Below are 57,454 nucleotides of genomic sequence, written 5' to 3' on the forward strand. Positions count from 1 at the left end.
GAGAACGTCTCGATCATCGGCAACGTGGTCAAGGCCGATGGCGGCTCAGCATTGATGACGAATGGAATCGCACCGATTTCCGGCCTGGTGATCGGCAACAACATCTTCGGCGGCAAGACCTTCTCGGATGCAGCGCCGTTGACTGGCGACAACGCGCCTCGCGGCCTGGTGGTGATCGGCAATGGCAATGTGGATGCCCACACGATCAGCGGCGTAAATTTCCACCACAATACGGTGGGGGGCACTGCGGGTTCTGCCGGTGAAGGCAGCGCGCTCGTTACCATCGACGCGCGGGATTCCAACATCGGCCAGAACGTCTTCTCCGGCGTCACGACCGCTGAAAATGCAGCGCTTGTGGCGCGTGGACCCAGGATCAATATTGCCGAGAATATCGTGCACAACGCTGCCAATGGCAGCGAGTCGATCGGCTTCTTCGTCGACAACAAGGGAAGCACTCCGAATTACAATGCCAACAAGGTTATCGGCGGCGTGTCCGGAGAGATCCTGTTCGGCACCCCGGGCGCCGACAGGATCGAAGGTGGCGCCGGGAACGATCACTTCACCTGGAGTGCCGGTGACGGTCGCGACACGATCGATGGCGGTGATGGCAACCTCGATACGTTGAACCTGTCGGGCCTCTGGAGCGATTACACAGTCTCGCAGGCCCATAACGGTGACTTCACCATCACACGCAACGATGGCGAAATGGCAGTGGTGAGGAATGTGGAAGAGTTCTTCTTCCAAGGCGAGAACAACGGCCTCGGCAGCGTCGTCTCGGCGGAGGATCTGATCGATATCGGTCCTGCACCCGGCCCTGTTGCTTCCCGCATGGCGGTCTTTGCGGAGGACGACACCACCGACGCGCCGTGGGCGATCAACCATATCCTGCCGGCTGGTTCCGCCGATGACGCCATCGAATTCGATTTCGACAAGCCATTCGGCAGCCAGCCGGATCATGTGGTGATCGGCGGCGAGGGCAGTGACATTCTGGTGGGAGGCGCAGGCTTCACCCAGTTCACCGGTGGCGCGGGCGCGGACACTTTCGTGCTCGATCCGGCGGCATTGCAGACGCTCGACATGGCCGATGTGGTGACCGACTACAAGGCCGGCGAAGGCGATGTGCTCGACGTCTCGAAGCTGCTCGACAGCATGCTTGGTGACCAGGGCGGGGATGCCGCTGCGGCGGCAGCCGCAAGTATCAAGACCACGGTCTCCGGCAATGACACCATCGTCAGCGTGGCGGTGGACGACAGCTGGAAGGACGTCGCCGTTCTGCAGAACCACACCGAGGCCGTCAAAATCCTCTTCGACGACAAGCATACGGCGGATGTCGTTCATCACTGATGGGCGGCTGCGCAACGGAACTGACAAGAGGCGCTGCTGGCGCCTCTTGTTAAGTAGTTAATTCTAATGTTAGGCCGGCATCTCAGAGTAAATCCGAGATGCGCCTAAAGTGATACAGTAACGGATTGATGGCTGTGGTTGCAGAGACACACTGCGCATCAATCGCTTTGTATCCATGTCGAATATCCGCGCCGTCCGGAGATTTTTCCATGTGGAAAATCCGATTATCCGGACGTAATTCGCATATATCGATAGTTTAATTACATGTTTTTCGAGGGATTATGGAATTTACCAATTTTGGTGGAATCATCTAATCTTTGAGTGAAGTACTTCCATTTGTTTAAACGCCGATATAAGCGTTTTTCCATGGGGCTTTCGGGCAGGGGACGTCAGGTTGACTAAGCATAAAAGTATAATTGCATCCTTGAGTGCAGGTGCGGCCGTAATGGCTGCATTCGTTTCGCCGTCTTTCGCCATGTCTCTGGAAGAGGCTATCGGAAAGACTCTCAAGACCAATCCGCAAATCATGCAGGCGGTGGAAAATCGTGAAGCCGTCGAGTTCGAGCTTCGCCAGGCGCGGGGCCTCTACCTGCCGTCGGTGGATCTTGAGGCCGGTGCCGGACGCCGCCGTCTTTCCAACAGCAGCTCGGGAACGCTGTCCCGTGATCATGATTACTATTCGCCGACCGATACCAGCCTGACGATCACCCAGACGCTTTTCGATGGCGGAAATCGCCGTTCGCAGGTGGAGCAGCAGGCTTCGCGTGTCGATGGAGCCTCCTTCCGCGTGCTGGAACGCTCGGAATCGCTGGCGCTTCAGGCAACCCAGGACTATCTCGAATATATCCTGCAGACGAAGATCGTCGGTGTCGCCCAGCAGAACGTCTCCGTCCACAGTGCGCTGGTCGGCGATATCTCCGAAAGCATTCGCGGTGGCGCCCTGACCGACGCCGACAGGCTGCAGGGACGTGAACGCATGGAAGCCGCCAAGGCACGCCTGCGTGAAGCCCAGGAAGAGCTTGAGGCGACCAAGATCCGCTTCCTCAGAACGGTTGGAGAACCGATCGGTACGAGCGTCAAAATGCCCGCTTCGCTTGCCCGTCATATCCCGAAGACCGTCAACGATGCGATCATGATCGCCCAGGCCAACAATCCCGGCGTTCATGCGGCGAATGCAGACGTGGATGCCGCCGATGCCGGCGTGCGCGGCGCCCGCGCCAACTATCTGCCGAAAGTCGACCTGCAGGGCATTGCCCAGGTTGGCGACGACATCAACGGCGATGTCGGCAACACCAACGATGCGCAGGTGCGGGTCGTGGCGCGCTGGAACCTCTATCGCGGCGGTATCGACAAGGCGCGCGAGCAGGAGCAGATCCGCCGTGCCAGCGAGCAGCGATATGCGCTCGCCAATGCCCATCGCGAAGTCGAGGAATCGGTACGTTCAGCCTGGAACGAGCGCAGGAGCCGCAGCGAAATCTCGGCCATCCTGGGCAGCCAGTCGGCAACCAATGCCAGCCTCGTTACGTCCTACCGCGAACAGTTCAAGGTGAACCAGCGTTCGCTTCTCGACGTGCTCGATGCGCAGAACACCCGCTTCAACACCAGCATTCTGGCCGAGACCGCACGTTTTGCGTCTCTGTTTGCCGAGTACAAGATCCTTGCCGCTTCCGGCAGCCTTCTGAATGCGATGAACCTCAAGCCGGTGGCGCAGGTCGAGGCCTATGCCCGTCAGGAATTCGCGGTCAAGGGTGGCGCACCTGCTGATCCCGGCTACACCAAGATCGAGTCCCGTCAGAAGGCCGGCATGCCGATGGATCTTCTGGCTCCGGTCCGATAAGTTCGGGCGCCGGGAAGATGCTCAACGTCAAGATCGACACATCAGAGACGGTGAGGCTGCAGACCTTCAAGACGGCATTCCGTTCGGTCGCTATCTTCTATGCCCGCCCGTCTTCGGATGTCGTGCTTTATTCCGGCATTCCCGACGAGATCGTCGAATCTCTGGAAGCCGATGATGTAGAGCATCTTGCCCACCGCATCGGGCTGGAGGTCATTCGCCACGGCGAACGCGAATGCCGCGAGGGCAATTTCGACTGCCCCGCGATCGTCATGTTGGAAGGCGGCGGCGTGCTGCCGCTTCTGGAGCGGACGGAGGCTGGCGACTACAGAACCGAAGTCGGCGCTGATGCCGGGCCGGATACCGTCTTCAGTTTTCAGGACATTGCGGCACTGCGGCCGAAATTCGGCTTTGCCTTCACGCTGTTCTACCAGAACGCATCGGAAGACAGTGTTGTCGGCACCGCTGCCGAAATCGAGCGACGGCACTGGCTGCTACGGGCGCTGGTGCCCTATTGGCGCACCTATCTGCGCGTCATCATGGCGGCATTCTTCATCAACGTGATTGCGCTGGCATCGCCGCTTTTCACCATGAATGTCTATGACCGCGTCCTGCCCAACAAGGCATTCCCGACGCTTTGGGTTCTCGCGGTCGGTATAACGCTCGCCTATACGTTCGATCTTCTTCTGAAGACGGCCAGGGCTGCCCTGATCGACCATGCCGGGCGCAATGCAGATCTTCGCCTGTCGCAGATGATCTTCGACAAGGTGCTGAATTCCACCATGGCCTCGCGTCCGATGTCGACCGGCGAGTATGCCAACCGGGTGACGCAATACGAATTCGTACGGGAGTTTTTCACCTCCAATACGGTCGGCCTGATGATCGATACGGCCTTCGTCTTCATCTTCCTGATCGTCATTTATCTGATTGCCGGCTGGCTGGTGGTCATTCCGGCCGTGGCGCTTCTGCTGTCGGTTCTTATCGGCCTGCACGCTCAGGCCATGATCGGCCAGAAGATGGCGGCGGCGACCAATGAAGCGTCGCGCCGGCAGGCACTCCTGATCGAGACGATCTCGACGATCGAGACGGTCAAGAGCCTGCGTGCCGAGGCCGGCATGCTGCGCCGCTGGCAGGAGCTGATGAAGCTTTCCAGTCGCACCAGCGAGGATATCAAGCACGTTTCCGCAAACGCGGTGAATTACACCGCGTTCGTGCAGCAGATGGTTGCCGTGCTGATCGTGATCGCCGGCACATACGAGTTTTCCGAGGGGCGCCTTGCCATGGGTGCGATCATCGCGACGGTGATGCTTTCCAGCCGCGCAGGGGCGCCGCTCGGGCAGATCGCCATGGCGCTGGCGCGTTTCCGCCAGGCGATGATGTCGCTGCGCATTCTCGACAAGGTGATGGAACAGCCGGAAGACCGGCCCTCGACCGTCGGCTTCGTCAATCGCCAGATCCGTCATGGCGGCTTTGCGCTCCAGGATGTGTCTTTCGCCTATCCGGGCTCGGACTATGCCGTGATCAACAAGATGTCGATTGCGGTCGCTCCGGGCGAACGTGTCGGCATCATTGGCCGTATCGGTTCCGGCAAGACGACGCTCGGGCGTCTGCTCGACGGTCTCTATCTGCCGTCCGAAGGCCGGGTGATGATCGATGGCGTCGATATCCGCCAATACCACATGGCCGAAGTCCGTTCCGCCGTGGCGATTGCCGGCCAGTCGTCGGACCTGTTTTCAGGTACGGTCAAGGAGAACCTTCTGATCGGCAAGCCGGATGCGAGCGACGAGGAGTTGCTGGAGGTCGCGAAAATGACCGGTGTCGAGGATTTCGTCGCCAACCATCCGCGCGGTTTCGACATGCCGGTGGGTGAGCGCGGCAGCAATCTTTCGAGCGGCCAGAAACAGGCGCTGGCGATCGCCCGACTGCTTCTGACAAAGCCGAAGATCGTCTTCCTTGACGAGCCGTCCGGTGCGATGGACCTGGCAAGCGAGCGGCATCTGCTCAACAGGCTTTCCACGGCCTTCAGCCGCGAGACGACGCTGGTCATCGCCACGCACCGGTTCAGCATGCTGGATCTGGTCGACCGCCTCGTCGTGGTGGACAAGGGGCGCATCGTTGCCGATGGCCCCAAGGCTCAGGTGATAGCCGCGATGCAGGGAAAAGGGGCAGCGCAATGAACGGCACTGTTCACGACAACCCGCCCTTCTTTGCACGAATACTGGTGTTCCTCGTCGGTGCCTGCATCCTCACATTCGTCGCCTGGGCCGCCTATGCGGAGATCGACGAGATCGCGCGCGGAGACGGTAAGGTCATTCCGGTGTCGAAGACGCAGATCGTGCAGTCTTCGGAAGCCGGCGTTGTTCAGGATATCGCCGTTCAACTCGGACAGGTGGTGCGCAAGGGCGATCTGATCGTCCAGCTCAACAACACGACGACGGAATCGACGCTGGGTGAGGTGGTTGCCAAGGCGCGCGCACTGGGAGCCAAGATCAACCGCCTCGAACTTGAGGAAAGGGGCGATTACAGCCACGATTACCACTGCCCTCAGGATGTGATGGCGGTGGCGCAGAGCGTCTGCGAGAACGAGACGCGGCTGTTTTCTGCCAACAAGGCGGCCTATGAGAATAAGCTCGGGGTTCTGGAGGAGCGGGTCAAGCAGCGCCAGAACGAGATGAGTGAGGCAAACGCCAATATCGATCGCCTGGTACAGAACATCGCCGCCTCCAGCCGCCAGCACGACCTTTACGGCCCCTTGGCGAAAAGGGGGTTGGTGGCGCAAACGCAGTTGCTGGAGGTGGAAAGCCAGCTGACCGACCAGGAAGGCCAGTTGCGGGTTTATCGCGAAAGCATGGACCGGTTGCGCGGCGCCGTCGAGGAAGCGCGGCTGCAGGTCAGCGAAATCTCGCTTGCGCTGCGCCAGCAGGCACTGACCGACAAGGCGCAGGCCCTGGCGGAACTGTCGGTGATCGACGAGACGATCCGTGGCGCATCCGACCGCGTCAAACGCACCGATATCCGGTCTCCCGTCGATGGCATCGTCAATACGCTCGAAGTCAATACGCTCGGTGCCTATGTCGATCCCGGCCGGGTGGTGGCGGGCATCGTGCCGACGGCAGATACGCTGCTGATCGAGGCGCGTATCTCGCCACGCGATGTTGCCTTCGTGCGCCGCGGCCAGAAGGCGATCGTCAAGGTCACGGCCTACGATTTCGCCATTTTCGGCGGCCTCGACGGTGAGGTCACCAATGTTTCCGCCGACAGTATCGTCGAGAAGGAAAAGGGCGAGACCTATTACGTCGTGCAGGTGAAGACCGACAAGTCGGCGCTGGACCGTAACGGAATCTCCTACCCGATCATTCCGGGCATGATTGCCTCGGCCGAGATCATGACCGGCCGCAAGACCGTATTGAGCTACCTGATGAAGCCGATCAATCGCGCGCGCTCCGAAGCGCTGAGCGAAAGGTGAGGGGAGAAAGCATGAAGCCGGAGAATGTAGCGCCTTCGCTCGAACCCATCGGCGATGCCCTGCCCATGATCGACCAGGCTGAGGTCGAGCCGCGCTTTCGTGCCGTCGTTGCCCGAAACGGCGAGCGGCGCGGTATCCGGCTGGAGCAGATCTATTGGGAAGGCCTGAGCCGCATGTCGGCGGCCGGCAAGGTGACGACCGGCGATCTGGTGGAATATACCGCCGTGCAACTGCCGCAACCGGGCAATCTTACATCGTTGCTGCGCGTCCTGAGCCTGAAATGGGCGCTCGGCCGGCTGGCTTCCGTGGAAGACATATCCTCCATGGATAATCTCAATGCGCTGGTGCAGGCTTCGCCTTCACCGACGGTGGTTCTGACGCGGGACAAGCGCATCCACCTGTTCAACGAGGCGTTTCTTTCCATGCTGCGCCAAAGGCTGATCATCGACGAGTATGCGCAGCTGATGAAGACCCTGAAATTCTCGGTCGACACCCATATCGACGACGCCATGGAAACGCTTCAGGCCAAGCGCGGCAAGACCCTGAATACGGGCTTTTCCATCTCCTGCGGCAAGCAGAGTATTACGGGCCAGATCAACCTGGCACTCGCGCCGGCGCATGAGAGACCGATGTTGATCGGCTATATTTCCCGGTTCTGAAAACAGCTCTACATTGCGGAACGCCACGCCGGCAGGAACGTAGATGGCCGGCTGTTCGGTTTCCGGCTCTCCGTGCAACGACGCCTGTCTTCGTATCGCGAAATTGCTGTCGCTCTCTGATGTGGCGTACTTCCGAACGCAAAACCGCGGCGCTGTTTTTCTGGACTGCTCGCCTCAGTTCACGCCCGCGCCGGGAGCGACCTTGTCCAGCGAGGTGATGGCGCTGGCGATCTGTTTCTGGCGCTGCGAGCCGTGCAGGAAGCCTTTGCCGCCGCGGATCGAATAGAGGGCGACATATTCGGGGATCTGGCTGTCCTGCAGAACCTGGTTGCGGACATTGTCGAGAATGAAGTGACGGCCGGATACTTCTACCGAAAGGACGGCATGGTAGAGGCCGCGCTTCTGGTCGAACAGTGCGATGATGCTCATGGCGGCCGGATCGACGCCCTGGGCGCGCAGCGCTGCCATTTTCAGGATGGCGAAATCCTCGCAGTCACCCTGACCGCGCGCCAGCGTCTCGCTCGGCGTGCTCCAGTGATCGGCCACGCCGTTGGTTTCCATGTCGGATCGGTAGGTGATCGCCTTGTTGATGGCGGCATTGACGGCGTTGAGCTTGTCGCGCAGCGACGCCTGCGAGGCGCCGGTCATGGCCACATTCATGGCGATGCCTTTTTCCATCTCCGCAAGCGAAGGCGCCAGCTTTTTCAGGGCCGGAAGGCGCTTGAACGGTACGGCGACCGTATCGAAGGCACCGGCGGACGGTGCCTTGAGGGCGCCGGACGGAATGCCGGTGGGGCGGCTATCCGGCTTGAGCGCCACCGGAGTTATGGCGGTGGTGTACTTCTGAGCTGCCGAACCGGTCCCGTTTGCTGCGGCGATGGCAAGATCGACCGATAAAGTGGCGACGGAGGCAAAGGCTGCAAAAGGCTGCGGTAGATAGGTTGCGACGGCTTCCACAACAGCTGCCACCTTCGGGGCTGCCAGCGTCGATACTTGTGGTTGATTTGCGTATGCTTGCTGGGAACTAAATGAAAGCGCTGCTGTGAAAGCAATGAATGCAACTTTATTGTTCTTATTATGAAGCATTTCGATCTCTCCTTGCACGGAAAGACTATCAATCGCCTCTGAATTTCTGGTTCGTGAGGATGGATACTTAGTATTGAATTTGCGAGCGAAAAATTTCGTAAAATTTTCGGTATTTATATGATCGCTTGTTAAGTCGTTTTGCCTGCGTTAGCATGCATGAGTTGCAAGACAGAAAGCCATGCCGGTCCAATACAGATGCATTTCTCAAGCTTCTCGTTTCTCGTTACCGGACCGCGCCTTGCGATATCACGGTCGCTCCCGTTCGTTTTGGTTGGTCGTGTTCTCAAGGTTGGCGCGATGCTTGCCGGGATCGCGGCGCTTGCTTCCTGCGAGGCCGAGACGATCGGCGCAAGGATGGCCAATGACAAGGCGCTAAAGCCACCACCATCATTGGTGGAGGAGACTTTCGGGCGAGGATCGCATGAGATCACGCTGCTGATGGCAAAGTCGCAAAGCGGTTATTACGAGGGGGCGTCCAGAGATATTCGTGACGGAGCCGCACTGGCGGTCCGTGAACTGGACGAAGCCGCGATGATGCAGATCAAGGTGGTAGATGTGGCTTCCGGGGCGACCTCCGCGCCCGGCGTGGTTTCGGCGGCCAACGGCCGCGGTTCGGGCCTGCTCGTTTCGTTCCTGCCGCAGGCCAGCACATCGGCCGTCGCTGCGGTCGCGGCGGATCAGCGGCCTGTGTTGATCAATCTGGCTGCGCCCGTTTCCGGGCCGAAGCTATTCAATTTCAGCTTCGATGAGCTTTCGAGCGCCGTTGGCGGCGTACGCCACGCGATTGGCGCCGGGCAGAAGGCGATCGCGGTTCTGGTCCCGGCAAGCTTGTCGGCATCCGACGAGGCCGAGTTGAAAGCTGCCATTGCCCAGGCGGGCGGCTCGGTGACAGGTGTGATCCGTTACCAGGCGGGAGATGGCATGGATCGTATGGTTCGCAGCAAGCCCATGCTCGATGCCGCCAAGGCGGCCTTGGTCATGGGCGATGGCAATGGTGTTGGTGGTGCGCTCAAGCTTCTGCGTGCCTCAGCGCCTTCGCTGCAGGTGGTTGGTACCAGCCATTGGCCTTACAGTCTCTATGCCGACCCGTCGGCTGCCGGTGCGATCGTCGCCACGGCAGATCCGGAAGCGATGCGCGTGATCGGTGCGCGATACGAGGCTGCCAACAAGCGGCCGTTCTCCATCAATGCGGCGCTCGGTTACGACAGTATCGCCATCACCGTCGGCATCGCCAGAAGCGCCGGAGCGGTGGCGATCACGCCGGAAGCACTGACCAGCAAGACGGGGTTTCGCGGTGTGACCGGGCTGTTCCGCCTGTCGGCGAATGGGCGGGTGGAGCGCCGGCTTGGCCTCTACAAGGTAACCGGCGGGCGACTGGCGCCGGTCGAGGCCGGTGCCGAAAGTTTTTGATATCGGATTTCTTTAACTAGGCTCCGGTCTTAACCGAAGGGCGCCTGACGTGCCGGCTTGGGCAGAGTGAGCCGACAAGGCCTGTTACGCTGAAATCCGGAGCTGCCGGAAACTCTCATCCTGTCCGTCCTCCGCGCGTGGGATGCGGAGAAAAGAAAGGTCACCCTTCGCTCCCTTGAGCGAGCATCACCTTGGCGCGATTGCGGCCGGCATGCTTCGCCTCGTACAGCAACTTATCCGCCCGGCGGTACAGCTCCGCGAAGCCCATTTCGGTGTCAGCCGGAGCATCCGTCATGCCCATACTGGCGGTCACGCTTCGCCCGAGGCCCTGGACTGCACCTGCGACGGCACCGGGGATTGCCTGGCGCAGGCGCTCGGCCTTCAGTCGCACGTCGTCGCCGCGCAGCAGAAGAACGAACTCCTCGCCGCCGAGGCGAAATGCATGAACCTGCGGGTCCGCCTTCAAGACGTCGGCCACGGCCTTCAGCACCAAATCCCCGACGATATGACCGTAGACGTCGTTGATCGACTTGAAATGGTCGAGATCGAGCACCGCGAGGGCCGTAAACCCATCCGCGCGGTATTTCTCGAAATACTGATCGATTGCCCGCCGATTGAACAGGCCGGTCAGCGTGTCGCGCTCGGATACGTGCTTGTGGGCATCCGCTTCGAAACGTGCCTGGTCTCTCTGGCGCCTGAGCGACATGAAGCGATCGGCAACGCCGAGCGTGGTGAACAAAACCTCGCAGACGCAGCCTATATAGAAAAGCAGCATCGCATCATTGCTTTCCAGCCAAGGCACGACGCCGGTCACGAGGCGGATCAATCCGGCCATGACGACCGGCACATACCCTATGGCCTGAAATTTTGCGGCGCGGCTGCCCCGGCGCAGCGCATCGGCAAGCGAGGCGACGAAGATCACAAGGATCGGCGCAAAGGCCGCCGTGTAGACCGTCGACTGGACCGGCCGGGCCACATACGGGAACACCGCGTGAAAGGTGCTTAGAAACATCGCCCAGAGCGCGGAGTAGAGCAGCGCCCGCCGAAGAACGGGATGCATGCGGTCCGGCTCGACGAAACTGTGGGTGAACATCGCACCCGAGGCAACGGTGAGGCCGAAAATCACCGTCGTCATCCAGCTCAGCGTCATCGCCGGCGGATCGAAAAGCACAACGGCCAATCCCGAGGATACGAGGATGGTCAGCAGCAGCGATACCGTTAGCGCCGAATGCCAGAACACGAATGGCTCACGCAGAATCCGGTAGAAGGCCGCGTTGAAGATGAGCGGCATGCACAACATGCCGGCAAGGAGGGCGAGGAGCAGCAGTGAACGGACGAAGTCCTGGTCGAGGGCGATGTCGGAGGTCGCGAGGTACGCGCGTTCCAGTGTCATTCGATGGCTCGGCAGATCGAGCGCAACGACGACCTGCCGGGTCTCACTGTTGATCTCGGGAAGTGCGGCCTTGAAATATCCGCCACGCAGAGAGCTTTGCAGGTCGCCCGATGCAAACGACGTCTGGCGCACCGCGCCGCTCTCGTCGATTGCCAGCAGATGCACCGCCTCAAGAGCGCTTCGCCTCGACAGGATGTAGCGTGGCGGCGGGACATGGGGATCTATCTCGAAACGCAGCAGAACCCGCGCGCCTTCAAGCGAATAGTCTTCACTTCCGCAGGTCCAGACTTCGGGAGATCTTGCGATCCTCACCAACTCATCCGCGAGGTTGCTGGATGCCCAGCAGGAGCTGTGTACTTGCCTTGCCGCCGACGCATCAATGGGGGCGGCACCAACGGATGCCACCATCACGAAACTCAACAAGATCGCCGCGAGCGATTTTCGGAGACCGGCCCAGAACATGTTGGGACGCTATAAGGCAAATATTGCAATGCGGTTACGCCGGGATGGCAGCGGGTGAAGGGGTTGGGAAAAACCAGCGGTTCGGTTTGCCGACACGAAAGCCGTGTTGCCGCTACCCTCGCATGATCGCGACCGGCGAGACGGTGTCTGCCATCCCAAGCGCGGGGAATGCAGCGATCTGGCCGTTATTCGGCTAGATGTCCGTCAGAGGCGTGCATGCCAACTTCCCCGATGAGGGACGCTCAGCGCCAAAGATGCGTCTGGTGTTCGAGAATGTGATCGACGCCGCTCTGAATGTGCCGCCTCACACAATCCTTCGCCGCTGCGATATCTTTCCTCAGGGCGAGTTCGAACAGCAACTGGTGATCGACGACGACGGCCTGTCCGCGAAAGCTCTCGGCAAGCATGTGATAGCGCAGGAAGCGGTCGAAGACGGAAGACAGGTTTTGCATCAGCGTCGCCGAATTGCAGGCGGAAACGATGGCCTGATGGAATTCCCAATCGTAGCGGACCCAATCGATGGTGCGCGATTTATCGCCCGCGAGGAGCTTTCGCTCCACTGCGGCCAGCCGGTGGTGGGCCGCAACGATCCGTCCTTCCCACTCCAGATCGCCTGCCGCGAAGGCAAGGCCGATCGCATGGCATTCCAGTACGATGCGCAGGTCGGCAAGTTCCATCAGTTCCTGCCGTGAAACAGGGCTGACCTCGAAGCCGCGCTGTCCTTCGGCCACCACCAGATTTTCCGCCGTCAGCCGGTAAAGGATTTCCCGCAGCGAGGATACGCTGATCGAATAGCGCTGCCTGGCCTGTTCCAGTTTGATCTTCGTCGCTGGCGGCAGCACGCCGAGGATGATGTCCTCGCGCAATTGCCGGAATACCGTTTCGCTGACGCTGTCGCCGGAGTTTTGCGATGGCGGCATTCCGGATTGAACTGGTGGCTGGTGTTTCATGCTTGCGACAGCGGCTTTCTGGTGAGCGCGTGTTCCACGCCACCCTGGATATGTCGTTCGAGCACGTCCATGGCGAGTTTCTGATCCCGTCTCATCGCGGCGTCCAGAAGGTCCTGATGTTCGTTGGCGGCGACATCGCCGCGGTAGGAAAGCGCGACCATCTGGTAGCGAAGATACTTGTCGAACACGACGGAGTGCGTGTCCATCAGCAGTTTGGAGCCGCAGGCGGAAATCAGCGCCTGATGGAATTCCCAGTCATAACGCTTCCAGTCTTCTGCCCGCGTGGTATCGCCGCTGGCCATGATCTGTTCCATCCGGGCCAGCTTGTAGTGAGCCGAAACCAGTCTCGCTTCCCAGTCGACGCCGCCATTCTCGAAGGACTGGGCCAGTGCATGGGTTTCGAGAAGCAGGCGCAGTTCCGCCGTTTCCTTGAGGTCCGCCACCGAAATGGCCGCCACTTCGAAACCGCGCTGCCCCTCCGCCGTCACAAGCCCCTCCGAGGAAAGCCGGTTGAGGATTTCACGCAGCGTGCTGACGCTGGTCGTGTAGCCGTCCTTGAGTTTTTCGAGCTTGAGTTTCTGGCCGGGATACAGCCTTCCGAAAATGATGTCGGCCCTGATCCGCTGATAGGTGCTTTCGGCAACCGTTTCGATGGGTGTTTCCATAAGCATCAGCATATCTCGGGCATTTCTTTTATCCTCATATAATCGTGAACGCCTCGGCTTCTCAAATGTTATCGTCGCTCAGGTGACAAAAAGCACTGGATGCCTGCCTAAAGTCTCGGAACGCCCTCCGGCCGAAGGGCCTTTCTGAGTGCGGCAATGCGGAAAATGGCATTGGCCGCGCCATACCCGCGATAGCCGCTGCGCTGTACGATCTCGAAGAAAAAGCCCTCTCCGAAGGTCGAGCTGTAGAGCTGGAAGTATTCGCCGTGATCGTCGCGGTCATAGAGGATGTTGTCGGCCTTCAATCGTTCGGTGAGATCCGGGTCGAGGCCCAGACGCGCTTCGAGGTCGCCGTAGTAGTTGGATGATATCGCCAGCGTCTGGAAACCGTTGGTGCGCAACGCTGCCGCTGTTGCGAAGATATCATCCGTCTGAAAAGCGATGTGCTGTACACTGGAGCCGAATTTTTCGGCGATGAAATGGCCGGCCAGCGTGCGGCGGTTTTCGGCTCCATTGAGGGTTATCCGCAGACTGCCCGATGCATTCTCAACCACTTGGCTGCGCACGACACCGGCGGGGTCGATAATATCGACCATCGGTGTTTTGTGGGTCTCGAAGATCGAATTGTAGAAAAGCAGCCAGGTCAGCATCTCGTCATAGGCAACGGTCTGAGCCACATGATCGACATGCCGCAAACGTGTGGGCGCGATATCGGCGCCGTCGGTCACCGGTCTGAAATCGATCTCGGCGAAACGCCCGAGTTCGCTGTGGTCGTCGATCAGGTAGATCAGCCCGCCACCGACGCCGCGGATGGCCGGGATCTCGATCTCGCCGGCTGCGACCGGCTGGATGAAGGGCTCCGCACCCAATGCGGTCGCCCGCGCAAAGGCCTTGCGGGCATCATCCACCTTAAGCGCCACCGCATAGGCGGATGTTCCATGCACGGCGAAGGAAGCATTGGCGAAGCCCTGCTCATCGGTATTGACGAGCAGCCGGATGTCTCCCTGCTCGAAGATCGACACTTTCTTGCTGCAGTGAACGGCGGTCCGGCGAAAACCGAGCGTGCGAAGAATGGCCGAGAGATTTTCGGCATCGGTTTCGTCGGCAGAGAATTCGACGAAACCGACACCATGGACGGCGGCGCGCTCCGGCATGTCCGGCACCGTCAACGTCGTCGCATCGGGGCTGCGGCGCACCTGATCGCCCAGATAGATCAGCGAACGATGCCCATCCGCGGCAATGGCTTTCGGGGAGCCGCCGCGAAACTGGTCGTTGAATATTTCCAGGGATAGATAGCCGTCGTAACCGGTTGCGGCCACCGCCGCTGTGAATTCGGCAACGGGCAGATCGCCTTCGCCCGGCATGTTGCGGAAATGCCGTGACCAGTAAAGCAGGTCCATGTCGATAAGCGGCGCATCGGCCATCTGGACGATGAAGATCTTGTCCTTCGGGATGGAGCGGATCGAATTTATGTCGATCTTGCGTGACAGGGTGTGAAAGCTGTCGAGGATGATGCCGATATTGGCATGATCGGCGCGGCGAACGATCTCCCATGCATCGCGGTGATCGTTGATATGGCGTCCCCACGCCAACGCTTCATAGCCCACCTTGAGGCCGCGTTTGGCGGCGCGCTCTCCGAGTTCGTGAAAATCCGCAGCCGCCCGGTCTATCCCGCCAAGCGCTGCGGGCGAGACATTGGAGCAGACCAGCACCAGATCGGTGCCGAGTTGCTGCATGATGTCGAACTTTCGTTCTGCGCGATCGAAAGTCCGGCTTCGGAGAGGCTCGGGCATTCCCTCGAAATCACGGAAGGGCTGGAAAAGGGTGATCTCCAGCCCGTGGTCGCGCACCATGCGTCCGACATCGGCCGGGCTTCCATCGAACGTGAGGAAGTCGTTTTCGAAGATTTCCACCCCGTCGAAACCTGCGGCCGCGATGGCCGCCAGCTTTTCCGGAAATTCTCCGCTTATCGAAACCGTGGCGATGGACGTCTTCATGGCGCTCTCCTCACACGCTCCTCCCGAGCCTCTTTAGCATATATTATAACCACAATTTGGTGAGCAAACAAAAAACATCATAGATTTTTAAAAAACTATGTTGATGCGGGGTCGATCTCATGGCAACTTGCCGATTGTCAGCTGGAGGAAGCTGGCATGCCGCATTAGGTCTTTGGAGGAGGATCACATGTTCAATTTCGTATTGAAGCGCCGTAAAATGTTGCTGGGAAGCCTTGCGCTTGCCGCCACCGCAGTGCTGGCACAGCCAGCTGCAGCCATTACACCGGATGAAATCAAGGCCAGAGGCAAGATCATCGTCGGCATCCAGGGTGACAATCCGCCCTGGGGCTTTGTCACCAGCGCCGGCAAGCAGGATGGTTTCGATGCGGAAATGGGCACTCTTTTTGCCAAGGAGCTTGGTGTCGAGGTCGAATTCGTGCCGCTGGAAGTCAATAACCGCATCCCGGCGCTGACCTCCGGTCGCGTCGATATCCTTTTCGCAACGATGGCGATGTTGCCGGACCGCGCCAAGGCGGTGCAGTTCAGCCAGCCTTATAACGCCAACGCCATCGTGCTCATCGGGCCGAAGGACAAGTCGATCAAGTCCAACGAGGACATGGCAGGCCTGACGATCAGCGTTGCCAAGGGTGCGGCTCAGGATACGCAGGTCACCAAGAACGCGCCGTCCACTGCGACGATCCGGCGTTATGATGGCGATGCGGCAAGCGTTCAGGCGCTCGCATCCGGCCAGGTCGATGCGCTCGGCGGCAACATCTTCTACCTCGATCGTGTCGAGAAGGCGGTTCCGGGAAAATACGAGAACAAGCTCGAATTCCAGAAGCTCTATAACGGTGCCTGCACCCGCCTGGGCGAGAAGGAACTCAATGCGGCGGTGAATGCCTTCATCGACAAGATCAAGGCCAATGGCGAGCTGAAGACGATCTACGACAAGTGGATGAAGGTGCCTGTTCCGGAATTCCCGACGAGCCTCGAAGGCATTTCGTTCACCGCGGGTTGATCCGAACCTTTTCGCGATGTCTGCACGTTCCGGCGTGCTGACACACGCCTTCCCAGTGCCGGTGCCGGGCTGATGCCCTGGTGCCGGTGCCGCTGGAGCATGTCCCCATGAGCAAGCCAATCTTCATTCTCAACGGCCCCAATCTCAACCTTCTTGGCGAGCGGGAGCCGGAAATCTACGGCACGACGACCCTCGCCGATATTCGCGCATCATGCGAGGCGAAGGCGGGCGGGCTGGGCCTTTCGATTGATTTCCGTCAGACCAATTTCGAGGGCGAGTTGGTGGAAAGCGTCCATCAGGCCCGCAGCGATGCCTGCGGCATCATTATCAATCCGGCCGGCTATACCTTCACCTCCATCGCGCTTCTCGATGCGCTCAAGATGTTCGATGGGCCCAAGATCGAGCTGCATATCTCCAACGTCCATGCGCGCGAGAGCATCTACCACAACTCTTTGATCTCGCGCACCGCGAGCGGCATCATGATCGGCTTCGGCGCCCGCGGCTATGAACTCGCCATCGAGGCGATGGCCGGCATGATCAAGCAGTCCTGAGGTCGTCGCAAGGGAACGCCATGAATTACACACTGGACTTCACCCCCGTCATCGACGGACTGCCGAGCCTGCTTGCGGCCTGTCTAGGCACGTTCACGCTGGCCATCTGCGGGATGCTGCTCGCCACCGTCATCGGCATCGTCGGTGTGATCCTGCGCCAGTCGCCCTACGCGGCGCTGCGCTGGCTGGTGATCGGCTTCGTCGAACTGATCCGCAACACGCCCTTCCTGGTGCAGATATTCTTTATCTATTTCGCACTGCCTCTGGCCGGAATCAGGCTCGATCCCACACCGACGGCTATCATTGCGCTCGGCATCAATGGCGGCGCCTATGCGATCGAGATCATCCGCGGCGGCGTGCAGTCGATTTCCAAGGGGCAGATGGAGGCGGGGCTGGCGCTCGGCCTGCACAAGGCAGAGGTGTTCCGGCTGATCATCCTGAAGCCGGCGCTCCGGGCGATCTATCCGTCGCTGACCAGCCAGTTCGTGCTTCTGACGCTGTCGACCAGCATTGCCTCGGCAATCTCGGCCTATGAGCTGACATCGGTGTCGCAACGGATCGAATCCGACAGTTTTCGCAGCTTCGAGGTCTATTTCACCGTGACGGCGTTCTACCTCGTCATCTCCTGGGTGATGATGCGCATCTTCGCGCTCTTTTCCGCCCGCTATTTCAGCTATCCGGTGAAGTGAGGACATCCCCATGGGTCGCGAGGAATTCGTCTTTCTTCTCATCGGTCTGAAATGGACCGTCGCTCTGTCTGCCGTTGCCTTCGTCTGCGGCTCGGTCGCGGGACTTGTCGTGGCGCTGGCACGCACATCCGGCATCGCCATCGTCGATCGCATGACGGCCTTCTACATCGCCGTCTTTCAGGGCACGCCGCTGCTGATGCAGCTCTTCGTCGTCTATTACGGGCTGGCGCTGATCGGCATCCGGATGGATGCCTGGGCGGCGGTCTCGGTGGGCCTTACCCTGCATGCCAGCGCCTATCTCGGTGAAATCTGGCGCGGCTCGATCGAGGCCGTGCCGCGGGGCCAGACGGAGGCCGCCAAGGCCCTGGCGCTGGGCTATGTCTCACGCATGAAGGATGTGGTCCTGCCGCAGGCGATCCGTATCTCGCTGCCGGCGACAATCGGCTTCCTGGTGCAGCTGATCAAGGGGACTTCGCTTGCCTCGATCGTCGGCTTCACCGAGCTCACCCGTGCCGGCAACATCATCTCCAACCAGATTTTCCAGCCGATCACCGTCTTCGGCATCGTCGGAGCCCTCTATTTCATCATGTGCTGCCCGCTGACCATCTGGGGCGCACATCTGGAACGCCGCTTTGCCGCCGCGATGCGCTGACGATGTGGCGCATCAGGACAACAGAACAGACCATTTCGGAGCTTCACCCATGACAGAGACCACCAACCGGGCCGCCAGTCGGGCAGACAGCCGGGAACCGATGATCAGCATGTCCGGCGTCGGCAAGTGGTACGGTGCTTTCCAGGCGCTGCACGATGTAGATATCACCGTTTCCAAGGGCGAGCGGATCGTGCTGTGCGGGCCTTCGGGCAGCGGCAAGTCGACACTGATCCGCTGCATCAACCACCTGGAAGCCTATCAGAAAGGGGAGATCCATGTCGGCGGTCTCCTGCTCGGCCACTCGCCGAAGACGATCGATGCGGTGCGCCGCGAGGTCGGCATGGTTTTTCAGCAGTTCAACCTCTTCCCGCATCTCACGGTACTGCAGAACTGCATGCTGGCGCCGATGAGGGCGCTCGGCCTTTCCAGGGCCGAAGCGGAAGATCGGGCAAGGACGCTGCTCGAACGGGTGAAGATCTCCGAACAGGCGGATAAATATCCGGCACAGCTTTCCGGTGGCCAGCAGCAACGCGTGGCGATTGCGCGGGCACTGTGCATGCGTCCGAAGGTGATGCTGTTCGACGAGCCGACCTCGGCGCTGGACCCGGAAATGGTCAAGGAAGTGCTCGATACGATGATCGGGCTGGCGGAAGAGGGCATGACCATGATCTGCGTGACCCACGAAATGGGCTTTGCCCGGCAGGTCGCCGACCGGGTGATCTTCATGGCCAGCGGCGCGATTGTCGAGGAGGCGCCGCCATCCGAATTCTTCTCCAACCCCCGCCACGAGCGCACCCGCAAATTCCTGGGTGAAATCCTCGGGCACTAGCGGGCTTACAGGGAAACGCCGATGATCAACGGCAATACGAAACTCATCGCCCATCTCGGGTATCCGACGCATTCGTTCAAGGCGCCGCTGATCTACAATCCGTATTTCGAGAAGAACGGCATCGATGCGGTCGTGGTGCCGATGGGGTGCCGGCCGGAAGACTATCAGTCCTTTCTCAAACTCGTGTTCAAGCTTTCGAATATCCATGGCGCGCTGATCACCATGCCGCACAAGATATCCACGATGGCGCTGCTTGGCGAAGTTTCCAAGAATGCGCAGGTGGCCGGGGCATGCAACGCGGTGCGCCTGAAGGCGGACGGCACGTTGCTCGGCGACATGTTCGACGGCGAGGGGTTCGTGCGTGGTGTTTTGCGGCGGGGGCGTCGGATCGAGAGCGGCCGGGCGATCATGGCTGGCGCAGGTGGCGTCGGATCGGCGATCGCCGCCTCGCTTGCCAAGGCGGGCATCGACGAGCTGGCGCTATCCGATGCGTCGGCATCGATGATGGAAGGGTTGGCCGCGCGGTTGCGACTTCACTACCCGGCGCTCAAGGTTGAAACAGGCATTTCCGATCCGGCCGGTTACGACATTGTCATCAACGCCACGCCGCTTGGCATGAATGACGGCGATCCGCTGCCGTTCGACGTCACGCGCATCGCACCGTCCGCCTTTGTCGGTGAGGTCGTGCTCAGCAAGGAGATAACGCCTTTCCTCGCCGCGGCGCGTGCTCTCGGGTGCCAGTATCAGGTCGGCACGGACATGCTGTTCGAGCAGATCCCGGCCTATCTGGAATTCTTCGGCCTGCCGACGACGAGTGCGGAGGATCTCCGCTCGGTCGCCCGGCTTTGATGGAGGGCAAGATGAGCGCATCGCCCCTCAGAATAGCGCTGCTCGGTGCCGGCCTGATCGGTCGCGAGCATGCGCAGTTACTGTCTCGAACGCCCGGTGCGGATCTTGTCGCGATTGCCGACCCGTCGGACGCGGCAAGAGCCGTGGCTGACGCGTATGCGGCGCGATATTTTGCCGACTTCCGGACGATGCTCGACGCGGTAAAGCCGGAGGGTGCGATCATCGCCCTGCCGAATGCCCTTCATGCGGATGCGGCAATTGCCTGCGTCGAGCGCGGCATTCCCTGCCTGGTGGAAAAGCCAGTGGCCGACACGCTGGATGCGGCGATGCGGATCGTCGAAACATCGGAGCGCGCTAATGTCGCGGTGCTGGTCGGTCATCAGCGACGGCACAGTCCGGACATCGCCAAGGCGCGCGACATGATTACGGCGGGTGCGCTCGGCCGTCTGGTGGCGGTCAATGCCATGTGGATGGCGGACAAGCCGGAGAGCTATTTCGATGCGGCCTGGCGCAGGCAACCGGGTGGCGGGCCGTTGCTGATCAACCTCATCCACGACATAGACTGCCTGCGTTTCATCTGCGGCGAGATCGACGAGGTGATGGCATTTACCTCCAATGCGGTGCGGGGCTTCGAGGTGGAGGATACGGCGAGCATCGGCATTCGCTTCGCATCGGGTGCACTCGGCACGATGTTGATGAGCGACGTGGCCGTTTCTCCGTACAACTGGGATACGGCCGCGGGGCAGGCGCTCTATTTCCCCCACCAGCCCGAAAACGCCTATGTCTTTTCCGGCACCCGTGCGGCGCTGGCGCTGCCGATGATGGACCTGTGGCAACACGAGACGGGTGATGGGCACTGGCAGGAGCCGTTTTTGAAGCGGCATGTCACGCTCGACGGCAGCCGTGCCTATGACAATCAGCTCGCCCATTTCATCGACGTTATCGCCAATGGAGCAAAGCCGCTCGTCTCAGCTCGCGACGGAATGATGACGCTGGCGACTATCGAGGCCATAGTCCGGTCGGCGCGGGAACGGCGGCCCGTTCGTCCCTGACGCTTGCCGGTCACGGGGTGTCGGACGCGCCGAGCTGTTCGATCTGCGCAAGAAGCTCCTGGCCGAGACGGAGTGCCGAGGCCGTCGCCATCAGCATCTGGGGCAGGATCAGCCACTCGAGTGTCCAGGCGGAGCCCGACCGCTCCTGTTCGTGTACGAGGGATTGGTTGAGGCCGGAGACCTGTACGGCGTTGAAACGTGCGAGCGTTACCAGCGTTTCGGCAGCAACGGGGTTCTGCTTGTGCGCCATCGCCGACGACGTTCCGCCGCCGGCGAGCCCAATCTCGCTACCGGCCTGCGCCATCAGGGCGATATCCTGTCCCATCTTGCCTAGCGCGCCGGTGACGAGCGAGAGCCAGTGGCCGATGTTGACGACAGGTTCGCGCTGGCTCTGCCACTGGCGACGATCCGCCAGTGCAAGTTCGAGCGCAAGTGCCGCGCGAACCTGATCGGCTGCGCTGCCGAGCCGGTCGAGCGATCCTGCCGCACCGCCGAACTGAAGCGGCAGTTCGATGCGGCCGAGCGCGTGGCTGTGCCTGAGCAGCGGATCGCGCCAGGCATGCAACCGGTCAGATACGGTGATCGGGATGGCGGCCTGCATGCGCGTATAGGCCATCAGCATTCTCTTGCCGAAGGCGTGGTCCAGCATGTCCAGAGTGGCAATGATACCGTCGATCCGGCCGGCAAGAAGCGGCAGTATCGCCTTCAGTCTCAGCATCAGTGCGGTATCGATGGCATCCTGGCTGGTTGCGCCGAAATGCAAATGCTGGGCCTCGTCACCGTCGATGGCCTGCCGCAACTGTCTGATCAGTTCCGGCACGACGACGGAATCGCTGGCGACCGCTGCCTTTAATCGTGGCATGTCCGGTGCGAAACGACGGCAGACATCGGTGATACGTTCGGCAGATCTTGCCGGGATGAGGCCTGCTTTCGCTTGCGACCTTGCCAACGCGGCCTCAAAGGCAAGCATGGCGGTAATATCGGCCTTCGCCGACAGATGTTCTGCGACCTCTTCATCACCGAGAAGGCCTGACAGGAAGGGGTGCTCGAATGCGGAAAAGGCCATCGGTTGTCCAGGTGCTGAGCTCATGGAATTCGGATCGCAGCGACGCATCAGATATCCAGGAATACGGTCTCCTTCGGTCCCTGGAGGTGAATGTCGATCGTATAGCTATCGCCGTCGCGCTGCGCGATCATGGTGTCGACACGCGCTCGATGCTCGATGCGCAACAGCAGCGGATCGGCCGCGTTGGCCTCGGTCTCGTCGGAAAAATAGGCGCGGGTATGCAGTCCGATATTGATGCCGCGGGCGACGATCCAGAGCGTGATATGGGGCGCCATCCAGCGCCCGTCCTTGTAGGGTACGCGGCCGGGTTTGATCGTGTCGAAATGGAAGAACCCGTCTTCAGCGCTGGTTGGACAGCGGCCCCAACCGGTAAAATTGGCATCCGCCGTGCCGCGCAGTTCGGACGGGCTGTTGTGAAAACCGGCGCTGTCTGCCTGCCAGATCTCCACCATGGCGTCGCGCAGTACGGTATCGGCTCCATCGAAGATACGGCCTCGCAGGGCAATCCGCTCGCCGAGCGTCTTGTCGTTGACCATCGTGGTGCCGAGATCGGTCTCGTAGACGCCGCCGATGTCACAGAAATTAGGCGTCAGGCCGATATGCACGTAAGGCCCGGCCGTTTGCGAAGGCGTTTCCTTCAAGCGACGAAGATCCTGCACCATCAATTTCCCTCCAGCCGGTTTTCGAACAGCGTAGAACGGCGACCGCGCAGGACGATGTCGAATTTGAAGGCGCGGGCATCCATGGGGATCGTCTGTCCCCAGTCTAGCGGCGCAATCAGCTGTTCGATCGCGGCGCGATCGGGGATCGTCTGGACGATTGGACACTTCCAGATCATCGGGTCGCCTTCGAAATACATCTGGGTAATCAGCCGCTGCGCAAAGCCATGGCCGAAAACCGAGAAATGGATGTGGGCAGGGCGCCAGTCATTGACCCCGTTCGGCCAGGGATAGGGACCGGGCTTCACCGTCCTGAAGGCGTAATGCCCGCCATCGTCCGTAATCGTGCGGCCGCAGCCGCCGAAATTGGGATCGATCGCCGCCAGATAGGTTTCCTTCTTGTGGCGATAGCGGCCACCGGCATTGGCCTGCCAGAATTCCAGAAGCGCGCCACGCACCGGCCTGGCATTTTCATCGAGCACCTGGCCATGCACGATGATGCGCTCGCCGATCGCGCTTTCGCCGGGACGGGCGTAATTGTGGATCAGATCATCATCGAGTTCGCCGATCATCGAATGGCCGAAGACTGGGCCGGTGATCTCCGAGATTGTTCCGTCGAGAGATAGAAGCGGGCGCTGCGGCGAGCGCAGGATCGATGTCTTGTAGTCCGGCGTCAGTGGCGGGGCGTGCCAGCCGCGGTCACGCGCGAGGAATGCGCCGCTCTCCGGGCGCTGGTTGGAATGGGTGGGCATGCTTCAGGTCTCCTCCTCCGCGGCCCGTGCGGTGTCCACCTCTTCATAGACCCGCCTGGCGATTTTGATGGCATGGTTTGCGGCCGGCACGCCGGCATAGATCGCGACATGCAGCAGCGCTTCGCGCACGTCTTCCCGTGACGCTCCGGTATTTGCGGTCGCCCGGACATGCATGGCCACCTCCTCGTCCTGGCCGAGGGCGGCGAGCAGTGCGATGGTGACGATCGAGCGCTCTCGCTTCGTCAGCTCGGGTCGCGACCAGACGTGACCCCAGGCTGCCTCGGTGATCAGCGATTGGAACGGCGCGTCGAATTCCGTCATGTTGGCACTTGCCCGGTTGACATGGGCATCGCCCAGCACGGAGCGCCGTGTTTCCATGCCCAGCCGATGCCTGCCGGTTTCGGTGTCAGCCATGCGGCGGTCCTCCCTGTCTGGTCACGGCATCGCGGATGAAAGCCTTGATGACCGCGGTCATCGCCTCCGGCTGCTCGACGCAGGGGATGTGGCCGGCATCGGCGATGATTTCGAAATGTGCCTGCGGAATGCGCGCGGCCGTCTCCCGGACGAGGGCGGGCGGCGTCGAGCCATCCTGATCACCGACGAGGCAAAGTGTCGGAACGGCGATGCGTGCCGCCTCGATCGTATAGTCGGCGTCGCGGATCGCGGCACAGGTTGCGGCATATCCTTGCGCCGGCTGGCGCAGCAACATGTTGCAATAGCCGCGGAAGGCGACATTGTCCGGGCTACGGAATGCAGGCGTGAACCAACGGTCCATGACCGCATCGAGAATGCCGGCAATCCCATCGGCTTCGACGGCGGCGATGCGCGCATTCCACATCTCCACAGTGCCGATCCTCGACGCCGTGTCCGCGAGGACGAGCGCCGCGACGAGGTCTGGCCGACTTGCATAGAGCGATTGCGCGATCAGCCCGCCGACCGAAAGCCCGCAGACGGCCGCGCCTGAAATCTTCAGCATATCCATCAGCCCGGCCAGATCGGAGGCATGATCCTCGATCGTGTAGGGCGTGGTGCCGACATCGGAAAGGCCGTGGCCACGCTTGTCATAGATGAGGATCGGAAAATCGCCGGCAAGACGGATGACGACGTCGCGCCAGATACGGAAATCGGTGCCGAGCGAATTGACGAAAACAAGCACCTGCTTGCCCGCCGGCCCGCCGATTACCTGATAATGGATGGCCACATCGTTGATGCGTGCGAACTGCATGACTGCTCTCTCCCGAAATGATCTTGGTATATTAAAACGGTTAGGTAAAATGAGTTATTGGTCAAAACCCATATCCATTTGGTTATATATCTGATGAGCGAAAACCGCGTCAAATTCCGTCATCTGCAGGCCTTCACCGAGGTTGCCCGTTACAGGAGCATCGTGAAGGCGGCAGGTGTGCTCAACATCAGCCAGCCGGCCGTCACCAAGACGATCCGCGAGCTGGAGGAGGTGCTGGGTGTCGCGCTGACCGAGCGGGAGGGGCGTGGCATCAGGATCACCCGTTACGGCGAGGTGTTTCTCAAGCATGCGGGGGCGGCGATGTCGGCGCTGCGCCAGGGGCTGGATTCCGTCTCCCATGAGCGGGGAGGGGATGCGCCTATGCTGCGCATCGGTGCGTTGCCGACCGTCTCGTCCCACATCATGCCCGCGGCGATCGACCTGTTTCTCAAGGAAAAGACCTGGAGCCGCATCAAGATCGTCACCGGCGAGAATGCAGTTCTTCTGGAGCAATTGCGCTTCGGTGATCTCGATCTCGTGGTCGGGCGTCTGGCAAGCGCCGATCGCATGGCGGGTTTCGTGTTCGAGCATCTCTATTCGGAACAGGTGGTGTTTGCCGTGCGCGCCGGGCATCCGCTTCTCGACACGTCGGGTTCCGTCTTCTCCCGGCTCGGTGAATTCCCGATCCTGATGCCGACGCAATCGTCGATTATCCGGCCGTTCGTCGACCAGTTTCTCATCGCCAACAGCGCATCGAACCTTCCAAGCCAGATCGAGACCGTGTCGGACGCCTTCGGTCGTGCCTTCGTCCTGTCGAGCGATGCGGTGTGGATCATCTCCGCCGGCGTCGTCACCCGCGATGTGGAGGACGGCCGGTTGCGGACCTTGCCGATCGACACGACCGAAACCCGTGGCCCGGTCGGCCTGACGATGCGCACGGAGATCATTCCCTCGGTCGCCCTGTCGCTGTTGATGCAGACGATCCGGGAGGCGGCGGGAGCGCGGGTCCGGATCGTGGACTGAAGCAGCCTGCGGAGACAGCAGGCAATGCCATCGTCCGGGCCGCGAGGTGCGGTGCGGATCGCGTCACGAAAGCACGCTGCGCAGTTCCTCGCTGATTGCGCGCAGCTTCGGCAGGTGGGCGCGGATGATCTCCTCCATCGGTGCCGAGGAAGCGGAAAGGCCGGTATTCAACGCCGCGACGACCGTGCCGCGTGCATTCTTCAAGGGCACGGCAATCGAGCGCAGTCCTTCCTCGACCTCCTGGTCGACTGCGGCGAAACCCTCGACGCGCACGCGCGCAAGTTCCTTCATGATCGTGTCCACCTCGGTCAATGTCTGCTGTGTCCTTGATGCGAGAGGTTGGCTTTCCAGCACTGCACGCGCCTGATCTTCCGCCAGTGCCGCCAGCATGACCCGGCCCATGGAGGTGCAGTAGGCCGGCAGCCGCGAACCCGGCATCAGGGCGATCGACATGACCTTGCGCTGTGCGGCGCGCGCCACATAGACGATCTCGCCGCCATCCAGAATGGCAACCGATGTGCTCTGGCCGATGTCCTCCGACAGCCGATCGAGCCAGGGCTGGACGATGCGCGGCAGCGGCATGGTCGCCAGGCAACCGGTCCCGAGCCGCAGAACGCGCGGCGTTACGGTGAAGAACTTGCCGTCATAGGCGCAGTATCCGTGCTCATGCAGCGTCAGCAGACAGCGACGGGTCGTTGCCCGGTCAAGCCCGGCAATCGCTGCCGCCTCGGCTATGCTGAGCCGCGGTGTTTCGGCTGTGAATGCCTCGATCACCCGCAGGCCCTTGGCGAGGCCGCCCATCATGTCGCTTTGCCTTGTGGTCATGCGCTCATCCTGTTTTGTGCGTTATTGAAACAAATATCTATTATCGCACATATTCATTGAGGTCGAGAAGGGCTCGCGTTACTGATGCCGTCACGGGTCCTTCTTAGGGCCGGTCATGTCCCTGGCCTTGAGGAGGAGTGGATGGACAAGACAATCGGTAGCCTTTCCGAGGCAGTTTCGACGATTGGTAATGGTGCGACGGTGATGATCGGCGGCTTCGGCGGCTCAGGCGCACCGATCGAGTTGATCCACGCGCTGATCGACAAGAGGCCACGCGGCCTGACCGTCATCAACAACAATGCCGGCAACGGCCGTATCGGCATCGCCGCGATGATCGATGCGGGCATGGTCGAAAAGATGATCTGCTCGTTTCCGAAATCCTCCGATCCGCGCGCCTTCACCGAACGCTATCTCGCGGGAGAGATCCAGCTCGAACTCGTGCCGCAGGGCACGCTTGCCGAACGGATCAGGGCGGGCGGGGCGGGTATTCCGGCTTTCTACACCCCGACGGCCTATGGCACCGAGCTCGCCGAAGGAAAGCCGGTCGCCGAGTTCGATGGTCGGCATTATGTGCAGGAGCGCTGGCTGAAAGCCGATTTCGCCATCGTCAAGGCGCATCTCGGCGATACGCACGGTAACCTCACCTACAACAAGGCGGCGCGGAACTTCAATCCGCTGATGTGCATGGCGGCGACAAGGACGATCGCGCAGGTGACGAGGATCGTGCCGGCGGGTGGTATCGATCCCGAACATGTCGTCACCCCCGGCATCTTCGTCGATCATGTCGTTCAGGTCGCCAATCCCGCTCAGGAAGAGGATCTGATCCGGGCCGGGGAGGTCTACGCATGACAATCGAAGCCGCGAAGCTCACCAACGCCCAGATCGCATGGCGGGCGGCTCAGGACATCGCCGACGGCGCCTATGTCAATCTCGGCATCGGGTTCCCGGAAATGGTCGCACGCTACCAGCCGCCCGGCCGCGAAGCGATCTTCCACACGGAGAATGGCATACTGGATTTCGGCGAGGCGCCGAAGCCTGGCGAAGAGGACTGGGATCTGATCAACGCCGGCAAGAAGGCGGTCACGCTCAAGCCGGGTTCCGCCTTTTTCCACCACGCCGACAGTTTCGCCATGGTGCGCGGCGGCCATCTGGATGTCGCCATTCTCGGCGCGCTGCAGGTGTCGCAATCGGGCGATCTCGCCAACTGGCGGGTGGGGTCAAAGGGGGTGCCGGCTGTCGGCGGTGCGATGGACCTGGTGCATGGCGCCAGGCAGGTGTTCGTCATCACCGAACATGTGGCCAAGACCGGCGAGCCGAAGCTGGTGGAGGCCTGCACCTTTCCGCTCACCGGCGTCGCCTGTGTAACCCGTATTTACACGAGCCATGCGGTGATCGACGTGGCTGCCGGGCGCTTCCTGCTGCGCGAAAAACTGGCGGCGATCACTCTCGGCGATCTGCAGGCCATGACCGGGGCGAAACTGCATGTAGAGGGTGCCGTAAAGGATCTCGTCGTGCCACAAATTTCGGGAGAAGCCGCATGAGCGATGCCTATATCTGCGACTATATCCGCACGCCTATCGGCCGGTTCGGCGGTGCGCTTTCATCCGTCCGCGCCGACGATCTGGCGGCGATCCCGCTCAAGGCGCTGATCGAACGAAATCCTTCGGTCGACTGGGAGGCTGTCGACGACGTCATCTTCGGCTGCGCCAATCAGGCCGGCGAGGATAACCGCAACGTTGCGCGAATGGCGGTTCTGCTCTCGGGCCTGCCGCTGTCCATTCCGGGTACGACGATCAACCGGCTCTGCGGCTCCGGCATGGATGCCGTCATCGCGGCCGCCCGTGCCATCAAGGCGGGTGAAGCCGAGCTGATGATCGCCGGCGGGGTGGAAAGCATGAGCAGGGCGCCATTCGTCATGCCCAAGGCGGACGCGGCGTTTTCGCGCCATGCCGAGATCCATGACACAACCATTGGCTGGCGCTTCGTCAATCCCGCGATGAAGCGGCAATATGGCGTCGATTCCATGCCCGAGACCGCAGAGAATGTCGCCGAACAGTACAAGGTGTCGCGCGCTGACCAGGATGAATTCGCGGTTCTAAGCCAGGCTAGGGCGGCGGCGGCGCAGAAAAGCGGCAGGCTTGCGCGGGAAATCGCGCCGGTCGTCATTCCGCAACGCAAGGGTGATGCAATCGTGGTGTCGCAAGACGAGCATCCCCGCATAACCACGATCGAGGCTCTTGCCAGGCTCGGCACGCCCTTCAAGGCAGAGGGCGGCACGGTAACCGCCGGAAATGCGTCTGGTGTCAACGATGGCGCGGCGGCCATGATCATCGCGTCGGAGGCAGCTGCTGCCAGATACGGACTGACGCCGATCGCCCGGATCATGGCAGGTGCTACCGCAGGCGTTGCACCACGTGTCATGGGCATCGGACCCGTGCCGGCGACACTCAAGCTCTGCGCGATGCTCAAGCTCTCGCCAGGGGATTTCGACGTGATCGAGCTCAACGAGGCCTTCGCGTCGCAGGCGGTCGCCGTCCTTCGCGAACTGAAGATTGCTGAAGATGACGCGCGTATCAACCCGAATGGCGGCGCGATCGCGCTCGGCCATCCGCTCGGCATGTCCGGTGTTCGCATTGCGGGCACGGCAGCGCTGGAGCTCGCGCTCGGCCGACACGCGCATGCGCTCGCGACCATGTGCGTCGGAGTGGGGCAGGGCATTGCCATCGCGATCGGGAAAGCCGGCTGACGTTGTACAGTCGCCGGATGATGGAAGCCGGCGGCTTGCCGTCGCAAAGTGCGGACCGACCCTGTCGGCAGATGGCCTTCCACCGGCCGACGGCGGACGCGTCCTGTCTCCCGTGATCATTCAGATGAAGATCGCGACGCCCCTCAGCCTTTTTGTCAGCGCCGCGACGGTTGTGTCGACGAGCTGATGTCGTCGCAGCTCTGATCATCATGCTACCGGCCGTTAGTGAAGACGGCCGGCAGCAGCTGTCGCGCGGAAATGAGGTCTGAAAGGTGCTTTCAGGTATCGGCCGAAAAATTCATGGCGCCTCCATTTATATCATGAGTGCATAAGCCCATTGCGAATTATGCGTCTAATCGCTTGCTGGTGCCTTCTGTAAGAAGGGCGCTGGCAAGGACAATGGCGACACCTGCCTGCAATCTATGGGCCGCCATTCTCAATCATGAAAAAGGAGCTGCCCAATGTTGGGAACCGTTCTCTACTCCCCTGGCAATGTTCGCTGCGAAGAAGTCGCAGAGCCCAAGATCATTCATCCGACCGATGCGATCATCCGCCTGGCGGCCAGCTGCGTCTGCGGCTCGGACCTGTGGCCGTATCGTGGCCTGAACGACATCGCCCAGCCGATGCATATGGGCCATGAATATTGCGGCGTCGTTGTCGAAGTCGGTAGCGCCGTCACCACCGTCAAGCCCGGTCAGTTCGTCGTCGGCTCCTTCTGCCTGTCCGACAACACCTGCCCGCATTGCCTGGCCGGCTTCCAGTCGTCCTGCGAACACCGCGAATTCATGACCGGCGCGCAGGCCGAGCTGGCGCGTGTGCCGCTTGCCGACGGCACGCTGCTTGCCACTGCAGAAATGCCGTCCGAAGACCTGATCCCCAGCCTGCTGGCTGTTTCCGACGTTCTCGGCACCGGCTGGTACGCTGCCGATGCGGCACGCGTTCAGCCCGGTTCCACCGTTGTTGTCGTTGGTGATGGCGCCGTTGGTCTGATGGGCGTGCTGGCCTCCAAGCAGATGGGTGCTGAGCGGATCATCGCGATGAGCCGCCACAAGTCCCGCCAGGATCTGGCGCTGGAATACGGCGCCACCGACATCGTTGCCGAGCGCGGCGAAGCCGGTATCGCCAAGATCAAGGAGCTGACGAACCGGATCGGCGCCGATTCCGTGCTCGAATGCGTCGGCACGCAGGAATCGATGAACCAGGCACTGCAGGTTGCCCGTCCCGGTTCCATGATCGGCTATGTCGGCGTGCCCCATGGTGTGCAGCTCGATGGTCAGTCGCTGTTCTTTGGTCAGGTTGGCATGCTGGGCGGCCCTGCTCCCGTGCGCCGCTTCCTGCCGCATCTCATGGATCTGGTCATGACCCGCAAGATTAACCCCGGCAAGGTCTTCGATCTGGAAGTTCCGCTCAAGGATGTTGCCGAGGGCTATAAGGCCATGGACGAGCGCCGGGCCATCAAGGCGCTCCTGCGCGTCTAATCCACAGGCGGATATGATGATCCGGCGGCGGCCCGTTTTCGGGCTGCCGCCGGATCTCGTTTTATATGTCCTGCTCCGTGAGCAGGATGGCGTGAACCGAATGTGCGCGTGAAGGCCCCTGTCGCGGCCGGCTGGCCGGATGTTGCCGGACCGGTGCGAAGCCTGACTGATCGCGGGTCGAAAACTCCAAACAATGTTTCGCGGTGCTCCGATAATCGGGTGCCTTTCATCCAGGACAAGGACGCAATCCGTGGTCTCGACCTCCAAGCCAGCCTGTGACAAGGGCAGCATTCTGGCGATCATTCTGATCAGCTACCTGATGATCATTCTCGACGTCTCGATCGTCATTACCGGCCTACCCAGAATTCGTGACGAGCTCGGTTTTTCACCTTCTGCGCTGGGATGGGTGCAATCGGCTTACACGCTTGCCTTCGGCGGGTTCCTTCTGCTCGGCGCGCGCGCGGGCGATATCCTTGGGCGGCGCCGGACATATCAGATCGGCCTTGCCATATTCACTGTCGCGTCCGTCGCCATCGGGTTTGCGCAGAGTGCCGGCTGGATGATCGCCGCAAGAGGTATTCAGGGCCTCGGTGCCGCCATCCTGGCACCCTCGACGCTTGCGCTGCTGTCCGCGAATTTTCCGGAGGGACCGGAGCGAATGCGGGCAACTGCCCTCTATGGCTCGACGGCTGGTATCGGCGCCAGCATCGGACTCGTGCTTGGCGGCATCCTCGCCGATACCATCTCCTGGCGTGTCGGCTTCTTCATCAATCTGCCGATCGGCATCGTCATGGCGTTCCTCGGCGCGCGCTTCATTGAGGAGACGGAGCGCCACAAGGGACAGTTCGACGTCTTCGGTGCCATTGCTTCGACCGTCGGCTTCGGCACGCTCACCTATGGCGTGCTGCACAGCGGTGAAATGAGTGGCGGCGCCACTGCGATGACACTTGCCGCCATTCCGGTCGGCTTGCTGGTGATTGCCGTTTTCGTCTGGCACGAATCGCGCGCTGCGCAACCGATCATGCCGCTCCGATTTTTCTCCAGCCGGGAGCGTGTGGGCGCCTACATCGCGCGGTTCCTCTATCTTGCCGCAATGGTGGGCTTTTTCTTCTTCAGCACCCAGTTCATGCAGGGTGTGCAGGGTTTCTCGCCGTTGATGGCGGGGCTCGGCTTCATGCCGATGACGGTGGTGAATTTCGCAGTCGCAATGCAGGTGCCGCGCCTGTCCGCCAGGCTTGGCGATCGTCGGCTGCTGCTGCTTGGCATTGCGGTCACCGGTGTCGGCATGCTGTGGCTTTCGCGGGCGACTGGCGGTTCGGCCTACGCCATCGACCTTGCCCTGCCTATGGTCCTGATCGGCGCCGGGCAGGGCTTCTGCTTCGCTCCCTTGACCTCATTTGCCATCAAGGGCACCGACAAGCGTGACGCCGGGGCCGCTTCGGGACTGGTCAATGTCGCCCACCAGATGGGCATGTCGTTCGGGCTTGCGCTGCTGATCGCCGTGTCTTCGACAGTCACTGGTGGCGAAACCGCGCCGGAGGCCGTTGTCGGCGGATTTCGAGCCGCAATGACCACGGGCACGCTGCTCATTTTCGCGGCACTCGTAGCCGCGTTGTTCCTCCTGCCGCGCTCCCAGCGTGGGAGGCTCCGGCTTCAGGACGCATGATTGCATTGATGCCCTGCTCGCCGGTGAACCCGGCGATAGGCTTATTCTATTGCCGTTCTATTGGCACTGTGGGCCTTAACCAGGCCGCTTGGGCGGCAGAATGTCGCGCGTCGATTTATGCCGTCAGTTCATAAGGCCATTCGACCAGGCGCGGCTAATCTTTGACGATAGGCAATGTATATTACAGGCTGAACATGGGTGCATGCAAGTCGCATTCATCCAAATTTTCTACTTTTACGAGTATTCGGCTCATACTTCAAAGCGCGCATCCAAATTCGCAAACAGAGTCCATAACGAGGGGCGAGATCATGAAATTGAACATCAATGGGAATGCCGTTGATATTGAAGTCGAAGAAGACACGCCGCTTCTTTGGGTGCTTCGCGAACACGCCGGCTTGACCGGTACGAAATATGGCTGCGGTATCGCCCAGTGTGGTGCCTGTACGGTGCATATCGACGGCGTTGCCGTCCGCTCCTGCGCCATGCCGGTGAGCGCGGTCACCGCTGAGCAGGAGATCGTCACCATCGAAGGCCTTGGCGCTGGAAAGCCGCATCCGGTGCAGGAAGCCTGGGCCGAGCTCGACGTGGCGCAATGTGGTTACTGTCAGGTGGGCATGATCATGGCGGCGTCGGCTCTCCTGAACAACAATCCCAATCCGACCGACGACGATATCAAGGCCGAAATCACCAATATCTGTCGTTGCGGCACCTATCCGCGCGTTCTTGCAGGCGTGAAGCTTGCTGCAGAACGCATCGCATCGAACCAGGGTTGAGAGGATAGGTCATGACGATACAGATCAAGAACGAACAGGCTGGAAATCCGATCGCGCTTTCGCGTCGCGGCTTCCTGATGAGCGCCGGTGCAGCCGCCGGCGCATTCACGCTCGGATTCTCGCTGGCTGCGCCGCGTGATGCGGCCGCGCAGGCGGCAGAACCGCTTTCGCCGGAAATCAACGCGTGGGTTGTCATCCATCCGGATGAATCCGTTATCGTGCGCGTTGCGCGTGCCGAAATGGGCCAGGGATCATCGACCGGCCTCGCGCAGCTCGTCGCCGAAGAGCTTGAGTGTGACTGGGATCGCGTCGGTTTCGAACTGATCAAACCGGGCGAGAACCGTCGTCGTGATCGCGTCTGGCGCGACATGGGTACAGGCGGATCGCGCGCCATTCGTGGTTCGCACGAGTATGTCCGCATGGGTGGTGCCGCAGCGCGCATGATGCTGATCCAGGCCGCAGCCGATGGCTGGGGCGTCAGCCCTTCTGAATGTTCCGTCGAAAAGGGCGTCATCACGCATGCCGCCAGCGGTCGCACGACGACCTATGGTGCCGTGGCGGAAGCCGCCGGTCGCCTGACGCCACCGACCGAAATCACGCTCAAGGACCCGAAGGACTGGAAGATCGCCGGCCAGTCGGTGAAGCGTATCGACACGCCGGACAAGCTCGATGGCTCGCTGGTCTATGGCATGGACTATTCCATGCCGGACATGCTCGTCGCGCTGCCGAAGGCCTGCCCGGTACACGGCGGCAAGCTGGTAAGCTTCAATGCCGAGGGTGTTTTGGGCATGCCCGGCGTTCGCCATGTGCTGAAGGTGGACGACGAGACGGTTGCCGTCGTCGCCGACACATTCTGGCGCGCCAAGATCGCGCTTGATGCCCTGCAGATCGAGTGGGACACGAGCGAGAACGGCGAGGTTTCCTCCGCAAGCATCGCCCAGTTCATCCGCGAGGGGCTCGACGCTGATACGAGATTTATCGGAAACCAGGTCGGCGATGCGCGCGCAACACTCGCAGCCGCCGAAAAGGTTGTCGAGGCCGAGTATTCCTTCCCGTTCCAGAACCACGCGCCGATGGAGCCGATGTCGGCCACCGTCCGCTGGACGCCGGAACGCTGCGATGTCTGGGGTCCCACCCAGGTCGCGGAAGCCGCGCTCACGGCCGTTTCCACCGCCGCCGGCCTTCCGCCGGAAGCCTGCGAGATCCATGTGATGCGCATCGGCGGCAGCTTCGGCCGCCGTCTTCAGGTCGACTACATGGCGATGGCGGTCAACATTGCCAAGCAGCTTCCCGGCATACCGGTGAAGATGATGTGGACGCGCGAGGAAGACATGGCCCAGGGCCGCTTCCATCCCGCGACCCAGTGCCGTCTGCGCGGCACGCTGGATGCCGAAGGTAATCTTCAGGCGCTTCACATGCGCATTGCCGGTGTCTCGATCGCTTACGCAATGCGACCGGAAGTCACCGAAAAGGACGGCGATCCCTTCATTTTCCAGGGATTGACGCCCGACAACCCGGAAGGCTCTATCGCCTACAGCATCCCGAACCTGCTGATCGATTATTCGATGCGCAACACGCATGTTCGCCCAGGCGCCTGGCGCGGCGTGAACCTCAATCAGAATGCCGTTTATCTCGAATGCTTCATTGATGAGCTGGCTCACGAGGCCGGCGTCGAGCCGCTTGAATTCCGTCGCCGGATGATGAAGGATCACCCGAAGCATCTTGCCGTTCTCAACGCCGCTGCGGAAGGCATCGGCTGGGATACGCCGCCTGCCGAAGGCATCCACCGCGGCATCTGCCAGATCATGGGCTTCGGCAGCTATGTCGCCGCCGCCGCAGAAGTCTCGGTGACAGACGGCCATCTGAAGGTTCACCGCATCGTTGCTGCGACCGATCCCGGCCATGTGATCAACCCGCAGCAGACCGACGCACAGGTTGCAGGTTCCTTCGCCTTCGGCCTTTCGGCAGTCCTCTACGGCGAATGCACAGTTGCCAAGGGCGCGATCGAGCAGTCGAACTTCGACAGCTACAATTTCGTGCTGCTGCACGACATGCCAGAGGTCGAAACGATTGTGATCCCATCCGGCGGGTTCTGGGGTGGCGTCGGCGAGCCGACGATTGCGGTTGCGGGACCTGCGGTTCTGAACGCGATCTTTGCGGCAACCGGCAAGCGCGTCCGCCATCTGCCGCTGCGCAACAACGACATCAGCGCAAGCGCCTGACCGGCGCTTCCTTTCTTCATCGCGATCGAGACCCGATTGCAGGCCATTTGTCTGCAATCGGGCTTTCGAGTGCCTGTCGGCATGCCCGTGTTTCCCACCCAACGGATGGATGTGGATCTTGAAAAAAATACTGCTTTCGCTTCTCTGTGCGGTCGTCGTGGTTGCTGGAGCGACCACCTGGTTCGTCACCCGCATTCCGGCCTCGCCGTTTGACGGTGTTGCCGCCAGCGCGACACCGACCCCTGTCGAACAGGGCGAATATGTTGCCCGTCTCGGCGACTGTGTCGCCTGTCATAGCACGCCGGAAGGTCGCCCCTTCGCCGGCGGCCTTGAAATGGGAACCCCGATCGGTTCGATCTTCGCCACCAATATCACGCCGGACCCCGAAACCGGCATCGGCAACTATACGCTCGCCGACTTCGACAACGCGGTCCGCCAGGGTATCGCGCCGGATGGCCGCCGCCTTTACCCGGCGATGCCCTATCCGTCCTACGCCAAGATGAGCGACGAGGATATTCGTGCGCTCTACGATTACTTCATGAACAACGTGCAGCCCGTTCGACAGGAAGTGGCCGAGAGCAATATTCCGTGGCCACTCAACATGCGCTGGCCGCTGGCGCTGTGGAACCTGGCTTTCGCGCCGTCCGAACCGTATGTGAATAACCCGGAGCAAGACGAACTGTGGAACCGCGGTGCCTATCTCGTCGAAGGACCCGGTCATTGCGGCGGCTGTCATACACCGCGTGCACAGACCATGCAGGAAGTCAGCTATGACAGCGCTGACAGTACATTCCTCTCCGGCGCGCTGCTGGATGGCTGGTATGCCCCGAGCCTGCGTAATGGCCATAATCTCGGCCTTGGGCGCTGGACGGAAGAAGACATCGTCGCCTTCCTGAAGAACGGTCGCAATCAGCACGGCGTTGTGTTCGGTTCGATGATGGAAGCGTTCAACAACTCCACCCAGTTCATGACCGACCGCGACCTGCAGTCGATTGCGCATTACCTGAAATCCTTGCCGGGAGACCCGGCGCTGGACCAGCCGCGCTGGGCCTATGACAATGCTACCACCGAGTTGCTGTCCGGCACCAATATCGACGCAACGCCGGGCGCGCGTACCTACATGACCCGTTGCGGCTATTGCCACGGCCGTGACGGTCTGGGGCAGGGCGAGTACATGCCGCCGCTCGCCGGCGTCAGTTCGCTGCTGGCCGACGCACCGGACTCGGCGATCAACATCGTGCTCAACGGCGCAGGCCGCGTGGTCTCCAACGGTGTTCCGGACTCCTTCCGCATGCCGTCGTTCCGCACGCCGCTCAACGACCGTGAAGTCGCAGATCTGGTAAGCTTCGTGCGCAAGTCCTGGGGCAACAATGCCTCGGCCGTGACGCCCGAACAGGTCAGAGCCTTGCGAGATCACACCAATCCCGCAAGCGATGACGTGATCATCCTGCAGATGCGCTGACCGGTAGCCGAGGTTCTACCGATCATATGACTATGATGTTGGCCGTCCGATTGAACGTGACGGCCAACATTCGAACTGCCGGTGAGGTGACTGCCTGCAGGGGGCATGGCCATCACGCTTCAGTTTAAAAAAACGCACCGTCCCTTCGTGACTATCGCGCGGGCAGGCAGTTTCACCAGGGTGGCGGCCAGTGTCGGCTTTCTCTGCACGCGTCGTGTCGCCGCCGCTCGAAGAGTAACGTCGTGATGAACTGAACGTGATTGATAAGTCTGACTAATAAAGCCATTCGGTCTCGGACGTCTAATCCCGAACGGATCGCTGTTGTAAAAATGTGGTCGCTGAATCCGAAGAGAGATATATGTCCAAATTCATCGTCAAGGAAGCTTTCCGAAGCCGCGTTCTGATGTGTCTTTTCGCCGGCCTTGCTGCGTGTGCGGTTCTGGCCGTTGGCGCTAGCGTTCAAGCCGAGCCGAACCGTACGACCATGCCGGATATCAGCAATCTGGTTCATTATACCACGGTCACGCGCGGTGAGGTGACCGAGCATCTCATGACGACCCGTGAGGCGATCGAGGCGGTAAAGCGGGGCGAGCCCATCCCGGCCGGCACGCATGTCGCCCTGGTCGATTATCGCGATGGTGAGGTTTTCCGCTACTTCATCATGGAGAAGGGCGAGGGCTGGGGCCAGGACTACGACGAGGAGCGGCGTACGGCAGACTGGCAGTTCCAGTGGTTCAAGCCGGATGGCAGCATCAACATGGATGAAAATACCGCACGCTGTCAGCGCTGTCACACCTCCCGCTCGGACAGGGAATTCCTGTTCACATTCAACGATATGCGTCGGTTCGAATTCGAATGAGCAGTGCATTTCGTCTGAGGCTGGCGCTCGATTTTCTGGCGGTCGTCCTGATGATCGCCTGTCTGGCCTATTGGTGGCTCGACAACCTCTGGCACGAACTTTTCGGAACGGCACTGTTTGCGCTGGTGATCGTCCATAACGTCTTCAACCGGCGTTTCTATGGAACGGTCACCAAGGGACGCCGGAGCTTTCAGCGGCTTTTCAACATCGCGACGATCATCTGTCTGGCGGTGGGAATGATCATCATGCTGGTGACCAGTCTGATCATCTCTCGCGATGTCTTCTCCTTCATGTCTCTCGGCGGTGCATTTGCGATACGCGAGATCCACATGTTTGCCGGATATTGGGTACTGCTGATCATCGCCATTCATCTCGGCACACGCTGGGCCGTGGTGATGAACCTGTTTCGGGCGGCAACCGGCATCACGAAGCCAAGCTTCATTCGCGCGACAGCCCTTCGGCTTGTCGCATTGGCGCTTTTCGCATGGGGCATCAACAGCAGTTTCGAGATGGGATATGGCGCAAAACTGATGCTGACCTATTCCCTCGATATGTGGGATTTCAGCGAATCCACGCTCGGCTTCTTCCTCAACTATGGCTCCATCGTCGCCATGTTTGCGGTTGCGACCCATTACGGACTTGTTTTGCAGCGCGCCGTTTTTCAGCGTACGAGCGGATCGGCGGAAAAGCCGGCAAGACAATAGCCTGTGATGGTTCTCGTCCTGCCGCTAGGAAACTGCGTCAGGCCACTTCCCTCAGCAGGCGAAAGCCGATGCTGATGCCGCGATAATCGGGCTTGTAATCGCGGCGAAACGCCGTTCTCCAGCTTGTGGCGGTCGCATGCCAGCTGCCGCCACGCACGACACGCTCGCTGCCGCTTTCGGGACCTTGCGGGTCGACCGATGGGCTGCCTGCGTAGTAATCCGCGTCGTACCAGTCCTGCACCCATTCCCAGACATTCCCGTGCATGTCGTACAGTCCCCACGGGTTTGCGATCTTGCTGCCGACCGGATGGTGTCCACCGGTCTGGAAATTACCGCCATACCACGCGTGCCGATCCAGCTGCCGCTCGTCGTCGCCGAACGAATATCGGGTCGTGGTGCCCGCCCGCGCCGCATATTCCCATTCCGCTTCCGTTGGCAGACGATAGCTGGAGCCGCCTTCGCGGGTGTTGAGGGCGGCGATAAAATCCTGCGCGTCATTCCATGATACGGTCGCCGGATGATCCGGCCGGGTGATCCGCTCGGCCATGCCCGGTAGCTGGTAATAGGGGTTGGAGCGGTCACGCATGTAGGGATTTTCGCCCATAACGGCCTGCCAGTCGGCCTGCGTCACCTCGACCCTGCCGAGCATGAAGGGACGGCTGATCGTGACTTCATGCTGAGGCTTCTCGAAACCGCGTGCCTCAGCATCGCTGTCGGGAGATCCCATCAGGAACTTGCCGGGAGCAATGGTGATGAACTCCATGCCGACACCGTTCTTCCATGACTTGGCGGTTGCCTGCGCAAGGGCGGGTGTGCTGGCCGGGACCGAGCCCGCAATGGCCGCCGTTGCAGCGCCGATGCCTGCCTGCTGAAGGATCGCCCTTCGGGACAACAGTCTCGTCATGGTACCAAGTCTTTCTCTCGTGGTAAAAATGTCAGCCCGGATTTCCGTCAAGCCAACTGGAAACACGTCCGAGTGTTTGCCTCTCCTGGTCCGCCTGCATGGAAAATTCCGGGCGCAGATCGGCATCGGGCATGTGGGCACGCAACACATCGATACTGTTGCCGAGCCCGTATCCGCCATGGGTGATGAAAGGGATGACGACCTTGCCGGAAAGGTCGTGGGCGCGCAGGAACGAGCGGATTACAGGCGGTGCCGTCATGCCCCATATCGGCATGCCCAGATAGACCGTGTCATATCCGCGAATGTCGGCGACGAACTGCGCCAGCGGCGGGAGATAGGCGGATTCCGTCTCCCTCTTGGCTTGAGACACCGTCTCCTCATAGTCTTCGGAATATGGCCTTGCGGTCATGATCTCGAACAGGACAGCATCTTCCGCGCGCCTGATCTGGTGGGCGACGACGGCGGTGTTGCCGGTGCGTGAGTAATAGGCGACCAGCGTGCGGCCAGCCGCATTGGCGCGCGTCTGGGCGGATGTCCTGGTTGCCGCCAGCGCAAGGCTGGCGGCTGTCAACGGTAGAGCCTTCAGCAGACTACGTCTCGCAAATTCATTTCGCATCGCCTTATCCCGCCGGGCTCCGTTTCTCTATCAGTCTATTGCGCGGCCTTGGCCGTATTCTTCGTCGGTCACCTTTTCCATCCAGGTTACGCTGCTGCCTTCCTGGGACTCGGAAACGGCAAGATGCGACATGGCTTCGTCGGGGGAGGCGCCGTGCCAGTGCTTGGCCATAGGCGGGATGAAGACCACGTCGCCCGGCATGATCGTTTCGACCGGACCGCCTTCCTTCTGCACCAAGCCCTTGCCCGAGATCACGTAGAGCGTCTGGCCGAGCGGATGGGTATGCCAGGCCGTGTGGGCGCCGGCCTGGAAGGTGACGATGCCGCCGCCGATGCGTGCCGGATCCGTGCCGCTAAAACGGCTTGCGACCTCGACACTGCCGGTGAAGTACTCGGCAGGCCCAGCCGCGGGGGCGGTGTTTGCGCGCGTGACGATCAGATCTCCCTGTGCGGCTGATGGCGTTGCTGCAGCGGGTGTGGCTGCTGTGGCGGCGGCCGAACGGGCGTCGAAGACGCTTTTCAACACCGGTACTGCCGACATGGCGCGCGGCCAGCCGGCATAAAAGGCGACGTGGGTGATGGCTTCCGCCGCCTCGCCATTGGTCAGGCCATTGTCCATGGCGCGATTGGCATGGAAGGGCAGCTGCTCGGGCTGGCCGATGGCAACCAGTGCGGCCATGGTAACCAGGCTGCGGTCACGAGCTGAAAGGTCGGGGCGCTGCCACAGATCACCGAACAGGACCCGGTTGGTCAGGTCCGCAAGCGCCGGCGCCGTCGGGGCGACCGAAGCGTTCACCATCGCCGTTCGAGCGGCCTCGGCCGTGGCCTCAAGTTCGATGCGTGCCGCTTCGCTACCGGTCACCGGCGCGATCTTGCGCTCATCGAACACCTTCTTGACCTCCTGCACCGCAGAGATCGCGTTCGGCCAGCCGGAATAAAGCGCGAGCTGGGTGATCAACTCGCCGACTTCCGCCGGGGTTACGCCATTGTCGAGCGCGCGGCGTACGTGGCCACCGATCTGTGCAGTCTTGCCGGTCGAGATCAGTGCCGAGACGGTTACGATGCTGCGATCCCGCGGCTTCAGTTCCGTTCGCTCCCAGACTTCGCCGAACAGCACGTTGTCGGTGAAGTGACCGAGGCCCGGCGCTACTTCGTAGACGGCCGGCGGGGCCACGCGTCGGCGTTCTTCCTGCGCTTCGACACCGGTTGCGGCGAGGGTGGAGATGGCGATGCTTGCGGCAATGTTCTTCATCCGGTGTTCCTTTTCATGAACGGATCTTGGATCTGGCAAGTCGGAGGCAGGCCGATCGGTGCTAGTCCGAATTGCGGCACAGTAACCCGATCAATAAGATGGGGTCCGAAGCGCTTGCCATTAGATGGCTAAAACCGATTGCCGCTATCTGTGAAATTCATGAATTGGGCTTTCCTTGATGTCGCCTGCCGCCGCGGCACTGGAGAGCCGCGACGATTTTATGGCGCTGTGCCGCCAAGTCATTGCTGCCAGATCAGAGAGGTTCGCTCATAAGAGAGTGAACGGCATTCAGGTCGTCCAGTACCCGTTGCGGCTCATCGCTCAGCGGCATGTTATCCATGTCTCGAACGGCATCGGGACCGCCCGGCGCATCGGCCGCAAGTTCTGCAAAAAGCGGCTCAAGGTCGCTCTGGCCGGAACCTTTTTCGGCGACGAGTTCCAGCGTCTTGCCGCGGGCGGCGTCCGAAGTCAGGCTGTTCAGCAGAACCTGGGCGATCTGCCGGCGGGCGATAACGCCATCGCTCGGCGTGCCGGATTGGCGGGTGTCGCCCTGCAGAAAGACGAGTTTCTCCTGATTGGCATCATTGTAGTCGAACCAGCCGGGCCTGACGATCGTGTAGTCGAGGCCGCTGGCGCGGACCAGCCGCTCGCCGCGACGTTTCCAGTCATGGGCTTCGGTCGAGCGATTGTAGCTGCCGGTCCGGTTGGTCACGCCGATCGCGGTCATCAAAGCGATCCTGACCTTTCGTGATCCCAGCGCCTCAAGCACATTGCGTACGCCGCCGTAATCGACCCGCTCGGATCCGACCTTGCCGCCACCATCCGAGCCATGGGCGAATACGACTGCGTCGGCGCCTTCGACGGCGACCTCGAGGCTTGCCTTTTCCGTCAGGTCACCGACCACGAGATCGACGCCATCGCCAAGGGCACGGCCCTTGCGGGTATCGCGTACGAGCGCACGAACCGCGTGGCCGCGGGCCAGCGCTTGCCTGACCACATGCGTGCCGATGCTTCCGGTCGCGCCGACCACAAGTATTTTCAGTCGCTGCTGGGACATGACATCACTCCTGATGAGATTTTGAAGAGGTTGAGGTGACGAGCCGGGCACAGATTGCGCAGCCGATACCCATCACCGCGATCACCCAGCCCATTGTCCATGGCGTGCCGTCGGCAAAGGCACCGACAAGACCGGAACCGGCAATGCCGCTGCCGTACTGGATGGCGCCGACCAGAGCCGAAACGGAACCGGCCTGTTCGGGATAATCTGCCATGGCGCCGGCAATCGAGTTGGCAACGACAAAGCCGGTGACTGAAACGAACACTAGAAGCGGCAGGAACAGGCCCCATAGGCCGCCAAAATCGCTATAGGCGTTGATTGCCAGCACAAGGCCGGCCAGCATGGCGACAATCGATCCGGCCATCAGGATCCGGTCCATGCCGAAACGGTGGACGAGGCGTGCATTGACGAGATTGGTGACGACGATGCCGATGATGCCGGAGCCGAAAAGCAGACCGTAATATTCCGCCGGCACCTGATGGTAGGTGATGAAAGCGAATGGCGTGCCGGCGATGTAGGCGTACATGCCGGAATAGAAGAATGCGCCGGCACCCGCATAGCCGATGATCTTCCTGTGGGTCAGAAGATTGGCGTAACGACGGAAGGCGCCCATCAGCGGATCGGTGCGGCGACGCTCCACCGGGAGGGTTTCAGGCAGGGTGAACAGGCCGGCGAGGACGAGAACACCGAGCAGAACGAGCGTCCAGAAAATCGCTCTCCAGCCTGCGAATGCGGCGATCTGGCCGCCGAGGATGGGGCCAAGCAGCGGCGCGATTGCCATCACGGCGATCAGTGTCGAAAGCATCTGGGCAGCCCGCGGGCCCTGGTAAAGATCGCGCACCATGGCGCGTGAGAGGACGACGCCGGCGCAGGCGCCAAGCGCTTGGAGGATGCGCCAGAGGATCATCGCCTCGACGCTTTGCGCCATGGCGCAACCGATCGAACCGATAACGAACAGGACAAGACCGATGGCGACGGGAAGCCTGCGGCCATACTTGTCGCTGATCGCGCCCCAGAGAAGCTGCCCAAGGCTGAAGCCGATCAGAAAGCCCGAGATGGTATATTCGATACTGCCGGCATCGGCCCCCAGCTGATCGGCCATGACGGGCATGGCGGGCAGATAGAAATCGGTCGAGATCGACGCAAAAGCCATGAGCGCACTGAGAATGGCAAGTACATGCCAGCGTCCCGTGTGGGTCGCTGGCTGGCCGATGCCTGGAGGGGATGACGTTCTGACGGTCTGCGCTTCAGATGACATGGATGGTGCTGCTTCTGATCTCTTTTAACGGTGCAAATCCTGCGGAAGCGATGGGCTCCCGCAGGTGATATAATCGGGCAAGCCTCAGAGACCGGTCATCTTCATGATGTGCTCGGGATAGCGCTCACCCTCGATCTGAATTTCGGCCGCGGCCTTTTCGAGCCTTGCCAGTTCTTCAACGGTGAGTTCGACCTCTACCGATGCGAGGTTCTCCTCGAGCCTGTGCAGCTTGGTGGTGCCGGGGATCGGCACGATCCAGGGCTTTTGCGAAAGAAGCCAGGCGAGTGCGATCTGTGCCGGCGTCGCCTGCCTGTCGTCTGCAATCGCCTTGAGCAGGTCGACCAGTGCCTGGTTCTTTTCCATCGCTTCCGGCGTGAAGCGCGGCAGGATGGAGCGGAAGTCACCTTCGCCAAGCTTGGTGTCCTTGTTCATGGCGCCGGTGAGAAAACCCTTGCCGAGCGGGCTGTAGGGAACGAGGCCGATGCCCAGTTCCTCGCAGGCCTCAAGAATGCCGTTTGTCTCCGGCCCGCGGGTCCAGAGCGAATATTCGTTCTGCAGCGCCGTCACCGGCTGCACCGCATGGGCGCGGCGCAAGGTCTGGGCGTTCGGCTCGGACATGCCGAAATGCTTGACCTTGCCGGCAGCAATCAGGTCCTTGACGGCCCCGGCGACATCTTCGATCGGCACATTGGGATCGACACGGTGCTGATAATAGAGATCGATAACATCGACGCCGAGGCGCTTGAGGCTCTCGTCGGCAACCTTCTTGATGTGCTCCGGTCGGCTTTCGAGACCGGCCTGCTTGCCGTCGGCGAACCTGAAGCCGAATTTGGTCGCAATGACGACCTGGTCACGCAGCGGCTTCAATGCCTCGCCAACCATTTCCTCATTGGTGAAGGGACCGTAGACTTCAGCCGTGTCGAAAAAGGTGACGCCGCGATCGACCGCCTGACGGATCAGGTTGACGCCTTCCTGCTTGGTGAGCTTGTGTCCGTAGCTGAAGTCGAGGCCCATGCAGCCGAAGCCGAGCGCCGAGACTTCCAGACCGGCTTTTCCGAGGATGCGCTTTTTCATGTCATGTCTCCATTCTGGTGAGCATAGGCGGAATCCACCGAATGGCTCTCGCTGGCTCAATTCGGCGTTATCTCGTCATGCAGCATCATTTAGGCCTGGATTGGCAATTCGATTAGATGCTAAGTGCTCAATGAACTTATGCGACGGATTCATAAATGAAACGAGACGAGCTTGGCGATCTTGCCGCCTTCCTGACAGTTGCCGAGGAGCGCAGCTTTACGAAAGCGGCAGCGCAGTTGGGTACGTCACAATCCTCGCTCAGCCATACGGTTCGCCGTCTGGAGGAGAGGATGGGGGTTCGACTTCTGACGCGGACGACGCGAAATGTCGTTCCGACAGAGGCCGGCGAGAAACTGATGTTCACGCTGCGCCCGGCCTTCAACGACATCCGCGGCCAGATCGATGACCTGACGGCCATGCGGCAACAACCCGGCGGCAACATCCGCATCACGTCGAGCCGGCACGCGGCCGAGACGATCCTTATGCCGGCCGTGAAGCAGCTGATGTCCGATTATCCGGATGTCAATGTCGAGGTGTCGGTCGATCAACGCTTCATCGACCTTGTGGCAGAACGATACGATGCCGGCGTCAGACTTGGCGAAAGCATCGAGAAGGATATGGTCGCGATCAAGATCGGACCTGAGATGCGGATGATGGTGGCCGGCTCGCCCGATTACTTCAAGCGCTATCCAAAGCCGAAGACACCGCATGACCTGACTCAACACAGATGCATCAACCTGCGGCTTCCGACGCTTGGCGGCCTATATACCTGGGAGTTCGAACGCGACGGGCGCTCCCTCAATGTTCGCGTCGACGGCCAGTTCGTCTGCAATGACGTTCCGATGATCATCGACGCCGCGCTCGACGGTCTCGGTCTGACCTGTCTTCCCGACGACCACCTCGGGCCGCTCGTCAAGGCCGGACGACTGGTGCAGGTGTTGGAAGACTGGTGCGAGCCATTCCCAGGCTATCACCTCTATTACCCAAGCCGCCGTCTGTCGTCACCGGCGTTTGCGCTGCTGGTGGATGCCCTGCGCTACCGCTGACCATGCGGCGTGATGGGTGATCTTTGGCCATCTTCATCGCGATCAGACTTGCGGAAGCCTCGGCTGTCTTTTTATCGTAATGAAGCGGCTAAAACATTCCGCTCGTCGTGGAATTACATACTGGCGGCGTAAGTTCCAATCGATTTCAGGCGGAACCGCTGGATCTTGCCGGATTCCGTTTTCGGCAGGGCATCCGTGAAGATCACCGATCGCGGATACTTGTATGGTGCGATCACCTTTTTCACATGGTCCTGAAGGGACTTGATCATGGCCTCGTCGCCAACGAGGCCATCCGCAAGCACCACGTGGGCCTGAACGATGGTGCCGCGTGCCTCGTCGGACATGCCGATGACGGCGCATTCGACGACCGCATGGTGCTTCAGGAGCGCTGCTTCGACTTCCGGTCCGGCGATATTGTAGCCGGAGGACACGATGATATCGTCGGAGCGGGCGGCAAAATGGAAATACCCCTCCTCATCCTGGAAGAAGGAGTCGCCGGTCAGGTTCCAGCCGTCGCGAACGAAGTTCGTCTGTCTTTCGTCTGCGAGATAGCGGCAGCCGATGGGGCCGCGCACAGCGAGACGCCCGACGGTGCCGCGCGGCACTTCGCGCATCGCATCGTCGACAACGATTGCACTGTAGCCCTTCAGTGGTGTGCCGGTGCAGGCGGCGCGCTCGTCGCCAAGCCGGTTAGAGATGAAGATATGCAGCATTTCCGTGCCGCCTATACCGTCGATGATCGGTTTTCCTGTCTTTGTCCGCCATTCCTCGAACACGGGTGCCGGAAGGGTTTCGCCGGCCGAGACGGCAAGGCGGAGCGAAGACAGCTGCTGCACATCCTGAATGCCACCCAGCATGACGCGGTAGGCCGTTGCCGCCGTGAAGCAGATGGTTGCCTTGTAGGTTTCGATCAGCTCTGCCATCTGGCCGGGCGGTGCATTTTCAAGCAGGACGCCGGAAGCACCGAAGCGTAGCGGGAAGATGACCAGGCCGCCGAGGCCGAAGGTGAAGGCGATCGGTGGGGATCCGATGAACACGTCATCGGGCTGCACATCGAGAACTTCCTTGGCGAACGCGTCGGCGATAATGAGCAGGTCGCGGTGGAAATGCATCGTCGCCTTCGGTACGCCGGTCGAGCCGGACGTGAAACCGAGCAGGGCGACGTCGTCGCGACCGGTCCTGACCGCCTCGTAATCGGCCGATTTGGCAAGGGCCGCCCGGTCTAGTTCGGCATCGTGGCCTTCGGTTCCGTCGAAGCCGACGATCCGCTTGAGAAACGCGCTCTGTGTGGCCGCCTCTTCCATCTCGTCCATCAGGCGGGTGTCACACAATGCAAGCGTGATTTCCGCCTTTTCAATGTATTTCAGCAATTCGCCCGAGCGCATCATCGGCATCGTGTTGACGACCACGGCGCCGGCCTTAGTTGCCGCCAGCCAGCAGGCGATCATCGCCGGATTGTTGCCAGAGCGAATGAGGATGCGATTGCCCGGAACGACACCGAAATCCTCGGTCAGCGCCTTTGCGAGCTGGTTCGTCCAGTCGGCGAGCTCGCGATAGGTTCTGCTGCGCCCCATTCCGGACAAGGCCGTGCGGTCGCCGAAGCCCTTCTCAACCATCCGGTCCGTGAGTTCGACGGCGGCGTTGAGGTGATCGGGGTAGTCGAAGCCCTCGAGGTTGATTTCCGGCCATTCCTCGAATGGAGGTAGGTTGGCACGCGTAAACGTGTCGACATGCGCTGTCGGCCCAAGTTTCATAGCTGTCCCCTTTGCAAACATTTTTGTCTGCGCGCCTTGCCGCGATGCGGGTGGCAATCTGATTTTTCGAAAGACTGGCACAGCTGGAAGAGGGGCGCAACGATAATCTTTTAAGTCTGAAGTAAATTTTCTGAGCCGGTATGGTGGTCGCGCGGCGCTCCGTTTTACGCGTATGCCGATGATGGATTGTGGCTGTGAAGCTCGGATTCTCGTCCATCATGGACGGCAATGGGTATCGCTCCGTCAAGATCATTCTTTGATGCACGTCTCGGCATGTCTGTCGGCCGCAAACGGTGATCTTATCCAAATAGCAGTTGACAAGGCCCAATCAAAATATTTTAGATATAAAATAAAAGAAGCGCGGGCATTGCCATTCGCGCCAGATCAAGGGGTTCAAGCATGCGGATTGTGTGTATCGGTGGCGGGCCGGCGGGGCTCTATTTCGCGCTGTTGATGAAGAAGTTTCATCCCGAGCATTCGATCTCGGTCATCGAGCGCAACCGAGCCTACGACACGTTCGGTTGGGGCGTCGTGTTCTCCGATGCAACCATGGTGTCGATGCGCGCCTGGGATCCGGAAAGTGCAGCCGAGATCGAGGGTGCCTTCAATCATTGGGACGATATCGAACTGCTGTTCAAGGGGACGCACCAGCGGACCTCCGGCCACGGTTTCGTCGGCATCGGCCGCAAGAAGCTGCTCAACATCCTGCAGGGGCGCTGCGAGGCGCTCGGCGTCGAGCTGGTTTTCGAGACCGATGCCTGCGGCGATACCGACTACCCGGATGCGGACCTGGTGATCGCGTCCGACGGCTTCAACTCAAAGATCCGCAACCGTTATCCCGAGGTGTTCCAGCCGGACATGGCGGTGCGTCCGAACCGTTACATCTGGCTCGGTACCAACAAGCTGTTCGACGCCTTCACCTTCGATTTCCGCAAGACGGATCACGGTTGGTTCCAGGCGCATATCTACAAGTTCGACGATAACACCTCGACCTTCATCGTCGAGACGACCGAGCAAGCCTATGAGAAGCACGGGCTGGGGCAGATGGACCAGCAGGGTTCGATCGACTTCTGTCAGGAGCTGTTTTCCGAGATTCTCGAAGGCGCGGAGCTGATGACCAATGCACGCCATCTGCGAGGCAGTGCCTGGTTGAATTTCAACCGCCTGATCTGCGGCAAATGGAGCCATTTCAACGGCAATTCCCATGTCGTCCTGATGGGTGACGCCGCTCATACCGCACATTTCGCCATCGGTTCGGGCACCAAGCTTGCGATCGACGATGCGATCGAGCTGACCAACCAGTTCAACAGGCTCGGCCATGCGAAGGAGAGTATCCCGCAAGTTCTCGGAACCTATGAGGAAATCCGCCGTGTCGATGTTGCGCGGATCCAGAATGCGGCACGCAATGCGATGGAATGGTTCGAAGTGGTCGGAGATCGTTATGCCGATACGCTGGAGCCGGAGCAGTTCATGTATTCGATGCTCACACGCTCGCAGCGTATCAGCCACGAGAACCTGCGCCTGCGCGATCCGGTTTGGCTGGAAGGCTACGAGCGCTGGTTCGCTCAGAGGAACGGTATCGAGGCAAAGGGCAATGGCCGCACGCTGCCACCGATGTTCACGCCCTATTCGCTGCGCGGCACGGAGCTTGTAAACCGCATCGTCATGTCGCCGATGGCGATGTATTCCGCAAGGGACGGGCTACTCGATGATTTCTACATGGTGCATCTTGGCGCGCGTGCGCTTGGCGGCGCGGGGTTGGTCTTCGCGGAAATGACCTGCGTTTCGCCCGATGCCCGCATTACCCCCGGCTGCCTGGGATTGTGGAATGACGAACAGGCCGCAGGCTGGAAGCGGTTCGTCGATTTTACCCATGGCAATTCGGGTGCGAAAGTCGGCATCCAGCTCGGCCATGCAGGACGCAAGGGGGCGACGAAGCTTGCCTGGGAGGGCATCGACCAGCCGCTTGAGACGGACGGCTGGTCACTCATTTCGGCATCCGCGCTGCCCTATCTGAAGCACAGCCAGATGCCGAAGGCGATGGACCGCACCGATATGGACCGGGTCACGGCCGATCACGTGGCCGCTGCCAGACGGGCAGCCCTTGCCGGGGCCGACTGGCTCGAGCTGCATTGCGCCCACGGCTATCTCCTGTCGAGCTTCCTCTCGCCGCTCACCAATATCCGCACCGACGCATACGGTGGCAGCCATGAGAACCGCGCACGCTACCCGCTCGAAGTATTTGCCGCCATCCGTGAGGTCTGGCCGCTCGACAAGCCGATCTCGGTGCGTCTCTCCTGCCACGACTGGGCCGAGGGTGGGAATACGCCGGAGGATGCGGCGATCTTCGCAAGAATGTTCAAGGAGGCCGGAGCCGATCTGATCGACTGCTCGTCAGGGCAGGTGTCGAAGGAGGAAAAGCCGGTTTATGGCCGTCTCTTCCAGACGCCGTTCTCCGACAAGATCCGCAACGAAGTCGGTATTCCGACCATCGCTGTCGGCGCCATTTCGGAAGCGGATCAGGCAAACTCGATCATTGCCGCCGGTCGTGCCGACCTCTGCGCTGTCGCCCGTCCGCATCTGGCCGATCCGGCCTGGGTCCTGCACGAGGCCGCCAGGATCGGGATGACCGATATTGCGTGGCCGAAACAGTATTATTCCGGCAAGGCGCAATACGAGACCGGGCTTGCGCGCGCCGCTGCCGCCGGGTCTCCGGCTACGGTCGGTCCAACCGTTGCTGCTCGATAGGATTGAATGATGGAGACTCCTTCTTCCTCGTTTACGCCTCGCCACGCTCTCGTCACGGGAGCGGGTTCCGGCATCGGTGCCGCGATCGCCGCCTGCCTCGTAGAGGCAGGGCATCACGTCACGCTCGCCGGGCGCCGGCGTGAACCGCTCCTGGAACTCGCCTCGCGGCTCGGCGAGGAAAAGGTCTGTGTCGTCTCTGGTTTCGACGTGACTGAGCCTGCGGCGATCGAGGCGGGGCTTGCCGTTGCGCGCGCCCGGTTCGGCGCGGTCGGCATTCTCGTCAACAATGCGGGCGAAGGCCCTAGCGCCGCTTTCGAAAAGACCTCGCTCGAGATGTGGAACCGGGTGATGGCGGTGGATCTCACCGGTGTCTTTCTTGTGACGCAGGCCGTGCTGCCGGACCTGAGGGCAATCGGTGAGGGTGCGAGGATCGTCAACATCGCCTCGACCGCCGGTCTGACCGGCTATGCCTATGTTTCCGCCTATGTCGCCGCCAAGCACGGTGTTGTCGGCCTGACGAGGGCGCTGGCGCTGGAACTGGCCAGAACAGGCATCACCGTCAATGCTGTGTGCCCAGGCTTCACCGATACGCCGCTGATTACCCGATCGATCGAAGCCATCGTCGAAAAGACCGGCCGCTCGCCGGAACAGGCGCTGGCGGAGTTCACCAAATCGAACCCGCAAGGGCGGCTTGTCCGGCCTGAGGAAGTGGCTGCGACCGTGAACTGGCTGGTGTCGCCGCTGGCGGCCTCGATCACAGGCCAGGCGATTGCGGTCGCGGGCGGCGAAGTTCTGGCCGGCTGACAGGACGAAGAGGAAAACCGCATGCCATTCGTGATTTCCAAACCGCTGCGCTTCGGCGACTGCGACCTGTCCGGGATCGCCTACCACCCTGCCTATCTTTCCATGCTTGTCGACGTCAACGAGGCGATGTTCGCGTCGTTCGGCATCACCTGGAAGGAGATCATGTTCGAGCGTCGGCTCGGCCTGCCGACGGTGACGATGCATATCGAGTTCAACAAGCCCGCCGTCTACGGCGATACGCTCGATTTCGAGGTCAATGTCCGCAAGATCGGCCGCGCGTCGCTGGATCTGGAGACCTTCGTCCGTGTCGACGGCGAGCAGATCTGGAGCATTCGCCAGCGCATCGTCATGACCTCGCTCGACGATCACAAATCTCATCCCTGGCCGGAGGATATCCGTGCCGGTCTAACACGCTACCTGGAGCCCCTGCATGCATCATGACATCATCCAGCCGGAAGGCTGGGCAAAGCCAATCGGATATTCCAACGGCATCAGTGCCCGCGGACGTATCGTTCAAGTGGGCGGCCAGATCGGCTGGGACGAGTATTGCCAGTTCCATTCGGACGATTTCGTCGACCAGGTTCGCCAGACGCTGACCAATATCGTCAAGGTGCTGGAAGCCGCGGACGCCAAGCCGGAACATCTGATCCAGATGACCTGGTATTTTACCGACCGCGTTGCCTACAAGAGCCGCATGAAGGAAGTCGGGGCCGTCTATCGCGAGATCATCGGTCGCCACTTTCCGCCCATGGCGGCCGTGCAGGTCGTGGCGCTGATGGAGGATCGCGCCAAGATCGAGATCCAGGCACTCGCAGTTGTGCCGGACTGAAACGCAAGCATATCGAAGAGGAGGAGACGAAATGATGTCTGCAAAAGTGATGCCGGTGATCACCCGTCGCGGCCAGGAAGACGGGCAGACCGGACAATCGGGCGGCTGTGTACGCATATCGGGCGTCGGCCCGCAGCATACGCCGGCAACGAAGATCTGGTTCGGCAAAGTGTCCAACGATCCCGGCTACCGTTCCTATCCGCATCATCACGGCGAGGCGGAAACCGGCGGCTATGTGCTGAAGGGCAAGGCGCGCATCTATTTCGGCGAGAACTGGCAGGAGTTTCTCGACATGGAGGAGGGCGACTTCATCTTCGTGCCACCGCACTGGCCGCATATCGAGGTCAACATGTCGACCACCGAGGAACTGGTGTGGCTGACCACTCGCACGCCGGACAATATCGTCGTCAACCTGCCCGATGTCGATGACAGTGTTCTCCAAGGGTTCAGGCGCGTCTGATGAAGCTTCTCCGTCATGGCCCGGCGGGTGCCGAAAAGCCCGCCATCCTCGCTGCCGACGGGACGGTCCGCGATCTGTCCGGCGTGATCGCCGACGTCTCGGGCGCAGACCTCGCCGATGCCGCGCTCGACCGGCTGCGCGCCATCGATCCTGCAACGCTGCCGGTCATCATCCCAGACCGGATCGGTGCCTGCGTCGGCGCCGTCGGCAAATTCATCTGCGTCGGCCTCAACTATGTCGACCATGCCCGCGAGACGGGCAAGGCGCCGCCGGAAGAGCCGATCCTGTTCATGAAGGCGACCACCGCCGTCTGCGGCCCCAACGACGACATCGAAATCCCGAAAGGCTCGAAGAAGGCCGACTGGGAAGTCGAGCTGGGTGTCGTCATCGGCAAACGCGCAAAATATGTCGGCGAAGCTGAAGCGCTCGGCCATGTCGCCGGCTATTGCGTCGTCAATGACGTCTCCGAGCGCGCCCTCCAGTCGGAACGCGGCGGCCAGTGGACCAAGGGCAAGAGCCACGACACTTTCGGCCCGATCGGACCTTATCTCGTTACCCGTGACGAAGTGAGCGATCCGCAGAACCTGTCGCTTTGGCTCGATGTCGACGGCGTTCGTCGGCAGACGGGAACGACCGGCAACATGATCTTCTCCGTCGCCCATCTGGTCAGCTATATCAGCCAGTTCATGACGCTCATGCCCGGCGACGTGATCGCCACCGGCACGCCGCCGGGTGTAGGCATGGGCATCAAGCCGGAGCCGGTCTTTCTCAGACCCGGCCAGACGATCGAACTTGGCATCGAAGGCCTTGGCCAGCAGTGCCAGGCAACGATTGCGGCGAGGGCGTGAACATGGCGGACCTATCGGGCAGACTTGCTGTCGTTACCGGCGGCGCACGCGGACAGGGGGAGGCGGAGGCCCGTCTCTTCGCGCAAAAGGGGGCGGTGGTCATCATCGCCGACGTTCTTTCCCTTGAAGGCGAGAGACTGGCGTCGGACCTGACGTCAGAGGGATACGAGGCACGCTTCCAGCATCTCGACGTCACCGATCCCGCAAGCTGGGGCGTGCTCGTCGAGCATGCGCGCGACTGGAAAGGCCGTATCGACATCCTCGTCAACAATGCCGGCATCATCAACCGCTCGACGATTGCGTCGACGGAACTGGATGCCTGGGAAGGATTGCTGAAGGTCAATCTCACCGGCGCCTTTCTCGGCATCCGGGCCGTCAGCGACCTGATGGCGGAAGGCGGTGGCGGCGCCATCGTCAACATCTCCTCCAACAGCGGCTATTCCGGTCACTACGACCCGGCCTATACGGCCAGCAAATGGGGCCTGAGAGGTCTGACGAAGAGTGCCGCCATGGAACTCGTCGACAAGGGAATTCGCGTCAATGCGGTTTGTCCCGGATTGGTGGTGACGGGTTTGAATGCCACCAGTCCTCATCTGCAGCCGATGATCGACATGACGCCGATGCAACGCAGCGGCAAGCCAGAGGAAATAGCCGAACTCGTGCTCTTCCTCGTATCGGACGCTTCCCGCTTCATTACAGGCGAGGATTTCGTCATCGATGGTGGATTTACTGCGGGTGCGGCTTATCGACGCGTGGCTAAGGCGACCGGCATATTCTAGACAATCCCGTTCATGGCAGTACCAGAGTCCGGTGACTCGGCCTTGCCCCGGCATCGTCCGGGTGTCAGCCACAACGACTGCATGACGCTTTGATCGACGTTCTTTGAAAATCGTATCAGGCAGGGGATCAAGGGTATCAGCGTTGTCGGCGCGCTTTCAGCCGTGTCGGGCGCTATAGGATAACTGGAGTAGAATTTGAGAATCGGTTCGCCCAAAGAGGTCTTTCCGGGTGAGGCGCGGGTCGCCTTGACGCCGGAAAGCGCGTTGCAGCTTCAGAAACTCGGCTACGAATGCTTCATAGAAAGTGGCGCAGGCCTCGCATCCGGATTTGCCGATGCAGTCTATGAAGCCGCGAATGTTTCCGTGGTAACGACGGCCGCGGATCTTTTCGCCAAGGTCGACATCATCGCCAAGGTTCGTCCGCCGGAAGCCGCAGAGCTGGCCGCCATACCTCACGGCAAGACGCTGATCTCGTTCTTCTATCCGGCGCAGAACACTGCGCTTTTGGAAGAGGCGAAGACCAAGGGCGTCAACGTCATCGCGATGGACATGGTGCCGCGCATTTCGCGTGCCCAGAAGATGGATGCGCTCTCGTCGATGGCCAACATCGCCGGCTACCGCGCCGTCATCGAGGCCGGCAACAACTTTGGCCGCTTCTTCACCGGTCAGGTGACTGCCGCCGGCAAGGTGCCACCGGCCAAGGTTCTGGTCATCGGCGCAGGCGTTGCCGGTCTTGCCGCCATCGGCACGGCGACCTCGCTCGGTGCCATCACCTATGCCTTCGACGTTCGTCCGGAAGTGGCCGAACAGATCGAATCCATGGGCGCCGAATTCGTCTTCCTAGATTTCAAGGAAAGCCAGCAGGACGGCGCCGCCACCGGTGGTTATGCCGCCCCGTCCTCACCGGAATTCCGCGAGAAGCAGCTGGAAAAATTCCGCGAGCTTGCGCCTCAGATCGACATCGTCATCACCACGGCTCTCATTCCGGGCCGCGATGCGCCGAAACTCTGGACCGCCGACATGGTGGCCATGATGAAACCGGGATCGGTCATCATCGACCTTGCAGCCGAGCGCGGCGGCAACTGTGATCTGACCGTCGCGGACCAGAAGATCGTCTCGGAAAACGGTGTGACCGTCGTCGGCTACACGGATTTTCCGAGCCGCATGGCTGCCCAGTCGTCGACCCTCTATTCGACCAATATCCGTCACATGATGACGGACCTGACGCCGGCCAAGGACGGTGTCGTCGTCCATAACATGGAAGACGACGTCATCCGCGGCGCGACCGTTGCCTTCGAAGGCGAGATCACCTATCCGCCACCGCCGCCGAAGATCAAGGCGATCGCAGCGCAGAAGCCAAAGGAAAAGGCCAAGGAACTGACGGCCGAGGAAAAGCGCGCAAAGGAAGTCGCCGGGTTCAAGGCGCAGACCAAGAACCAGGCCATTCTGCTTGCCGTCGGCACGGCGCTGCTTCTGCTCGTCGGCGCGTTCGCGCCCGCCAGCTTCATGAGCCATTTCGTCGTCTTCGTGCTTGCCTGCTTCATCGGCTTCCAGGTCATCTGGAACGTGTCGCATTCGCTGCATACGCCGCTGATGGCCGTCACCAACGCCATCTCCGGCATCGTCATTCTCGGCGCCCTGTTGCAGATCGGCTCCGGCAACTGGCTGGTCGTCATTCTCGGCGCCCTCTCGGTTCTGGTCGCCACCATCAACATCGTCGGCGGGTTCCTCGTCACACGGCGCATGCTCGCCATGTTCCAGAAGTCGTGATCGGGTAGGGGTTTAACATTATGACGATCGGTATCGTTTCGGCCGCCTACATTTCCGCGGCTGTTCTTTTCATCCTTTCGCTCGGCGGCCTTTCCGGCCAGGAAAGCGCCAAGCGCGCCGTCTGGTACGGCATTGTCGGCATGGCGCTCGCCGTCATTGCCACCGTGCTCGGCCCGCAGGTTCCCGGCGGTTTCGGCAACTGGTTCATCATCTTGCTGATGATCGCCGGTGGCTCGGTCATGGGGTATTACGTCGCTGCCCGCGTGCAGATGACGGAAATGCCGCAGCTGGTTGCAGCACTTCACTCCTTCGTCGGCCTCGCTGCCGTCTTCATCGGCTACAACGCCCATATCGAAGCATGGCGCGTTGCCGGCATGGACGAGGCGACCCGCGCTGCTCTCGAAGGCTTTTCCGCCATTCTCGCCCACAAGACCCCGGTCGAACTCGCCATCATGAATGTCGAAGTCTTCCTCGGCGTCTTCATCGGTGCGGTCACCTTCACCGGCTCGGTCGTAGCCTTCGGCAAGCTTGCCGGCAAGGTCGACGGCAAGGCCAAGAAACTGCCGGGCGGTCATTTTCTGAACGCCGGCGCAGCCATCCTGTCGCTCATCCTGCTTGTGATGTACGCCAACGGTTCGGGCGTCTGGACGCTGGTCCTGATGACGCTGCTCGCCTTCTTCATCGGTTACCATCTGATCATGGGCATCGGCGGCGCCGACATGCCGGTCGTGGTGTCTATGTTGAACAGCTATTCCGGCTGGGCGGCGGCTGCGATCGGCTTCACGCTCGGCAACGATCTGCTGATCGTTACCGGCGCTCTGGTCGGCTCATCCGGCGCGATCCTGTCCTACATCATGTGCAAGGCGATGAACCGCTCCTTCATCTCGGTCATCCTCGGCGGCTTCGGTGGTACCACCGGTCCGGCCATGGAAATCGAAGGCGAGCAGGTCGCCATCGATGCCGATGGCGTTGCCAATGCGCTCAATGATGCCGATTCGATCGTCATCGTGCCGGGTTACGGCATGGCCGTCGCACAGGCGCAGCAGGCCGTTTCCGAGCTGACCCGCAAGCTGCGTGCGGCGGGCAAGGAAGTCCGCTTCGCCATCCACCCGGTTGCCGGTCGTCTGCCGGGCCACATGAATGTGTTGCTCGCCGAAGCCAAGGTGCCTTACGACATCGTGCTTGAGATGGACGAGATCAACGACGACTTCCCGTCGACGGATGTCGTCATCGTCATCGGCTCCAACGACATCGTCAATCCCGCCGCCGAAGAAGACCCGAATTCGCCGATCGCCGGCATGCCGGTTCTGCAGGTGTGGAAGGCCAAGCAGGTCTTCGTCTCCAAGCGCGGCCAGGGCACCGGTTATTCCGGCATCGAGAACCCGCTCTTCTACAAGGAGAACACGCGGATGTTCTACGGCGACGCCAAGAAGTCGGTCTCCGAACTTTTGCCGAAGATCATCTGATCCCGGTTGCAGAAAACGACGAGGCCGTCATCCGCAATGATGACGGCCTCGTCGTATCAATCGTCTGAATTGTTTTACTCTGTGTCGGGAATCTCGACGCTGCCCGCTGCAGAAAGACCGGCGGCCGGGATCCATGCGCTTTTCAAGCAGCCCGGTTTGTGATCAGTCCAGCTCGACGTCATCGGCGGAAAGATGGGCGAGGGTAGACTGCTTGACCTGTCCGACATGCTTGAGCAGTCCGGTAATGACGATCGGATCGACATCCGCCATCATCTCCTTGAGCCAGCCTTCATGAGCATCCGCCATGGCTTCGAAAAGGCTTCTGCCCTTGTCGGTCAGGCCGGCCACCGTGACACGTCGGTCATCCTCGAGGCGTACGCGGCTGACCAGTCCATCCTGCTCCATCCGCTCAACGAGACCGGTA

General features: G+C 61.0%; 53 protein-coding genes (2 of these 53 cut by a window edge). 34 read left to right on the forward strand and 19 right to left on the reverse strand.

The genetic code is table 11. From position 1 onward, the window contains the following. The 5 genes from AC0JZ4_RS20165 to AC0JZ4_RS20185 all read left to right on the forward strand — a co-directional run. Window positions 1–1,344, forward strand: the end of a protein-coding gene (locus AC0JZ4_RS20165; RefSeq protein WP_471888284.1) for a T1SS-143 repeat domain-containing protein. The gene continues 13,614 nt to the left of window position 1, outside the view; the window shows 1,344 of its 14,958 coding nt (coding positions 13,615–14,958); the start codon falls outside the window, past its left edge; the stop codon is at window positions 1,342–1,344. A 445-nt stretch (window positions 1,345–1,789) separates the two neighbouring features. Further along, window positions 1,790–3,181, forward strand: a complete 1,392-nt coding sequence (locus tag AC0JZ4_RS20170; protein ID WP_471888285.1) for a TolC family outer membrane protein — start codon at window positions 1,790–1,792, stop codon at window positions 3,179–3,181. A gap of 17 nt (window positions 3,182–3,198) precedes the next feature. Beyond that, window positions 3,199–5,355 carry a type I secretion system permease/ATPase gene (locus tag AC0JZ4_RS20175; protein WP_471888286.1) on the forward strand — a complete coding sequence of 719 codons (2,157 nt, stop codon included), beginning with the start codon at window positions 3,199–3,201 and terminating at the stop codon, window positions 5,353–5,355. Continuing rightward, window positions 5,352–6,644 (forward strand): HlyD family type I secretion periplasmic adaptor subunit, encoded by a 1,293-nt coding sequence (locus AC0JZ4_RS20180; protein ID WP_471888287.1) that lies wholly within the window; start codon window positions 5,352–5,354, stop codon window positions 6,642–6,644. Before AC0JZ4_RS20175 ends, AC0JZ4_RS20180 begins: the two co-directional genes overlap by 4 nt. Before the next feature lie 11 nt (window positions 6,645–6,655). After that, a complete protein-coding gene (locus AC0JZ4_RS20185; protein WP_471888288.1) occupies window positions 6,656–7,303 on the forward strand; it encodes a ribbon-helix-helix domain-containing protein in 648 nt (215 codons plus the stop codon). 174 nt (window positions 7,304–7,477) lie between these two features. Here AC0JZ4_RS20185 and AC0JZ4_RS20190 read toward each other — a convergent pair whose 3' ends face one another. After that, on the reverse strand, window positions 7,478–8,272 hold the full coding sequence (locus AC0JZ4_RS20190; protein WP_471888289.1) for a transglutaminase-like cysteine peptidase: 795 nt from the start codon (window positions 8,270–8,272) through the stop codon (window positions 7,478–7,480). 414 nt (window positions 8,273–8,686) lie between these two features. On the opposite strand from AC0JZ4_RS20190, the gene AC0JZ4_RS20195 reads away from it, so the two are divergent. After that, window positions 8,687–9,799, forward strand: coding sequence for a type 1 periplasmic-binding domain-containing protein (locus tag AC0JZ4_RS20195; protein ID WP_471888290.1), 1,113 nt, complete (start codon window positions 8,687–8,689; stop codon window positions 9,797–9,799). A gap of 160 nt (window positions 9,800–9,959) precedes the next feature. On the opposite strand, the gene AC0JZ4_RS20200 is transcribed toward AC0JZ4_RS20195, so the two are convergent. The 4 genes from AC0JZ4_RS20200 to AC0JZ4_RS20215 form a co-directional block, all read right to left on the reverse strand. Beyond that, window positions 9,960–11,504 carry a GGDEF domain-containing protein gene (locus AC0JZ4_RS20200; protein ID WP_471888291.1) on the reverse strand — a complete coding sequence of 515 codons (1,545 nt, stop codon included), beginning with the start codon at window positions 11,502–11,504 and terminating at the stop codon, window positions 9,960–9,962. 392 nt (window positions 11,505–11,896) lie between these two features. Continuing rightward, window positions 11,897–12,574 (reverse strand): GntR family transcriptional regulator, encoded by a 678-nt coding sequence (locus tag AC0JZ4_RS20205; protein WP_471888292.1) that lies wholly within the window; start codon window positions 12,572–12,574, stop codon window positions 11,897–11,899. Window positions 12,575–12,600: 26 nt separating this feature from the next. Next, on the reverse strand, window positions 12,601–13,275 hold the full coding sequence (locus AC0JZ4_RS20210; protein WP_471888293.1) for a GntR family transcriptional regulator: 675 nt from the start codon (window positions 13,273–13,275) through the stop codon (window positions 12,601–12,603). Window positions 13,276–13,376: 101 nt separating this feature from the next. Continuing rightward, window positions 13,377–15,266 (reverse strand): bifunctional sugar phosphate isomerase/epimerase/4-hydroxyphenylpyruvate dioxygenase family protein, encoded by a 1,890-nt coding sequence (locus AC0JZ4_RS20215; protein WP_471888294.1) that lies wholly within the window; start codon window positions 15,264–15,266, stop codon window positions 13,377–13,379. 187 nt (window positions 15,267–15,453) lie between these two features. On the opposite strand from AC0JZ4_RS20215, the gene AC0JZ4_RS20220 reads away from it, so the two are divergent. From AC0JZ4_RS20220 to AC0JZ4_RS20250, 7 genes are all read left to right on the forward strand, one after another. After that, entirely contained in the window at window positions 15,454–16,284 is an 831-nt protein-coding gene (locus AC0JZ4_RS20220) for a transporter substrate-binding domain-containing protein (protein ID WP_471888295.1), read from the forward strand. A 107-nt stretch (window positions 16,285–16,391) separates the two neighbouring features. Further along, window positions 16,392–16,835: a type II 3-dehydroquinate dehydratase gene (locus AC0JZ4_RS20225; RefSeq protein WP_471888296.1), complete on the forward strand. Its 444-nt coding sequence runs from the start codon at window positions 16,392–16,394 to the stop codon at window positions 16,833–16,835. 20 nt (window positions 16,836–16,855) lie between these two features. Continuing rightward, window positions 16,856–17,524 (forward strand): amino acid ABC transporter permease, encoded by a 669-nt coding sequence (locus AC0JZ4_RS20230; protein WP_471888297.1) that lies wholly within the window; start codon window positions 16,856–16,858, stop codon window positions 17,522–17,524. A 10-nt stretch (window positions 17,525–17,534) separates the two neighbouring features. Continuing rightward, a complete protein-coding gene (locus tag AC0JZ4_RS20235) occupies window positions 17,535–18,176 on the forward strand; it encodes an amino acid ABC transporter permease (RefSeq protein ID WP_471888298.1) in 642 nt (213 codons plus the stop codon). Between the two features lie 100 nt (window positions 18,177–18,276). Beyond that, window positions 18,277–19,005: an amino acid ABC transporter ATP-binding protein gene (locus tag AC0JZ4_RS20240; protein WP_471889044.1), complete on the forward strand. Its 729-nt coding sequence runs from the start codon at window positions 18,277–18,279 to the stop codon at window positions 19,003–19,005. A 21-nt stretch (window positions 19,006–19,026) separates the two neighbouring features. Further along, window positions 19,027–19,854 (forward strand): shikimate dehydrogenase family protein, encoded by an 828-nt coding sequence (locus AC0JZ4_RS20245; protein WP_471888299.1) that lies wholly within the window; start codon window positions 19,027–19,029, stop codon window positions 19,852–19,854. Window positions 19,855–19,865: 11 nt separating this feature from the next. Next, window positions 19,866–20,906: a Gfo/Idh/MocA family protein gene (locus AC0JZ4_RS20250; protein WP_471888300.1), complete on the forward strand. Its 1,041-nt coding sequence runs from the start codon at window positions 19,866–19,868 to the stop codon at window positions 20,904–20,906. A gap of 10 nt (window positions 20,907–20,916) precedes the next feature. On the opposite strand, the gene AC0JZ4_RS20255 is transcribed toward AC0JZ4_RS20250, so the two are convergent. The 5 genes from AC0JZ4_RS20255 to pcaD are packed head-to-tail and all read right to left on the reverse strand — an operon-like array spanning window position 20,917 to window position 24,608. Continuing rightward, window positions 20,917–21,972: a 3-carboxy-cis,cis-muconate cycloisomerase gene (locus AC0JZ4_RS20255; protein WP_471888301.1), complete on the reverse strand. Its 1,056-nt coding sequence runs from the start codon at window positions 21,970–21,972 to the stop codon at window positions 20,917–20,919. A gap of 47 nt (window positions 21,973–22,019) precedes the next feature. Then, on the reverse strand, window positions 22,020–22,631 hold the full coding sequence (gene pcaG, locus AC0JZ4_RS20260) for a protocatechuate 3,4-dioxygenase subunit alpha (protein WP_471889045.1): 612 nt from the start codon (window positions 22,629–22,631) through the stop codon (window positions 22,020–22,022). A 2-nt stretch (window positions 22,632–22,633) separates the two neighbouring features. Then, complete coding sequence (pcaH, locus tag AC0JZ4_RS20265) at window positions 22,634–23,383, reverse strand: protocatechuate 3,4-dioxygenase subunit beta (RefSeq protein ID WP_471888302.1); 750 nt, start codon at window positions 23,381–23,383, stop codon at window positions 22,634–22,636. 3 nt (window positions 23,384–23,386) lie between these two features. Next, window positions 23,387–23,797, reverse strand: a complete 411-nt coding sequence (gene pcaC / locus AC0JZ4_RS20270; RefSeq protein ID WP_471888303.1) for a 4-carboxymuconolactone decarboxylase — start codon at window positions 23,795–23,797, stop codon at window positions 23,387–23,389. Beyond that, window positions 23,790–24,608 carry a 3-oxoadipate enol-lactonase gene (gene pcaD / locus AC0JZ4_RS20275; RefSeq protein WP_471888304.1) on the reverse strand — a complete coding sequence of 273 codons (819 nt, stop codon included), beginning with the start codon at window positions 24,606–24,608 and terminating at the stop codon, window positions 23,790–23,792. Before pcaD ends, pcaC begins: the two co-directional genes overlap by 8 nt. Window positions 24,609–24,701: 93 nt before the next feature. Here pcaD and pcaQ point away from each other — a divergent pair, with 93 nt between their 5' ends. After that, window positions 24,702–25,631: a pca operon transcription factor PcaQ gene (gene pcaQ, locus AC0JZ4_RS20280; RefSeq protein ID WP_471888305.1), complete on the forward strand. Its 930-nt coding sequence runs from the start codon at window positions 24,702–24,704 to the stop codon at window positions 25,629–25,631. Window positions 25,632–25,694: 63 nt separating this feature from the next. Here the strand turns inward: pcaQ and AC0JZ4_RS20285 are convergent, their stop codons facing one another. Continuing rightward, the gene (locus AC0JZ4_RS20285; RefSeq protein WP_471888306.1) at window positions 25,695–26,456 is read right to left on the reverse strand and encodes an IclR family transcriptional regulator domain-containing protein; all 762 of its coding nucleotides are present in this window, start codon (window positions 26,454–26,456) and stop codon (window positions 25,695–25,697) included. Window positions 26,457–26,597: 141 nt separating this feature from the next. Here AC0JZ4_RS20285 and AC0JZ4_RS20290 point away from each other — a divergent pair, with 141 nt between their 5' ends. From AC0JZ4_RS20290 to AC0JZ4_RS20335, 10 genes are all read left to right on the forward strand, one after another. Continuing rightward, window positions 26,598–27,305 (forward strand): 3-oxoacid CoA-transferase subunit A, encoded by a 708-nt coding sequence (locus AC0JZ4_RS20290; protein ID WP_471888307.1) that lies wholly within the window; start codon window positions 26,598–26,600, stop codon window positions 27,303–27,305. Beyond that, window positions 27,302–27,997, forward strand: coding sequence for a CoA transferase subunit B (locus AC0JZ4_RS20295; protein ID WP_471888308.1), 696 nt, complete (start codon window positions 27,302–27,304; stop codon window positions 27,995–27,997). The genes AC0JZ4_RS20290 and AC0JZ4_RS20295 overlap by 4 nt, the downstream gene beginning before the upstream one ends. After that, complete coding sequence (gene pcaF, locus AC0JZ4_RS20300) at window positions 27,994–29,202, forward strand: 3-oxoadipyl-CoA thiolase (RefSeq protein WP_471888309.1); 1,209 nt, start codon at window positions 27,994–27,996, stop codon at window positions 29,200–29,202. The genes AC0JZ4_RS20295 and pcaF overlap by 4 nt, the downstream gene beginning before the upstream one ends. A 461-nt stretch (window positions 29,203–29,663) precedes the next feature. Beyond that, on the forward strand, window positions 29,664–30,680 hold the full coding sequence (locus AC0JZ4_RS20305; RefSeq protein ID WP_471888310.1) for a zinc-dependent alcohol dehydrogenase family protein: 1,017 nt from the start codon (window positions 29,664–29,666) through the stop codon (window positions 30,678–30,680). Between the two features lie 250 nt (window positions 30,681–30,930). Beyond that, window positions 30,931–32,346: an MFS transporter gene (locus tag AC0JZ4_RS20310; protein WP_471888311.1), complete on the forward strand. Its 1,416-nt coding sequence runs from the start codon at window positions 30,931–30,933 to the stop codon at window positions 32,344–32,346. 305 nt (window positions 32,347–32,651) lie between these two features. Beyond that, on the forward strand, window positions 32,652–33,119 hold the full coding sequence (locus AC0JZ4_RS20315; protein ID WP_471889046.1) for a (2Fe-2S)-binding protein: 468 nt from the start codon (window positions 32,652–32,654) through the stop codon (window positions 33,117–33,119). A gap of 11 nt (window positions 33,120–33,130) precedes the next feature. Then, window positions 33,131–35,341, forward strand: coding sequence for a xanthine dehydrogenase family protein molybdopterin-binding subunit (locus AC0JZ4_RS20320; RefSeq protein WP_471888312.1), 2,211 nt, complete (start codon window positions 33,131–33,133; stop codon window positions 35,339–35,341). A gap of 109 nt (window positions 35,342–35,450) precedes the next feature. Continuing rightward, entirely contained in the window at window positions 35,451–36,803 is a 1,353-nt protein-coding gene (locus AC0JZ4_RS20325) for a c-type cytochrome (protein ID WP_471888313.1), read from the forward strand. 403 nt (window positions 36,804–37,206) lie between these two features. Next, a complete protein-coding gene (locus AC0JZ4_RS20330) occupies window positions 37,207–37,662 on the forward strand; it encodes a cytochrome P460 family protein (RefSeq protein ID WP_471889047.1) in 456 nt (151 codons plus the stop codon). Further along, window positions 37,659–38,366, forward strand: a complete 708-nt coding sequence (locus AC0JZ4_RS20335; protein ID WP_471888314.1) for a DUF4405 domain-containing protein — start codon at window positions 37,659–37,661, stop codon at window positions 38,364–38,366. Before AC0JZ4_RS20330 ends, AC0JZ4_RS20335 begins: the two co-directional genes overlap by 4 nt. A 37-nt stretch (window positions 38,367–38,403) precedes the next feature. Here the strand turns inward: AC0JZ4_RS20335 and AC0JZ4_RS20340 are convergent, their stop codons facing one another. From AC0JZ4_RS20340 to AC0JZ4_RS20365, 6 genes are all read right to left on the reverse strand, one after another. After that, the gene (locus tag AC0JZ4_RS20340) at window positions 38,404–39,270 is read right to left on the reverse strand and encodes a formylglycine-generating enzyme family protein (protein ID WP_471888315.1); all 867 of its coding nucleotides are present in this window, start codon (window positions 39,268–39,270) and stop codon (window positions 38,404–38,406) included. 31 nt (window positions 39,271–39,301) lie between these two features. Further along, window positions 39,302–39,841 carry a flavodoxin gene (locus AC0JZ4_RS20345; RefSeq protein WP_471888316.1) on the reverse strand — a complete coding sequence of 180 codons (540 nt, stop codon included), beginning with the start codon at window positions 39,839–39,841 and terminating at the stop codon, window positions 39,302–39,304. Window positions 39,842–39,916: 75 nt separating this feature from the next. Then, on the reverse strand, window positions 39,917–41,137 hold the full coding sequence (locus AC0JZ4_RS20350) for a (R)-mandelonitrile lyase (RefSeq protein WP_471888317.1): 1,221 nt from the start codon (window positions 41,135–41,137) through the stop codon (window positions 39,917–39,919). Between the two features lie 253 nt (window positions 41,138–41,390). Beyond that, window positions 41,391–42,194: an SDR family oxidoreductase gene (locus AC0JZ4_RS20355; RefSeq protein ID WP_471888318.1), complete on the reverse strand. Its 804-nt coding sequence runs from the start codon at window positions 42,192–42,194 to the stop codon at window positions 41,391–41,393. Between the two features lie 4 nt (window positions 42,195–42,198). Further along, window positions 42,199–43,452, reverse strand: coding sequence for a multidrug effflux MFS transporter (locus tag AC0JZ4_RS20360; RefSeq protein WP_471888319.1), 1,254 nt, complete (start codon window positions 43,450–43,452; stop codon window positions 42,199–42,201). A gap of 84 nt (window positions 43,453–43,536) precedes the next feature. Then, window positions 43,537–44,526 (reverse strand): aldo/keto reductase, encoded by a 990-nt coding sequence (locus tag AC0JZ4_RS20365; RefSeq protein WP_471888320.1) that lies wholly within the window; start codon window positions 44,524–44,526, stop codon window positions 43,537–43,539. 155 nt (window positions 44,527–44,681) lie between these two features. On the opposite strand from AC0JZ4_RS20365, the gene AC0JZ4_RS20370 reads away from it, so the two are divergent. Next, on the forward strand, window positions 44,682–45,572 hold the full coding sequence (locus AC0JZ4_RS20370; RefSeq protein ID WP_471888321.1) for a LysR family transcriptional regulator: 891 nt from the start codon (window positions 44,682–44,684) through the stop codon (window positions 45,570–45,572). A gap of 113 nt (window positions 45,573–45,685) precedes the next feature. On the opposite strand, the gene AC0JZ4_RS20375 is transcribed toward AC0JZ4_RS20370, so the two are convergent. Beyond that, window positions 45,686–47,326: an AMP-binding protein gene (locus tag AC0JZ4_RS20375; protein ID WP_471888322.1), complete on the reverse strand. Its 1,641-nt coding sequence runs from the start codon at window positions 47,324–47,326 to the stop codon at window positions 45,686–45,688. 399 nt (window positions 47,327–47,725) lie between these two features. Here AC0JZ4_RS20375 and AC0JZ4_RS20380 point away from each other — a divergent pair, with 399 nt between their 5' ends. The 9 genes from AC0JZ4_RS20380 (at window position 47,726) to AC0JZ4_RS20420 (ending at window position 57,030) form a co-directional block, all read left to right on the forward strand. After that, window positions 47,726–50,074, forward strand: a complete 2,349-nt coding sequence (locus AC0JZ4_RS20380; RefSeq protein WP_471888323.1) for a bifunctional salicylyl-CoA 5-hydroxylase/oxidoreductase — start codon at window positions 47,726–47,728, stop codon at window positions 50,072–50,074. Window positions 50,075–50,083: 9 nt separating this feature from the next. Beyond that, entirely contained in the window at window positions 50,084–50,878 is a 795-nt protein-coding gene (locus tag AC0JZ4_RS20385; RefSeq protein ID WP_471888324.1) for an SDR family NAD(P)-dependent oxidoreductase, read from the forward strand. A gap of 21 nt (window positions 50,879–50,899) precedes the next feature. Then, a complete protein-coding gene (locus AC0JZ4_RS20390) occupies window positions 50,900–51,319 on the forward strand; it encodes an acyl-CoA thioesterase (protein ID WP_471888325.1) in 420 nt (139 codons plus the stop codon). Further along, window positions 51,309–51,707, forward strand: coding sequence for a RidA family protein (locus tag AC0JZ4_RS20395; protein WP_471888326.1), 399 nt, complete (start codon window positions 51,309–51,311; stop codon window positions 51,705–51,707). The genes AC0JZ4_RS20390 and AC0JZ4_RS20395 overlap by 11 nt, the downstream gene beginning before the upstream one ends. A gap of 34 nt (window positions 51,708–51,741) precedes the next feature. Further along, the gene (locus AC0JZ4_RS20400) at window positions 51,742–52,167 is read left to right on the forward strand and encodes a cupin domain-containing protein (RefSeq protein ID WP_471888327.1); all 426 of its coding nucleotides are present in this window, start codon (window positions 51,742–51,744) and stop codon (window positions 52,165–52,167) included. Beyond that, entirely contained in the window at window positions 52,167–53,015 is an 849-nt protein-coding gene (locus AC0JZ4_RS20405; protein WP_471888328.1) for a fumarylacetoacetate hydrolase family protein, read from the forward strand. The genes AC0JZ4_RS20400 and AC0JZ4_RS20405 overlap by 1 nt, the downstream gene beginning before the upstream one ends. Window positions 53,016–53,017: 2 nt before the next feature. After that, window positions 53,018–53,794, forward strand: a complete 777-nt coding sequence (locus AC0JZ4_RS20410) for an SDR family NAD(P)-dependent oxidoreductase (protein ID WP_471888329.1) — start codon at window positions 53,018–53,020, stop codon at window positions 53,792–53,794. A gap of 195 nt (window positions 53,795–53,989) precedes the next feature. Beyond that, the gene (locus AC0JZ4_RS20415; protein ID WP_471888330.1) at window positions 53,990–55,564 is read left to right on the forward strand and encodes a Re/Si-specific NAD(P)(+) transhydrogenase subunit alpha; all 1,575 of its coding nucleotides are present in this window, start codon (window positions 53,990–53,992) and stop codon (window positions 55,562–55,564) included. A gap of 20 nt (window positions 55,565–55,584) precedes the next feature. Beyond that, entirely contained in the window at window positions 55,585–57,030 is a 1,446-nt protein-coding gene (locus tag AC0JZ4_RS20420; RefSeq protein WP_471888331.1) for an NAD(P)(+) transhydrogenase (Re/Si-specific) subunit beta, read from the forward strand. 162 nt (window positions 57,031–57,192) lie between these two features. Here AC0JZ4_RS20420 and AC0JZ4_RS20425 read toward each other — a convergent pair whose 3' ends face one another. Then, window positions 57,193–57,454, reverse strand: the 3' portion of a protein-coding gene (locus tag AC0JZ4_RS20425) for a MarR family winged helix-turn-helix transcriptional regulator (protein ID WP_471888332.1). Its footprint extends 242 nt past the window's final position; 262 of the gene's 504 nt are visible here — the last part of the coding sequence; its start codon lies off the right edge, out of view — the gene reads right to left on this strand; the stop codon is at window positions 57,193–57,195.

Source organism: [Rhizobium] kunmingense, assembly GCF_977018605.1.

Coding starts and splice junctions, on each gene's coding strand:
- AC0JZ4_RS20170 (WP_471888285.1), top strand. CDS start 1,790: ATGGCTGCATTCGTTTCGCCGTCTTTCGCCATGTCTCTGGAAGAGGCT.
- AC0JZ4_RS20175 (WP_471888286.1), top strand. CDS start 3,199: ATGCTCAACGTCAAGATCGACACATCAGAGACGGTGAGGCTGCAGACC.
- AC0JZ4_RS20180 (WP_471888287.1), top strand. CDS start 5,352: ATGAACGGCACTGTTCACGACAACCCGCCCTTCTTTGCACGAATACTG.
- AC0JZ4_RS20185 (WP_471888288.1), top strand. CDS start 6,656: ATGAAGCCGGAGAATGTAGCGCCTTCGCTCGAACCCATCGGCGATGCC.
- AC0JZ4_RS20195 (WP_471888290.1), top strand. CDS start 8,687: ATGCTTGCCGGGATCGCGGCGCTTGCTTCCTGCGAGGCCGAGACGATC.
- AC0JZ4_RS20205 (WP_471888292.1), bottom strand. CDS start 12,574: ATGCCGCCATCGCAAAACTCCGGCGACAGCGTCAGCGAAACGGTATTC.
- AC0JZ4_RS20210 (WP_471888293.1), bottom strand. CDS start 13,275: ATGCTTATGGAAACACCCATCGAAACGGTTGCCGAAAGCACCTATCAG.
- AC0JZ4_RS20215 (WP_471888294.1), bottom strand. CDS start 15,266: ATGAAGACGTCCATCGCCACGGTTTCGATAAGCGGAGAATTTCCGGAA.
- AC0JZ4_RS20220 (WP_471888295.1), top strand. CDS start 15,454: ATGTTCAATTTCGTATTGAAGCGCCGTAAAATGTTGCTGGGAAGCCTT.
- AC0JZ4_RS20225 (WP_471888296.1), top strand. CDS start 16,392: ATGAGCAAGCCAATCTTCATTCTCAACGGCCCCAATCTCAACCTTCTT.
- AC0JZ4_RS20230 (WP_471888297.1), top strand. CDS start 16,856: ATGAATTACACACTGGACTTCACCCCCGTCATCGACGGACTGCCGAGC.
- AC0JZ4_RS20235 (WP_471888298.1), top strand. CDS start 17,535: ATGGGTCGCGAGGAATTCGTCTTTCTTCTCATCGGTCTGAAATGGACC.
- AC0JZ4_RS20240 (WP_471889044.1), top strand. CDS start 18,277: ATGATCAGCATGTCCGGCGTCGGCAAGTGGTACGGTGCTTTCCAGGCG.
- AC0JZ4_RS20245 (WP_471888299.1), top strand. CDS start 19,027: ATGATCAACGGCAATACGAAACTCATCGCCCATCTCGGGTATCCGACG.
- AC0JZ4_RS20250 (WP_471888300.1), top strand. CDS start 19,866: ATGAGCGCATCGCCCCTCAGAATAGCGCTGCTCGGTGCCGGCCTGATC.
- AC0JZ4_RS20255 (WP_471888301.1), bottom strand. CDS start 21,972: ATGGCCTTTTCCGCATTCGAGCACCCCTTCCTGTCAGGCCTTCTCGGT.
- pcaH (WP_471888302.1), bottom strand. CDS start 23,383: ATGCCCACCCATTCCAACCAGCGCCCGGAGAGCGGCGCATTCCTCGCG.
- pcaC (WP_471888303.1), bottom strand. CDS start 23,797: ATGGCTGACACCGAAACCGGCAGGCATCGGCTGGGCATGGAAACACGG.
- pcaD (WP_471888304.1), bottom strand. CDS start 24,608: ATGCAGTTCGCACGCATCAACGATGTGGCCATCCATTATCAGGTAATC.
- pcaQ (WP_471888305.1), top strand. CDS start 24,702: ATGAGCGAAAACCGCGTCAAATTCCGTCATCTGCAGGCCTTCACCGAG.
- AC0JZ4_RS20285 (WP_471888306.1), bottom strand. CDS start 26,456: ATGACCACAAGGCAAAGCGACATGATGGGCGGCCTCGCCAAGGGCCTG.
- AC0JZ4_RS20290 (WP_471888307.1), top strand. CDS start 26,598: ATGGACAAGACAATCGGTAGCCTTTCCGAGGCAGTTTCGACGATTGGT.
- AC0JZ4_RS20295 (WP_471888308.1), top strand. CDS start 27,302: ATGACAATCGAAGCCGCGAAGCTCACCAACGCCCAGATCGCATGGCGG.
- pcaF (WP_471888309.1), top strand. CDS start 27,994: ATGAGCGATGCCTATATCTGCGACTATATCCGCACGCCTATCGGCCGG.
- AC0JZ4_RS20305 (WP_471888310.1), top strand. CDS start 29,664: ATGTTGGGAACCGTTCTCTACTCCCCTGGCAATGTTCGCTGCGAAGAA.
- AC0JZ4_RS20320 (WP_471888312.1), top strand. CDS start 33,131: ATGACGATACAGATCAAGAACGAACAGGCTGGAAATCCGATCGCGCTT.
- AC0JZ4_RS20325 (WP_471888313.1), top strand. CDS start 35,451: ATGTGGATCTTGAAAAAAATACTGCTTTCGCTTCTCTGTGCGGTCGTC.
- AC0JZ4_RS20330 (WP_471889047.1), top strand. CDS start 37,207: ATGTGTCTTTTCGCCGGCCTTGCTGCGTGTGCGGTTCTGGCCGTTGGC.
- AC0JZ4_RS20335 (WP_471888314.1), top strand. CDS start 37,659: ATGAGCAGTGCATTTCGTCTGAGGCTGGCGCTCGATTTTCTGGCGGTC.
- AC0JZ4_RS20340 (WP_471888315.1), bottom strand. CDS start 39,270: ATGACGAGACTGTTGTCCCGAAGGGCGATCCTTCAGCAGGCAGGCATC.
- AC0JZ4_RS20350 (WP_471888317.1), bottom strand. CDS start 41,137: ATGAAGAACATTGCCGCAAGCATCGCCATCTCCACCCTCGCCGCAACC.
- AC0JZ4_RS20355 (WP_471888318.1), bottom strand. CDS start 42,194: ATGTCCCAGCAGCGACTGAAAATACTTGTGGTCGGCGCGACCGGAAGC.
- AC0JZ4_RS20360 (WP_471888319.1), bottom strand. CDS start 43,452: ATGTCATCTGAAGCGCAGACCGTCAGAACGTCATCCCCTCCAGGCATC.
- AC0JZ4_RS20365 (WP_471888320.1), bottom strand. CDS start 44,526: ATGAAAAAGCGCATCCTCGGAAAAGCCGGTCTGGAAGTCTCGGCGCTC.
- AC0JZ4_RS20370 (WP_471888321.1), top strand. CDS start 44,682: ATGAAACGAGACGAGCTTGGCGATCTTGCCGCCTTCCTGACAGTTGCC.
- AC0JZ4_RS20375 (WP_471888322.1), bottom strand. CDS start 47,326: ATGAAACTTGGGCCGACAGCGCATGTCGACACGTTTACGCGTGCCAAC.
- AC0JZ4_RS20380 (WP_471888323.1), top strand. CDS start 47,726: ATGCGGATTGTGTGTATCGGTGGCGGGCCGGCGGGGCTCTATTTCGCG.
- AC0JZ4_RS20385 (WP_471888324.1), top strand. CDS start 50,084: ATGGAGACTCCTTCTTCCTCGTTTACGCCTCGCCACGCTCTCGTCACG.
- AC0JZ4_RS20390 (WP_471888325.1), top strand. CDS start 50,900: ATGCCATTCGTGATTTCCAAACCGCTGCGCTTCGGCGACTGCGACCTG.
- AC0JZ4_RS20395 (WP_471888326.1), top strand. CDS start 51,309: ATGCATCATGACATCATCCAGCCGGAAGGCTGGGCAAAGCCAATCGGA.
- AC0JZ4_RS20400 (WP_471888327.1), top strand. CDS start 51,742: ATGTCTGCAAAAGTGATGCCGGTGATCACCCGTCGCGGCCAGGAAGAC.
- AC0JZ4_RS20405 (WP_471888328.1), top strand. CDS start 52,167: ATGAAGCTTCTCCGTCATGGCCCGGCGGGTGCCGAAAAGCCCGCCATC.
- AC0JZ4_RS20410 (WP_471888329.1), top strand. CDS start 53,018: ATGGCGGACCTATCGGGCAGACTTGCTGTCGTTACCGGCGGCGCACGC.
- AC0JZ4_RS20420 (WP_471888331.1), top strand. CDS start 55,585: ATGACGATCGGTATCGTTTCGGCCGCCTACATTTCCGCGGCTGTTCTT.